Annotated in this window: 50 protein-coding genes and 1 pseudogene (2 of these 51 cut by a window edge); 27 read left to right on the top strand and 24 right to left on the bottom strand. The window is 70.8% G+C overall.

What is annotated here, in order from left to right; genetic code table 11:
• Together IW248_RS25375 and IW248_RS25380 are read left to right on the top strand one after the other, a co-directional pair.
• A protein-coding gene (locus IW248_RS25375) for a transglycosylase domain-containing protein (protein WP_231396433.1) crosses the window boundary here: on the top strand, positions 1 to 448 show its end. It extends 1,847 nt beyond the left edge of the window; the window shows 448 of its 2,295 coding nt (coding positions 1,848-2,295); its start codon lies off the left edge, out of view; the stop codon is at positions 446 to 448.
• A 125-nt stretch (positions 449 to 573) separates the two neighbouring features.
• On the top strand, positions 574 to 2,079 hold the full coding sequence (locus IW248_RS25380) for a glycosyltransferase family 87 protein (RefSeq protein WP_196928962.1): 1,506 nt from the start codon (positions 574 to 576) through the stop codon (positions 2,077 to 2,079).
• Positions 2,080 to 2,205: 126 nt separating this feature from the next.
• Here the strand turns inward: IW248_RS25380 and IW248_RS25385 are convergent, their stop codons facing one another.
• Positions 2,206 to 4,557 carry a hypothetical protein gene (locus tag IW248_RS25385; RefSeq protein WP_231396434.1) on the bottom strand — a complete coding sequence of 784 codons (2,352 nt, stop codon included), beginning with the start codon at positions 4,555 to 4,557 and terminating at the stop codon, positions 2,206 to 2,208.
• Entirely contained in the window at positions 4,554 to 5,345 is a 792-nt protein-coding gene (locus IW248_RS25390; RefSeq protein WP_196928963.1) for a deoxyribonuclease IV, read from the bottom strand. The genes IW248_RS25385 and IW248_RS25390 overlap by 4 nt, the downstream gene beginning before the upstream one ends.
• Before the next feature lie 627 nt (positions 5,346 to 5,972).
• On the opposite strand from IW248_RS25390, the gene rpsF reads away from it, so the two are divergent.
• From rpsF to rplI, 4 genes are all read left to right on the top strand, one after another.
• Positions 5,973 to 6,263, top strand: coding sequence for a 30S ribosomal protein S6 (rpsF, locus tag IW248_RS25395; RefSeq protein WP_036391391.1), 291 nt, complete (start codon positions 5,973 to 5,975; stop codon positions 6,261 to 6,263).
• Positions 6,264 to 6,343: 80 nt separating this feature from the next.
• The gene (locus tag IW248_RS25400) at positions 6,344 to 6,886 is read left to right on the top strand and encodes a single-stranded DNA-binding protein (protein WP_196928964.1); all 543 of its coding nucleotides are present in this window, start codon (positions 6,344 to 6,346) and stop codon (positions 6,884 to 6,886) included.
• Positions 6,886 to 7,167: a 30S ribosomal protein S18 gene (rpsR, locus tag IW248_RS25405; protein WP_051723758.1), complete on the top strand. Its 282-nt coding sequence runs from the start codon at positions 6,886 to 6,888 to the stop codon at positions 7,165 to 7,167. Before IW248_RS25400 ends, rpsR begins: the two co-directional genes overlap by 1 nt.
• Before the next feature lie 14 nt (positions 7,168 to 7,181).
• A complete protein-coding gene (gene rplI, locus IW248_RS25410) occupies positions 7,182 to 7,628 on the top strand; it encodes a 50S ribosomal protein L9 (RefSeq protein ID WP_030487689.1) in 447 nt (148 codons plus the stop codon).
• Positions 7,629 to 7,781: 153 nt separating this feature from the next.
• On the opposite strand, the gene IW248_RS25415 is transcribed toward rplI, so the two are convergent.
• The gene (locus IW248_RS25415; protein WP_196928965.1) at positions 7,782 to 9,344 is read right to left on the bottom strand and encodes a hypothetical protein; all 1,563 of its coding nucleotides are present in this window, start codon (positions 9,342 to 9,344) and stop codon (positions 7,782 to 7,784) included.
• A gap of 413 nt (positions 9,345 to 9,757) precedes the next feature.
• Here IW248_RS25415 and IW248_RS25420 point away from each other — a divergent pair, with 413 nt between their 5' ends.
• From IW248_RS25420 to IW248_RS25435, 4 genes are all read left to right on the top strand, one after another.
• Complete coding sequence (locus IW248_RS25420; RefSeq protein ID WP_231397770.1) at positions 9,758 to 13,840, top strand: replicative DNA helicase; 4,083 nt, start codon at positions 9,758 to 9,760, stop codon at positions 13,838 to 13,840.
• 209 nt (positions 13,841 to 14,049) lie between these two features.
• On the top strand, positions 14,050 to 16,122 hold the full coding sequence (locus IW248_RS25425) for a serine hydrolase domain-containing protein (RefSeq protein WP_196928967.1): 2,073 nt from the start codon (positions 14,050 to 14,052) through the stop codon (positions 16,120 to 16,122).
• A 57-nt stretch (positions 16,123 to 16,179) separates the two neighbouring features.
• A complete protein-coding gene (locus IW248_RS33775) occupies positions 16,180 to 17,520 on the top strand; it encodes a sensor histidine kinase (protein ID WP_196928968.1) in 1,341 nt (446 codons plus the stop codon).
• Between the two features lie 47 nt (positions 17,521 to 17,567).
• Entirely contained in the window at positions 17,568 to 18,212 is a 645-nt protein-coding gene (locus IW248_RS25435; protein ID WP_196928969.1) for a response regulator, read from the top strand.
• A 3-nt stretch (positions 18,213 to 18,215) separates the two neighbouring features.
• Here the strand turns inward: IW248_RS25435 and IW248_RS25440 are convergent, their stop codons facing one another.
• The 5 genes from IW248_RS25440 to IW248_RS25460 form a co-directional block, all read right to left on the bottom strand.
• Positions 18,216 to 18,893 carry a maleylpyruvate isomerase N-terminal domain-containing protein gene (locus tag IW248_RS25440; protein WP_196928970.1) on the bottom strand — a complete coding sequence of 226 codons (678 nt, stop codon included), beginning with the start codon at positions 18,891 to 18,893 and terminating at the stop codon, positions 18,216 to 18,218.
• Between the two features lie 103 nt (positions 18,894 to 18,996).
• Positions 18,997 to 19,380, bottom strand: coding sequence for a TFIIB-type zinc ribbon-containing protein (locus IW248_RS25445; RefSeq protein ID WP_196928971.1), 384 nt, complete (start codon positions 19,378 to 19,380; stop codon positions 18,997 to 18,999).
• A 22-nt stretch (positions 19,381 to 19,402) separates the two neighbouring features.
• Positions 19,403 to 20,035: a phosphoribosyltransferase gene (locus IW248_RS25450; RefSeq protein ID WP_196928972.1), complete on the bottom strand. Its 633-nt coding sequence runs from the start codon at positions 20,033 to 20,035 to the stop codon at positions 19,403 to 19,405.
• Between the two features lie 41 nt (positions 20,036 to 20,076).
• A complete protein-coding gene (locus tag IW248_RS25455; RefSeq protein WP_196928973.1) occupies positions 20,077 to 21,426 on the bottom strand; it encodes a glycosyltransferase 87 family protein in 1,350 nt (449 codons plus the stop codon).
• A 50-nt stretch (positions 21,427 to 21,476) separates the two neighbouring features.
• Positions 21,477 to 24,002, bottom strand: coding sequence for a putative bifunctional diguanylate cyclase/phosphodiesterase (locus tag IW248_RS25460; RefSeq protein WP_196928974.1), 2,526 nt, complete (start codon positions 24,000 to 24,002; stop codon positions 21,477 to 21,479).
• 950 nt (positions 24,003 to 24,952) lie between these two features.
• Between IW248_RS25460 and IW248_RS25465 the strand changes: the two genes are divergently transcribed.
• The 5 genes from IW248_RS25465 (at position 24,953) to IW248_RS25485 (ending at position 30,804) form a co-directional block, all read left to right on the top strand.
• A complete protein-coding gene (locus IW248_RS25465) occupies positions 24,953 to 27,799 on the top strand; it encodes an AfsR/SARP family transcriptional regulator (protein WP_307788226.1) in 2,847 nt (948 codons plus the stop codon).
• Positions 27,800 to 28,063: 264 nt separating this feature from the next.
• Positions 28,064 to 28,555, top strand: coding sequence for a cyclic pyranopterin monophosphate synthase MoaC (gene moaC / locus IW248_RS25470; protein ID WP_099856846.1), 492 nt, complete (start codon positions 28,064 to 28,066; stop codon positions 28,553 to 28,555).
• Positions 28,552 to 29,022 (top strand): MogA/MoaB family molybdenum cofactor biosynthesis protein, encoded by a 471-nt coding sequence (locus IW248_RS25475; protein ID WP_124816639.1) that lies wholly within the window; start codon positions 28,552 to 28,554, stop codon positions 29,020 to 29,022. The genes moaC and IW248_RS25475 overlap by 4 nt, the downstream gene beginning before the upstream one ends.
• Before the next feature lie 100 nt (positions 29,023 to 29,122).
• Positions 29,123 to 30,379 carry a molybdopterin molybdotransferase MoeA gene (locus IW248_RS25480; protein ID WP_196928976.1) on the top strand — a complete coding sequence of 419 codons (1,257 nt, stop codon included), beginning with the start codon at positions 29,123 to 29,125 and terminating at the stop codon, positions 30,377 to 30,379.
• Complete coding sequence (locus IW248_RS25485) at positions 30,376 to 30,804, top strand: molybdenum cofactor biosynthesis protein MoaE (protein WP_196928977.1); 429 nt, start codon at positions 30,376 to 30,378, stop codon at positions 30,802 to 30,804. The genes IW248_RS25480 and IW248_RS25485 overlap by 4 nt, the downstream gene beginning before the upstream one ends.
• A 4-nt stretch (positions 30,805 to 30,808) precedes the next feature.
• Here IW248_RS25485 and IW248_RS25490 read toward each other — a convergent pair whose 3' ends face one another.
• Together IW248_RS25490 and IW248_RS25495 are read right to left on the bottom strand one after the other, a co-directional pair.
• Positions 30,809 to 32,275, bottom strand: a complete 1,467-nt coding sequence (locus IW248_RS25490; protein WP_124816645.1) for a glycosyltransferase 87 family protein — start codon at positions 32,273 to 32,275, stop codon at positions 30,809 to 30,811.
• Positions 32,276 to 32,490: 215 nt separating this feature from the next.
• Positions 32,491 to 33,036, bottom strand: coding sequence for a DoxX family protein (locus IW248_RS25495; RefSeq protein WP_124816647.1), 546 nt, complete (start codon positions 33,034 to 33,036; stop codon positions 32,491 to 32,493).
• 133 nt (positions 33,037 to 33,169) lie between these two features.
• Between IW248_RS25495 and IW248_RS25500 the strand changes: the two genes are divergently transcribed.
• A complete protein-coding gene (locus IW248_RS25500; RefSeq protein WP_307788227.1) occupies positions 33,170 to 33,718 on the top strand; it encodes a GNAT family N-acetyltransferase in 549 nt (182 codons plus the stop codon).
• A gap of 24 nt (positions 33,719 to 33,742) precedes the next feature.
• Here the strand turns inward: IW248_RS25500 and IW248_RS25505 are convergent, their stop codons facing one another.
• The 3 genes and pseudogenes from IW248_RS25505 to IW248_RS33250 all read right to left on the bottom strand — a co-directional run.
• A complete protein-coding gene (locus IW248_RS25505) occupies positions 33,743 to 34,984 on the bottom strand; it encodes an ATP-binding protein (protein ID WP_196928979.1) in 1,242 nt (413 codons plus the stop codon).
• Between the two features lie 149 nt (positions 34,985 to 35,133).
• Positions 35,134 to 35,583 (bottom strand): LppU/SCO3897 family protein, encoded by a 450-nt coding sequence (locus IW248_RS33780; protein ID WP_196930359.1) that lies wholly within the window; start codon positions 35,581 to 35,583, stop codon positions 35,134 to 35,136.
• Positions 35,584 to 36,038: 455 nt separating this feature from the next.
• Positions 36,039 to 36,524, bottom strand: a pseudogene (locus IW248_RS33250) (LppU/SCO3897 family protein); the annotation flags it as partial.
• Between the two features lie 375 nt (positions 36,525 to 36,899).
• Here IW248_RS33250 and IW248_RS25520 point away from each other — a divergent pair.
• Both IW248_RS25520 and IW248_RS25525 read left to right on the top strand, forming a co-directional pair.
• Positions 36,900 to 37,904 (top strand): EamA family transporter, encoded by a 1,005-nt coding sequence (locus tag IW248_RS25520; RefSeq protein ID WP_196928981.1) that lies wholly within the window; start codon positions 36,900 to 36,902, stop codon positions 37,902 to 37,904.
• Positions 37,891 to 38,568: an A24 family peptidase gene (locus tag IW248_RS25525; RefSeq protein ID WP_307788228.1), complete on the top strand. Its 678-nt coding sequence runs from the start codon at positions 37,891 to 37,893 to the stop codon at positions 38,566 to 38,568. The genes IW248_RS25520 and IW248_RS25525 overlap by 14 nt, the downstream gene beginning before the upstream one ends.
• A 123-nt stretch (positions 38,569 to 38,691) precedes the next feature.
• On the opposite strand, the gene IW248_RS25530 is transcribed toward IW248_RS25525, so the two are convergent.
• The 5 genes from IW248_RS25530 to IW248_RS25550 form a co-directional block, all read right to left on the bottom strand.
• Positions 38,692 to 41,871, bottom strand: a complete 3,180-nt coding sequence (locus tag IW248_RS25530; RefSeq protein ID WP_196928982.1) for a UvrD-helicase domain-containing protein — start codon at positions 41,869 to 41,871, stop codon at positions 38,692 to 38,694.
• A 61-nt stretch (positions 41,872 to 41,932) separates the two neighbouring features.
• Positions 41,933 to 43,177 (bottom strand): metallophosphoesterase, encoded by a 1,245-nt coding sequence (locus IW248_RS25535; RefSeq protein WP_124819772.1) that lies wholly within the window; start codon positions 43,175 to 43,177, stop codon positions 41,933 to 41,935.
• Between the two features lie 13 nt (positions 43,178 to 43,190).
• Positions 43,191 to 43,445, bottom strand: a complete 255-nt coding sequence (locus IW248_RS25540; protein ID WP_196928983.1) for a MoaD/ThiS family protein — start codon at positions 43,443 to 43,445, stop codon at positions 43,191 to 43,193.
• A 2-nt stretch (positions 43,446 to 43,447) separates the two neighbouring features.
• A complete protein-coding gene (gene moaA, locus IW248_RS25545; RefSeq protein WP_196928984.1) occupies positions 43,448 to 44,461 on the bottom strand; it encodes a GTP 3',8-cyclase MoaA in 1,014 nt (337 codons plus the stop codon).
• A complete protein-coding gene (locus IW248_RS25550) occupies positions 44,458 to 45,372 on the bottom strand; it encodes a fructosamine kinase family protein (protein WP_196928985.1) in 915 nt (304 codons plus the stop codon). The genes moaA and IW248_RS25550 overlap by 4 nt, the downstream gene beginning before the upstream one ends.
• Before the next feature lie 173 nt (positions 45,373 to 45,545).
• On the opposite strand from IW248_RS25550, the gene IW248_RS25555 reads away from it, so the two are divergent.
• The 3 genes from IW248_RS25555 to IW248_RS25565 all read left to right on the top strand — a co-directional run bounded on the left by IW248_RS25555 (position 45,546) and on the right by IW248_RS25565 (position 47,297).
• Entirely contained in the window at positions 45,546 to 46,589 is a 1,044-nt protein-coding gene (locus IW248_RS25555) for a DUF4192 domain-containing protein (RefSeq protein ID WP_196928986.1), read from the top strand.
• Positions 46,590 to 46,650: 61 nt separating this feature from the next.
• Positions 46,651 to 46,902 carry a hypothetical protein gene (locus tag IW248_RS25560; protein ID WP_196928987.1) on the top strand — a complete coding sequence of 84 codons (252 nt, stop codon included), beginning with the start codon at positions 46,651 to 46,653 and terminating at the stop codon, positions 46,900 to 46,902.
• Entirely contained in the window at positions 46,899 to 47,297 is a 399-nt protein-coding gene (locus tag IW248_RS25565) for a hypothetical protein (RefSeq protein ID WP_196928988.1), read from the top strand. The genes IW248_RS25560 and IW248_RS25565 overlap by 4 nt, the downstream gene beginning before the upstream one ends.
• 7 nt (positions 47,298 to 47,304) lie before the next feature.
• Here IW248_RS25565 and IW248_RS25570 read toward each other — a convergent pair whose 3' ends face one another.
• A complete protein-coding gene (locus IW248_RS25570; RefSeq protein WP_307788229.1) occupies positions 47,305 to 47,928 on the bottom strand; it encodes a TetR/AcrR family transcriptional regulator in 624 nt (207 codons plus the stop codon).
• Between the two features lie 49 nt (positions 47,929 to 47,977).
• On the opposite strand from IW248_RS25570, the gene IW248_RS25575 reads away from it, so the two are divergent.
• Both IW248_RS25575 and IW248_RS25580 read left to right on the top strand, forming a co-directional pair.
• Positions 47,978 to 48,928: an NADP-dependent oxidoreductase gene (locus IW248_RS25575; RefSeq protein ID WP_196928990.1), complete on the top strand. Its 951-nt coding sequence runs from the start codon at positions 47,978 to 47,980 to the stop codon at positions 48,926 to 48,928.
• A gap of 158 nt (positions 48,929 to 49,086) precedes the next feature.
• Entirely contained in the window at positions 49,087 to 49,803 is a 717-nt protein-coding gene (locus tag IW248_RS25580) for a GAP family protein (protein WP_196928991.1), read from the top strand.
• A 12-nt stretch (positions 49,804 to 49,815) separates the two neighbouring features.
• Here IW248_RS25580 and fdhD read toward each other — a convergent pair whose 3' ends face one another.
• Complete coding sequence (gene fdhD / locus IW248_RS25585; protein ID WP_196928992.1) at positions 49,816 to 50,682, bottom strand: formate dehydrogenase accessory sulfurtransferase FdhD; 867 nt, start codon at positions 50,680 to 50,682, stop codon at positions 49,816 to 49,818.
• A gap of 217 nt (positions 50,683 to 50,899) precedes the next feature.
• On the opposite strand from fdhD, the gene IW248_RS33255 reads away from it, so the two are divergent.
• From IW248_RS33255 to IW248_RS25605, 3 genes are all read left to right on the top strand, one after another.
• A complete protein-coding gene (locus IW248_RS33255; protein WP_231396438.1) occupies positions 50,900 to 51,835 on the top strand; it encodes an NTP transferase domain-containing protein in 936 nt (311 codons plus the stop codon).
• Positions 51,832 to 52,098, top strand: coding sequence for a DUF6457 domain-containing protein (locus tag IW248_RS25600; protein WP_196928993.1), 267 nt, complete (start codon positions 51,832 to 51,834; stop codon positions 52,096 to 52,098). The genes IW248_RS33255 and IW248_RS25600 overlap by 4 nt, the downstream gene beginning before the upstream one ends.
• Positions 52,099 to 52,179: 81 nt before the next feature.
• Positions 52,180 to 53,286, top strand: a complete 1,107-nt coding sequence (locus tag IW248_RS25605; RefSeq protein WP_124823503.1) for a T3SS (YopN, CesT) and YbjN peptide-binding chaperone 1 — start codon at positions 52,180 to 52,182, stop codon at positions 53,284 to 53,286.
• Positions 53,287 to 53,293: 7 nt separating this feature from the next.
• Here IW248_RS25605 and IW248_RS25610 read toward each other — a convergent pair whose 3' ends face one another.
• Both IW248_RS25610 and IW248_RS25615 read right to left on the bottom strand, forming a co-directional pair.
• The gene (locus tag IW248_RS25610) at positions 53,294 to 54,250 is read right to left on the bottom strand and encodes a zinc-binding dehydrogenase (protein ID WP_196928994.1); all 957 of its coding nucleotides are present in this window, start codon (positions 54,248 to 54,250) and stop codon (positions 53,294 to 53,296) included.
• A gap of 71 nt (positions 54,251 to 54,321) precedes the next feature.
• A complete protein-coding gene (locus IW248_RS25615) occupies positions 54,322 to 54,786 on the bottom strand; it encodes an Lrp/AsnC family transcriptional regulator (protein WP_030331732.1) in 465 nt (154 codons plus the stop codon).
• 59 nt (positions 54,787 to 54,845) lie between these two features.
• Between IW248_RS25615 and ddaH the strand changes: the two genes are divergently transcribed.
• Complete coding sequence (gene ddaH, locus IW248_RS25620; RefSeq protein ID WP_196928995.1) at positions 54,846 to 55,679, top strand: dimethylargininase; 834 nt, start codon at positions 54,846 to 54,848, stop codon at positions 55,677 to 55,679.
• 67 nt (positions 55,680 to 55,746) lie between these two features.
• On the opposite strand, the gene IW248_RS25625 is transcribed toward ddaH, so the two are convergent.
• Positions 55,747 to 56,934 carry an ABC transporter substrate-binding protein gene (locus IW248_RS25625; protein ID WP_196928996.1) on the bottom strand — a complete coding sequence of 396 codons (1,188 nt, stop codon included), beginning with the start codon at positions 56,932 to 56,934 and terminating at the stop codon, positions 55,747 to 55,749.
• Between the two features lie 80 nt (positions 56,935 to 57,014).
• Positions 57,015 to 57,361, bottom strand: partial view of an alpha/beta hydrolase family protein gene (locus tag IW248_RS25630; protein ID WP_196928997.1) — the 3' portion only. Its footprint extends 451 nt past the window's final position; only the last 347 of its 798 coding nucleotides appear in the window; its start codon lies off the right edge, out of view; it ends in the stop codon at positions 57,015 to 57,017.

Raw genomic sequence — 57,361 nt, forward strand, 5'->3', positions numbered from 1 at the left:
GATCGGTTACACGCCGCAGTTGGCCACCGCGGTGTGGGTGGGCAACGTGAAGGAGCGGAAGCCGCTCATTCTCAAGGACGGCCGCAAGGTCAGTGGTGGAAACCTCCCGGGCGACATCTGGGAGCGGTTCATGGACGAGGCGCTGAAGGGCAAGCCGAAGGTCGACTTCCCGCCGGCGGCGAACATCGGCGACAAGGACTCCGGAAACGGTGAAGCGCCGCCGCCCCCGCCCCCGCCGCCACCACCGACCAACCCGGGGGGTCAGAACCCTCCCTGTAACCCGCTGATCGACCTGTTCTGCCAAAACGGGGGCGGCAACCCTGGGGGCAACCCCGGCGGTAACCCCGGTGGCAACCCTGGTGGCAATCCCGGCGGCAATCCCGGTGGCGGCGGAAACGGCGGTGGCGGCGGCGGACTGCTGCCCAGCCTGCCACCCAACCGGGAGTGACCCGCGCCAACGCATGACGCCGCCGCCGGCCGGACGACCTGTCCGGCCGGCGGCGGCGTTTTCGTACCCGGAACTCGGTGCCGGGACGGGACGGGCACCCCTGTCGTACGGCAGGATGCCTCTTCATGAGCACCCAGTCGACGCCCGGCATCGACGACGCCGGCACCACTGATCACCCGTCCCGCTCCGACGGGTTCGTCCGCGGCATCTCCGGCGTCATCGGCGGCCCGCTGGGCGACCACGCGACCGCGCTGAACCGGCCGGCCGGTGGGGAGCGTCGCTTCTGGACCGCCGTGCGGATCGTGCTGGCGCTGGTGTGCCTCACACTCGCGCTGCACTGGGTGCAGAAATCGCCCTGCCAGAACGGCGCCTGGCAGAACAACGTCCAGTACACCCGGTTCTGCTACACCGACGTCCTTGCCCTCTACTACGCCGAAGGGCTCAACGAGGGCAAGGTGCCCTACCGCGACCACCCGGTCGAGTACCCGGTGCTGACCGGCTACTTCATGGGCGCGCTGGGCCTGCCGGTGCACGCCATCGGTGAGGGCGACCCGAGCATCAACCAGGGCCAGTGGTTCTACAACCTCAACGCGCTGGTGCTGGGGGCGCTCGCGGTGGCCACGGTGGGGGTGATCCTGGCGTTGCGCCGCCGACGACCCTGGGACGCGGCGCTGTTCGCCCTCGCCCCGGCGTTGGTACTCACCGCCACAGTCAACTGGGACCTGCTCGCCATCGGGCTGGCCGCCTTCGGCCTCCTGGCCTGGGCCCGAAAACGACCGGCGGCGGCCGGCGTGCTGCTCGGGCTCGCCGGCGCGGCGAAGCTCTGGCCATTGTTCCTGCTCGGGCCGATCCTCATCCTCGCGCTGCGAGCCGACCGGATACGTGCCGCGCTCATCGCCATCGGGACGGCGATCGCGGCCGTGGTGCTGGTGAACCTGCCGGCCGCGCGGGCGTACCCGGAGAACTGGGACCGGTTCTTCGAGCTGAACACCACCCGACCGATCGACTGGGGCACGCTCTGGTACATCGGTCGCTACCTGGACGGCAAGGTCGGCAACGACCCCGCCAATCTCGGCCCGTTCGAATGGCTCAACGCCAACATCCCCACCCTCAACACCATCTCGTACGCGCTGTTCGGGCTGGCCTGCCTCGGCGTCGCCGTGCTGGCGCTGCGGGCGCCACGCCGACCGCGGCTGGCTCAGCTCGCCTTCCTGGTGGTCGCCGCGTTCCTCATCTTCAGCAAGGTCTGGTCGCAGCAGTTCGTGCTCTGGCTGCTCCCGCTGGTGGTGTTGGCCCGACCGAAGTGGGGCGCGTTCCTGGCCTGGCAGATCGCCGAGGTCTGCTACTTCGTCGCCTTCTACGGGGAGCTGCTCGGCGCGGCAACCAGCCGTCCGGTCTTCCCGGAGGGCGTGTTCGTGCTGGCCTCGACGCTGCGGCTGGTCACTGTGGTGGTGCTCTGCGTGTTCGTCGTGAAGGAGATCCTGCACCCAGAGCAGGACGCGGTGCGGGCCACCTACCCGGACGACCCGGACGGCGGCGTCCTGGACGGCGCACCAGACGCCCCCTGGATAGAACGCTGGCGCCGCAAAGAGACCAGCGAACCCCACCGCGAACCCGTGGCAGCCACCTGACCCAAAGGCCGAAGGCCGACCGCGGCCGGCACCACGTCAGGGTTTTCGGGGGAGCCCGCCCGGCGCAGGGATCAAGCCTGACCGCCCGGAGCCGGGTGGGCTCCCCCGAAAACCCGCCCTAAAGCTTCACAGGCGGTACACCACGGCGTCAGCGACCTCCTGCCGGCTGATGCCGAGCGATTCGACAGGCGCGTCGATGTTGATCTCCCACGGCGTGCCGGCGACCTGGCCGCGCAGCAGCACCACCGTGCGGACGCCGAGCGTGCGCAGGTAGTCGACGCTCGTCTGGTCCGGGAACGACTGGCTCACCCGACGGACATCGTCGAGCTGGCGCGGCGTGAAGCCGCTACCGCCGTTGACCACGTCGGGGAACCCGCTGGTCGACCAGAGCATCACGTGCTGGTCAAGGCTCTGACTGCTGGGCAGCACCAACAGCGGCCCCTCCGCCGAACGCATCGCAGCCGGTTGGGTAGGCACCACCGGATGCGGGGTGGTGTTCAGGCCCTCGACGGTGACCAGCAGCAGCGGCAGCAGGGTCGCCATCCGCAGCCACGGCCCCGGCCACGACGGAATCCGTTGCGCGGTCAATTCGCGGACCCGGTCGGTGAGCGCGGTGACCGCGCCCGCCGCGAGCAGGGCGAGCAACAACGTGGTCCAGAGCATCAACCGCCCGGGGGTACGCAGCCCGCTCCAGCCCGGCAGATGCTCGAAGAGCGGCACGTAGGTGAAGGTGCCGTCGAAGAAACGGGTCCCCATCGCGAAGGCCATCGTCACCAGCACCCCCGCGAGCAGCAGCAGTCGGTGCCGCAGCCGCCAGACCGAGAAGAGCAGCCCGCCTGCGGCGAGCGCGTAGAGCACGAAGCCCGGCAGCAGGGTCATCTCCGGGTGCCACGGCAACGCCGCCCGGGCCCCCTCGTGCAGCCCACCCCAGATCCGCGACTCCGCGGGCGCCGTCACGAAGCCCGACACCGGCGGCGAGAAGAGGCTGACGTCGCCGATGGTGCGCTCGGCGTACGGGTGCAGCTCGGTCACCTTGAAGAACGGGAACGCCATCAGCAGACCGACACCGGCGAACAACACCCCGCCGAGCACGTCGGCGGCGAACAACCGGCGACCGAACGGAACGGCCTGCCTGGTGCGCAGCCGCCGCGCGAAGAAGAGGACGGCGGCGACCAGCACCGCGCCGGCCAGGAAGTACGCGAAGGGCAGCCCGATGCCGAAACCGAGGCTGAGCTGCCAGGCCGCCACCAACCAACCGGCGTAGACCCAGCCGTCGTGCCGGCGTTCCGGCCGGTAGCCGTGTCGGAGGGACCATCCGTGCCCGCGCGCCAACATCGCCAGCGCCAGCGGGATCCCCCCGTTGGAAAGCACGTGCAGGTGCCCGGCCTGAGCCAGCAGCCACGGCGCGTAGGTGTAGCCCACGCCGGCGACAGCGGCACCGATGCGGCCGGCCCCGAGCTGTCGGGCCAGCGCGTACGCCCCGAGCGTGGCGAGCGCATGCGCCAGCACGAACATGATGTTGTAGCGCAGCACGGCGTCCTCGGGACCGCTGCCGAGCATCCCGGCCGGGGCGTACCCGAGCAGCGTGTCGGAGAACGCGAAGCTCCACAGCTCGGGGAAGAACGTGTTGGACTGCCACAGGCGCGCCGGGTCGGTCAGCAGGATGTGCCCGGACCAGGCCATCTGCCAGGACTGCAGGCTCGGGTCCCAGTAGTCCTGCGGGAGGGTGTAGCGCGGATAGCGCAGCGTCGGCCAGGTCATCAGCACGGCCAGTGCCAACGCGCCGAGGGTGGCCAGGGTCCACTCGTGAATCAGGAACCGGCCGACGGCCCGGCCCGCCCGAGTGAAGATGGAGGGCCGTGGCTCCGGCGCGGAGGCGAACGCCTCCCAACGCTCCGGGCCGACCGGCTTCGCCTCGCCGTCGGCCTTGTTCTCGCCGTCGGCCTTGTTCTCGTCCTCGGCCTTGTCCTTGCCGTCGGCCTTGTCCTTGCCGTCGGCGTCACCCGCCTTCGCGTCCTTGGCCGGTTCGCCGTCCTTGGTCGCGTCACCCACTGGGGTGCCGTCCTTGGCCGCGCTATCCACCGTGCCGCTGTCCTTGGATGCGTCGCTGTCCTTGGCCGGGGTGCTGTCCTTGGGTGCGCTGTCGCTGTTTGCGGTGCCGCCCTCGGCGGCGGCCTGCTTCGCGGCGGTGCCCTGCTTCGCCGCGGTGCCCTTCTTGCCGAGGCGCCGGGCCGCGTTGTTCCTGGCGGGGCCTCCCGGCGCGAGGTCGGCCTCGCGATCGCCGTTCGGGGCGGCTCCGGTCGCCCCACCGTCGCCCGCTGGCGATTGGGGCGCGGTGGTCTCGGCGGGGGACTTGTCGGAGGTACGAGCCGGCTGGGTTGGTGCGCCCGCCGCGGCCGTGGTGGCGGGTCGGCTCTCGGCGTCCGCGCCGGTGGGGGTGGGCCGGGCGTTGCCGGTCCCGGGCTGTCCGCTCGTCATGCCGCGGGGCTCTCCGCGCCGAGCTGCTCACGCAGAAAGTCGATGTCGGCGGCCTGGCCGGTGACCCCGCCCGGTGTCTCGACGACCACCGGCGCGCCGGCTGCCCGGATCACCGCCACCACCAACTCCGGGTCGATCGTCCCGCCGCCCAGGTTGTCGTGTCGGTCCTGGCCGGAGTTGAACGCGCCCTTGGAGTTGTTGGCGTGCACCAGGTCGATGCGCCCGGTGATCGCCTTGACCCGGTCGACCAGGCCGAGCAGCTTCTCGCCGCCCGCGTACGCGTGGCAGGTGTCCAGGCAGAAGCCGACCTCGTGGTCACCGATGGCGTCCCAGAGTCGGGCGAGCGCGTCCAGCCGCCGGGCGCAGGCGTTGTCGCCGCCGGCGGTGTTCTCGATCAGAACCGGTACGCCGAAACCGCCGGAGTCCGCCGCGTACGCGAAGGTCTTGCGCCAGTTGTCGAAGCCGACGGCCAGGTCGTCGCCCGCGTTGACATGCCCGCCGTGGACGATCAGGCCCTTGGCGCCGATGGCGGCGGCCGCGTTGGCGTGCCCGAGTAGCAGCTTCCGGCTCGGGATCCGGATGCGGTTGTTGAGAGTGGCCACGTTGATGACGTACGGCGCGTGCACGTAGAGGTCGACCTCGGCAGCGCGCAGCCGCTCGGCATCTTCGCGAGGCTTGGGCGCCTTCCAACCCTGGGGGTCGGCGAGGAAGAACTGCACGGTGTCGGCGGACCGGGCGGCCGCCTCCGCCAGCGGGTCGGTCGAGTCGACATGGGCTCCGATACGCATGCGAGCGAGCCTACGTCGCGACCCCGACGGCCGGGGCGACGGCCGGGGCGGTGTCGCGTCACCGGAGGGACCGACGATCGTTGATGGGTTAGAACCGGCGACCAGCACCCGGTGACGCCAGCGGCGCGAGCGTCGCACACGGCGACCGGCGGTCGGCGGCCGACAGCGAGGTCACCCCCGCCGCGCGGCCCGGCGCAGCGGGGGCGACCCCCTCGCACAGCGGCTACCGAGCGAAGACGAATCTCGGAAAATTGTGCTTTTCCCCCCGACAAGGTACGAGTGCTGTTGTATCGTCAGATAACAACACGATAAAGCTCCGCGGGGCGTCTTCGGTCCAACCTCATCGGTGTGGTCGTTCCTCCCCAGGTCCCACCCAAGGAATGCGGACCGGACGCCCCGCGGCCTCATAGACGGGGGTCCACCACGGCCGATTGACGGTCGGACGGTGGGCCCCCGTCGGCACGTCCGGGCGCGGACCCGACCACCCCGGGCATGATCGTTGGGACCGGGTATCCTGGTCAGGTTGTCCGCGTCCGGCCGGGTCCCCTCGGCGCGTGCGGGCAGCGACACAAGACCTCCTGCCACGGAAGGACCGTGGCCGCTTAGCCCACAGGAGGTGAGCACGTCTTGCGTCACTACGAACTAATGGTCATCCTCGACTCCAGCCTCGAGGAGCGCACCGTCGCACCGTCGCTCGACACGTACCTGAACGTGATTCGGACCGCGGGTGGCTCGGTTGAGAAGACCGACGTGTGGGGCCGTCGGCGCCTCGCGTACGAGATCAACAAAAAGGCTGAGGGTATCTACGCCGTCATCGACCTGCAGGCCACGCCTGCTGCGGTGGCCGAGCTGGACCGTCAGCTGCGCCTCAACGAGTCCGTGCTGCGCACCAAGGTCATCCGACCGGAAATGCGCTAGAGCATCCAACCCCGGTTCGTCCGGATCAGCCTCCGCGACTCTGTCGTACGGCTCTGGGAGCCTGTACGGCGAGACGCTGAGTGCGCGAGGAGATGGTCATGGCAGGAGACACCACCATCACGGTCATCGGCAATCTGACCGATGACCCCGAGTTGCGGTTCACCCCCTCCGGGGCTGCGGTCGCCAAGTTCCGAGTCGCTTCGACGCCCCGTTTCATGGACAAGGCGTCGAACGAATGGAAGGACGGCGAGCCGCTGTTCCTCGCATGCACCGTGTGGCGGCAGGCCGCCGAGCACGTCGCCGAGTCGCTGCAGCGTGGCGCCCGGGTGATCGTGTCGGGCCGGCTTCGTCAGCGGTCGTACGAGACCCGCGAGGGTGAGAAGCGCACTGTCATCGAGCTTGAGGTCGACGAGATCGGCCCGTCGCTGCGCTACGCCACGGCGAAGGTGCAGAAGATGTCCCGCTCCGGCGGCGGTGGCGGCGGCTTCGGTGGCGGCGGTGGCGGTGGCAACCAGGGTGGCGGCGGAGGCAACTTCGACGACCCCTGGGCTTCGGCTGCTCCCTCTCCCTCTCCCGCGCGTGCCGGTTCGGGCGCCAATTTTGACGAGGAGCCACCGTTCTAATGGCGCCTAGCGCTCGCGATCGCAAACCAGGAGCACGTGCAACGGCCAAGGCTGCGGCACTGCGCAAGCCCAAGAAGAAGGTGAACCCGCTCGACAAGGACGGGATCGCCTACATCGATTACAAGGACACCGCGCTGCTGCGCAAGTTCATCTCCGATCGCGGCAAGATCCGCGCTCGTCGGGTGACCGGCGTTACCTCGCAGCAGCAGCGGCAGATCGCCCGTGCGGTCAAGAACGCCCGTGAGATGGCGCTCCTGCCGTACACGGCCACCACCCGCTGAGAGGAGGCACCGATATGAAGATCATCCTGACTCAGGAAGTGTCCGGCCTCGGTGCCCCAGGCGACATCGTCGAGGTCAAGAACGGCTACGGCCGTAACTACCTGCTGCCGCAGGGCTTCGCGATCGTCTGGACCAAGGGCGCGGAAAAGCAGGTCACGGTCATCAAGCGGGCCCGTGGGGCCCGCGAGATCCGCGACCTCGACCACGCCAACGAGGTCAAGGCTCAGCTCGAGGGTCTCAAGGTCAACCTGAAGGTCCGCGCCGGCGACGGCGGTCGGCTCTTCGGCTCGGTCACCCCGGCCGAGATCGTCGACGCCGTCAAGGCGGCCAGCGGCCCGGTCCTCGACCGGCGTCGGCTGGAGGTGCCCGGTCACATCAAGTCGATCGGCGCCTACCCGGTGAAGATCAAGCTGCACCCTGAGGTGACCGCGTCGTTCAACCTGAACGTCGTTCAGGGCTGACGTCCGCAACACCACCACGAGGGCCCGCACCGAGCGATCGGTGCGGGCCCTCGTGCGTACGTCGTCGGACCCGGCACCGCCGGCGCGGCCCGAGCCACCCTCGCCCGGCGCGGCCCTGACCCCGCCCGGTCTGGCCCTGACCCGTCGACCGGGTCAGCCGATGGGCTGGCCCGTCACCGCGCTGATCAGCACCGTGGAGAGGCCGCCGCCCACCACCGCGGCGGCAACCGCGATGGTCGCCGAGCGCCACGTCGTACCGACCCGCCGCAGCAGCGCCGCCACCACCAGACTGCTCACCAGCGCCAATCCGAAGCGCGGCGAACCGGCCAGGAGTGACTCCAACGCGCGGGACCGCGCCGAGTCGCACCCGCCCCCGCTGATGTCGGTCACACAACCAGCCGGCGCCTGGCTGTCCAACGTCAACAGCCAGACGAAGATCAGCATCGCCGGCACCAGGTAACAGGCCGCCGTGTACAGCAACGGCCGGACCGACCCACCCGGATCCGGGTCCAGCAGGTCGTCCTCCAGACGCCGCGCCCAGGCACCCGTGGCCGCCGACTCGACCCGCCGACGTACCGACGCCGTTCCTACCGCCGGCCGGTCTGCCCGACGCCGCGAGGGCGCGCCCGCACCCGGACGCTGCGCACCCGCACGTGGCGCAGGCGCGCTGCGCGGTCGTGGAGCGGTGTAGCCCACCACCGGAGACCGTGGCGCCGACGTCGAAGGATCCGCCCAACGCGGATCGTCATCGGCCAGCCGAGTGCCGGACCAGAATCCGTCTTCCCGACTCGGCCACCCCTCGGCCGGCACCGCGCGATCGGAGCGCGGCGGAACCGTACGGTCCCACTGGTCATCCTCGACAGCGGACCGCTCCCACTGGCCGGTGCGGTCCGACCGCTCCCAGCCACCAACGCTCTCCACCGCCGACCACTGCCCGCTCAGGTCCCCGCCGTCCGCACCGGTCACAGGCGGCCAAGCCTGCACGCCCGAGGCGTCCCACGGGTCCACCGCGGGCGGGTACGACGGTTCGGGCTCCGCCGCCCGGTCGGAGCCGCGGGCCCACGGGTCGGCCGCCGGCCGGGACCAGGACTCCTCTGCCGCACGTCGGCTACGCCGGCTGGGACGGCTCGGCTCCTGGTCCGGAACCTGCTCGGTCGGGGCGGACTCCAACTCTCCACCCGACCAGATCACCTGCGGACGGCCAACGGGCGCGCGGCGGGGACGTCGGTCCGAGACAGCGCCAGAGACCGGCTCGTCCTCCCCGGCGTCGGCCCGTCGGCGGCCGGCGTACCCCTGATCCTGTGGCCGGTCGAGCGTCCACTCTCGGGTGTGGTCCGAGTCGGGTGCCGGGCCGATCGCTGCCTGCTCTCGGCGACGCGTCTCGCTGCCCCGACGCCGACCACTCGACGACTCGGCGGACCGCCGGCCCGCGCCGGACGTCGGCCGCGCGGGCTCGTCCTCGTCCTCGTCCGGTGCGGCGTGGCGACCGCCGCCGTCCGCGTGCCGGACCCCTGACTCCAACGCCCACCGGGGCAGGTAGGCGTCGACAGGCTCGTCCTGGCCGCGGTCCAACGCACGCCGTCGGCTGGAGGTGCGGTAGCGCCCGTCCTCGTCGTAGGGATCAACCGGAACAGGCGCCGCGCGCTCACCCCACGAGGCGGTTGGCTGGCGCTCGCGCGGGCTGCCATCGCCGCGTCCCCAGTCCCGGTAATTCACGGCCGGAGTGTGACCCTTCTGAACCGAAAGCGGAATCCGCTGTCCAGGTGTAGCCGTTCGCTGGAGATAGTACGGGACGATCGTGTCACAGGCCCGACCGAAATATTCTCCTCCACAGGCTGGGGAGTATGTCTTCGCAGGTCAACGGCTTACGGCCGAGAATTCCCCAATGGTTATCCACAGGCTGTGCACACGCTGCGCACATGCTGCCCCCCGGGATCCACAGGTTGTCCCGAGGCTCGTCCACCGGCGTTGTTGAGTCTCTGACCTCGGGGTCCGTATGGTTGGCCCTCGACCGCCGGCGATGGCCCCCGATCGACCGGCCCGGTCGGACGGAAGTGTCAGACCCCAGCGGTAGAGCTGGGACTGGATCCGGCGCAGTGGAGGGGGGACCCGTGTCGGTCACCGACGACATGCGGGCAGAGCCACGCTCCGGCGGAGGCCAACCACCTTCGCAGCGGGATGGCCAGTTCGACAAGACACCGCCCCAGGACGTCGCCGCCGAGCAGTGCGTCCTCGGCGGCATGCTGCTGTCCAAGGACGCCATCGCCGACGTCGTCGAGATCCTCAAGACCAACGACTTCTACCGGCCGGTGCACGCCACCATCTTCGACATCATCCTCGACATCTACGGCCGCGGTGAGCCGGCCGACTCGATCACCGTCGCGGCGGCGCTCGCCGACTCCGGGGATCTGGTACGCATCGGTGGCGCACCGTACCTGCACACTCTGATCGCCAGTGTGCCCACCGCCGCGAACGCGGCGTACTACGCCCGCATCGTCAGCGAGCGGGCGGTGCTACGCCGGCTGGTCGAGGCCGGCACCAAGATCGTGCAGCTGGGCTACGGCACCGCCAGCGGCGGCAGCCGCGACGTGGACGACGTCGTCGACCTCGCCCAGCAGGCCGTCTACGACGTCACCGAACGCCGGGTCAGCGAGGACTTCGCCGTCCTGGCCGACATGTTGCAGCCGACGCTTGACGAGATCGAAGCGGTGGGCGCGACCGGCGGCATGATGACCGGCGTGCCGACCGGCTTCAGCGACCTGGACCGACTGCTCAACGGCCTGCACGCCGGACAATTGATCATCGTGGCCGGAAGGCCGGGTCTGGGTAAGGCGCTCGCGCTCGACACCCCACTGCCGACCCCGAACGGCTGGACCACGATGGGCGAGGTCAAGGCGGGCGATCAGCTACTGGCTGCGGACGGCTCACCGACCACTGTCACACATGCCTTCGACGTGATGCGCGATCGTCCCTGTTACGAGGTCGAGTTCTCCGACGGCACCGTCATCGTGGCAGACGCGGAGCACCTGTGGAAGACGACCACGCGGGCGATCCGGCGGCAGGAACCGGCGCGGCAGAGGCGGCACTGGCCCGAATCTTCGCTGGCAAACGTACGTGCGGCACATGAGCGGCTGAGCTCCGTGCGGAACCAGCCGATCACACTCTTCGACACAATCGAGCAGGTAGGGCCGGAGTTCCGGCATGTCCTGCACACCGTCGCCCGTGAGGTCGGGTCGGTTGGCCGGATCAGCCGTCCCATCGTCCGCAACGGCAAGCCGCAGAACTGGACTGCGCCCGGCTATCCGGCTGGTCCGCTTCTGGGCGCGCTCCTTGAGCGAGCCGAGCGGGAGGTCAATGCCGGCAGCCGGGCCGACCATGACGGCGTCGTCACCACCGCCCAGATCGCAGCCACGCTGCGTACTGACACCGCCCAGCGGCGGCTCAACCATGCCGTACGAAACAGCGCTCCCCTTCAACTGCCGGACCGTGAGCTGCTGATTCCTCCCTACACCTTGGGGACGTGGCTCGGTGACGGGCACAGCGACGCCAGCCGCTTCACCACGGCAGATCCGGAGATGGTCACGCACGTCGAGGCGGACGGCTTCGTCGTGCGGCCCAGCGGGCCCATGGTCTACACCATTTTGCTGCCGCCCACGTCCGCTGCCCCGGGGAACGGTGTCTGCGTGGACTGTGGCGTTTCCACCAGGGCGCTGCGTGAGAATCCAGCCACCAGGAAGTGTGTCGACTGCCGTCACCGGAACGGTTCCTTCCTCGGGCTGTTGCGTCAGGTCGGAGTAGCGGGAAACAAGCACATCCCGGGCGCCTACCTGCGCGCCTCGGAGGCTCAGCGCAGGGCGTTGCTCGCCGGGCTGATGGACACCGACGGCACCGTCGCCCCCGCCGGCAACCTGCAGTACACGTCGACCTCGAAGCGGCTGGCCGATGACGTCCGCGAACTCATCGTTAGCCTCGGCTACCGCTGCACCGTCAACGCGAAGCCGGTGCGCGGCCGCACCCGTGACTCGTCGATCGCGTACACGCTGAACTTCTCCACCCCGGATGTCATCTTCCGGCTCGGGCGCAAGCAGGATGCCCACGCCGAACGCCGCCGCACCACCTCCGACGTTCGGACGACCTCGCGGTTCATCGTCGACGTTCGGCCGGTCCCCAGCGTTCCGGTGCGGTGCGTGACCGTCGATAACGACGAACACCTGTACCTGGCCAGCCGGGCGATGATTCCTACCCACAACAGCACCGCTAGCATGGATTTTGCCCGAAATGCTGCCATTCGCGCCAATCAGGCTGCCGCGATCTTCTCGCTGGAAATGAGCAAGGTCGAGATCGTCATGCGGCTGCTCTCCGCCGAGGCGCGGGTGCCGTTGCACGTGCTGCGCAGCGGTCAGCTCTCCGACGACGACTGGACCAAGCTGGCCCGGTGCATGGGTGAGATCAGCGAGGCGCCGCTCTTCGTCGACGACACGCCGAGCATGAACCTGATGGAGATCAGGGCCAAGGCCCGGCGGCTCAAGCAGCGGCACGACCTCAAGATGATCGTGGTCGACTATCTCCAGCTGATGACCTCACCGAAGCGCACCGAGAGTCGCCAGCAGGAGGTTGCCGACCTGTCCCGTGGCCTCAAGCTGTTGGCCAAGGAGGTCGAGTGCCCGGTGATCGCGGTCAGTCAGCTGAACCGTGGCCCCGAGCAGCGCACCGACAAGCGACCCCAGCTGTCCGACCTGCGGGAATCGGGCTGCCTGACGGCGGAGACCCGAGTGGTCCGAGCAGATGACAACACTGAGATCACGCTCGGTGAGTTGTTGTCAAACGACGCCAAAGATATCCCGGTCTGGGCGTTGGACGAGAGCCTTCGGTACACGCCTCGCACCATGACCCACGTTTTCCCGAGCGGCAGCCGCGAGGTGTTCCGGCTAACCCTCGCATCGGGCAAGCAGATCGATGCCACAGCGAATCACCCCTTCCTCGCGTTCACCGGCTGGTTGCCACTCGGTGAGCTGTCGCCCGGAGACCGCATCGCTACGCCGCGACACCTACCGCCTCCAATGGTCACCCGCCCGTGGGTCGACGCCGAGGTGGTCATGTTGGCGCACCTGTTGGGCGACGGGTCCTTCGTGCGGCACCAACCCATCCGGTACGCGAGTTGTGATGAGCTGAACCTGCAGGCCGTGACGGAGGCAGCGAAGCACTTCGGGATTTCCGCCGTCCGCGACGACTACGCGGCTGCGAGGGTGACAACTCTCCGCCTGCCAGCGCCCTATCGTCTGGCTCGCGGTCGCCGTAACCCGATCGCGTCTTGGTTGGACGAGTTGGGCCTCTTCGGTCTGAGGTCACACGAGAAGTTCCTCCCTTCTGCCCTTTTCAGCCTGCCCAAGGAACAGATCACCAGCTTCTTGCGGCACCTATGGGCCACGGACGGTTCGGTGACCGTCAACGGCACAGGCCGCGGAGGGCGTGTCTATTTCGCGTCCACGAGCCGACGAATGCTCGAGGACATCTCTCGACTGCTTTTGAGGTACGGCATTACAGCCCGACTGCGGGCCGTACCAGTCGTGGGACATCGCCCTCAGTACACGCTCGACATCTCCGGTCGGGACGACCAGTTGAGGTTCCTGCGCGAGATTGGCGTCTACGGGCAGCGCTCGGAGGGCTGCGCTGCTCTGCTTGCTGCTCTGGAGTCGACGGAGAGCAACACCAACGTTGACACCGTGCCGCGCGAGGTGTGGACCAGGGTGAAGGAAATCTTGGTCGAGCAGGGGATGACCCACCGTGAGTTCTCGGCTGCCATCGGCACCCAGTTCTGTGGCAGCGCCCTCTGGAAGCGCGCGCCCAGCCGTTCCCGGCTGGCGGCGATCGCTACCGTCCTCGATGCGGCCGACCTCGACCTGCACGCGACCAACGACATCTTCTGGGACTCGATAGTGTCCATCGAGTCGCTCGGTGAACAAGAAGTGTTCGACGCGACTGTGCTCGGGAAGCACAACTTCATCGCCAATGGCATCGCTACCCACAACTCGATCGAGCAGGATGCTGACGTTGTCATCCTCTTGCACCGTGACGACTACTACGACAAGGAGTCGCCGCGGGCCGGGGAGGCGGATTTCATTGTTGCCAAGCATCGAAATGGACCCACCGACACCGTGACCGTCGCGGCCCAGCTGCACCTGTCGAGATTTGTGGACATGGCCATCGGGTGAGGTTTCGTCTGCCAGGGGCGCCTGTAGCGGACAGAGTCGCACGTCAGCGCCCGTGGCCGAGATCCGAACCGTCCATCTTGGCCGGTTGGCCATCGACTTCTTACACCTCGACACGTCAGCTGGTCGGCTGAGCCTCCTACTTAAGTCGTAAGTCGAATGTGGTCCTGCGCCAGATGGCGTGGCTGCGCCGCTGCAGCAGGCTCTCGGGCATGAACCAGAACGATGCACCAGAGCAGACTCCTTCCCGGTCATACCCGTCCCGGCCGGCATTCCGCCTGCGGCGTCTCGGTGCCGCTCTGGCAACCGCGGTCGTCGTCGGGGCGGGCGTCGTCGGCTGCGGTGCCGGTGCCGCGCAGGAGCCGGCCCCGACGAGCGACGCCCCGGCAGCAGCCGTCGAACCGCATGTGCTGAACGCCGGCGACGTGAACGCCTGGCTCGACGAGATGCTCCCAGCCGCGTTGGAAGCCAATGACATCGCCGGGGCAACGGTCGCCGTCGTCAACGACGGTGGGACCGTCACCACCCGGGGGTACGGCCACGTCGACACCGGCAGCGAGGGCACCGAGCCGGTGCCGGTCGACCCCGAGCGGCACCTGTTCCGGATCGGATCGGTGTCGAAGCTCGCCACCGCCACCGGCGCGATGCAACTCGTCCAGGACGGCAGGGTCGACCTCGACGCCGACATCGCCGCCTACCTCGACTTCACCATCCCCCGCAACTTCGACGAGCCGATCACCCTGCGCCACCTGCTGACCCACACCGCCGGGTTCGAGGAGCGGATCGCCGGCCTCATCGGCAAGGAAGGCACCCGGGCCGACCTACGCGACGCTCTGGTCACCGACCCGCCGGAGCAGATCTACCGGCCGGGCACAGTGCCGGCCTACTCCAACTACGGCAACTCACTCGCCGGGTACATCGTCGAACGGGTCAGCGGCATCCCCTTCGAGGAGTACGTCGACCGTAACGTCTTCGACCGCCTCGGCATGACGTCGTCCTCCTTCGAGCAGCCGCTGCCCGCGGACCTGGCGGGCCGCGTGTCGAACGGGTACGACAACGCGTCGTCCCCACCCGGGTACTTCGAGATCATCGGCACCCCGCCCGCCGGCTCGATGAGCGCCTCGGCCCCGGACATGGCCCGGTTCATGCTCGCCCACCTGGGCGAACCGGTCGGCGGCACCCCGATTCTGGACGAGCCGACGCTTGACCTGATGCACCAGCCGGCGCTTGACGCCACCACGCTCGGCACCCTCGCGGGTGCACCCCGGATGACCCTCGGATTCTTCGACGAGAGCCGCAACGGCCGTCAGATCCTCGGCCACGGCGGCGACACCCCCTTTTTCCACAGCCACCTGCAGATCTACCCGGACGAGGGCGCCGGCCTGTTCATCTCGCTCAACAGCACCGGCACGTCGGGCCTGGCCAACCACCAGCTTCGACAGAAGCTGACGAAAGCCTTCGCCGACCGTTACTTCCCGGCGGTGCCCGGCGCGGCGGCGAACAACGTGCCGGCGACCGAGCTGGCCGCCCCGACCACCGACGCCTCGGGCACGGCCGAGCGGGCCGCGATGGCCGCCGGCACCTACGAAAGCTCCCGCATGATCAAGAGCAATTTCCTGACCCTGATCGGCCTGTCCGGGCGTACCACGGTGAGCGTCCGCGATGACGGCCGGCTGCTGCTCGAACCGCGTCCGATGGCCGATTCCGCCGCCGTCTACGAGGAGATCGAGCCCTGGGTCTGGCGTGAGGTGGGCGGGCAGGAAACGATCGCGATGCGAGCGGTAGACGGCCGGGTCGAAGTGATTAATTTCGACTCCGCGTTCGCCCTGGTGCCGGTAGCGGCCGCACGCAGCACCTACCTGGCCATCCCGGTGATCGTCGGCTCTGTGGTCATCCTCCTGCTCACCGTCCTGGCCTGGCCGATCGGTGCGATCGGTCGCCGGCTGCGGCGGCGGGCACCGCGTGATCGGGCTGGACGCACCGCGCGCATCCTCAGCCGCGTCGGCGTCGGCTGCGCCCTGCTCGCGGTCGGCGGCTGGGTGGGCAGCTTCGTGCTCATCATCGGCCTGGAGGATCTCTCCACCGCCTCGTTGCGCACCGTGCAGATGGCCCAGCTGATCGGCCTGCTCGGGGTGGTCCCCGCAGCGGTCCGGCTGGTGGACGACGTCCGCCGGCGGGTCGGCTGGTCGCGGACCGCCGGCAGCGCCCTGGTCCTGCTGGCCCTCGTCGGTACGGGATGGTTCGCCGTCGAGTTCATGCTGCTCTCGCCGAATATCTCCTACTGACCGTCCCGTCCTCCCCTCCCGATCCGTCTCGATCTATGAGCAGAGGATGCTGACACGGTGAACGATCACATCGGGGGCGGCCCGCTCACCGCCGAGCCGACCGATCCGGCGGGCCCGCCCCGGCTCACGAAGCGGTTGGACGTACTGCTCGCCAACCTCGGGGCGACCGGGCCGTTCGCCCGGGACTGTCTGCTCGCGGCCTGCGTCGCCGGGGTGACGTTCACGTTGATGGCGGCTCTGTTCTTTGTCGTGACGCCACCGGGCGAAGTCGTGGTCGACCCGGTGCGGGCCTGGCTGCTCGTCGCACTCGGGGTCGGGCAGGCACTGCTGCTCTGCCTGCGCCGGGTCCGCCCGCTGCTCTGCCTCGCCGGCGTCGTCGGCCTTCAGGTCGCCATGATTGCCTTGTCCCCACCAGACGCGACGATCCGGGTACTCGCGCCCTTCGTCGTCGCGTACACCATCGGGGTTCTGCTGCCGGCCCGGACGGCGTTCGTGCTGGTCGGCGCGGCGGTGGTGGTCGAGGCGGCAGCGGCGTTCGGCACCGCCGCCGTGATGAATCCGGACCTTCTGCTGTCGGCTGTCGGCCCTGCCGGGTCGAGCGCACTGTCCAATCTCGGCGCGGTCGTCGTCGGTAACTACGTGGCGACCCGTCGACGCTACACGCAGCTGTTACGCCTGCAGGCCGCCGATGCGGTCCGGGCCCAGCAGACGAAGGTGCGGGCCGCGATCGACGCGGAACGCAGCCAGATGGCTCGGGAACTGCACGACGTCGCCGCCCACCACCTGTCCGGAATGGTGGTGCAGGCGGCGGCGGTCCACCGGCTGGTTGACCGGGACCCGGAGGCGGCGAAGGCCGGCGTGGCCTGGATCCGGTCCCAGGGCAAGGAGACCCTGAACAACCTGCGGCTGGTGGTCGGGGTGCTGCGCGGCACCCCGGCCGACGGCAGCGGAAGCGGCGACACACCCGGCCACGATGGTGAGGGGAGCGTTCCGGTGCCGGGGCTGGCCGTGCTCGATGACCTGGTCCGGACCGCTCGGGACCTGGGCACGCCGGTCGAGTTCGTGGGCGTTGGGTCGCCACGTCCGGTCCCGCCGATCGCCGACGTCGCTCTCTACCGGATGGTGCAGGAGTCGCTGTCCAACGCGCGGCAGCACGCGCCGGGCGCGCGGGTGCTGATCACGCTGAGCTACCTACCGCGCGAGGTGTCGCTGGCGGTGGTGAATGATCCGCCAGCGCGGCGTCCCGAGCCGGCGGTGCGCACCAGCAGCGGGGTCGGGCTGATCGGCATGCGGGAACGAGCGCAGTTGATCGGCGCACGATTCGCGGCTGGGCCGACGACCGAAGCCGGCTGGTCTGTCACAGTGACGCTGACATCAAAGGGAAGTGATTCGTCGTGACCGGTTCTGGGACTGCGGCTGAGGCTGATGCTGGGACGATTCGAGTGATGCTGGTCGACGACCAGGCGGTGGTGCGGGCCGGCTTCCGGGTGCTCCTGGAGCAGGCGGACGACATCGAGGTGGTGGCGGAGGCGTCCAGCGGATCGTCTGCGGTGGCGGTGGCCGCCCGGCTGCGTCCCGACGTCATCTGCATGGATGTCCGGATGCCCGGCGGTGACGGACTCACCGCGACCCGCGAGATCCTCGCCGACGCGCCTGAGTCGCCGCCGGCCATCCTGGTGGTGACCACGTTCGACCTCGACGAGTACGTCTTCGGCGCACTCGAATCCGGAGCCAGTGGCTTCATCTTGAAAGACTGCGAGCCCGAGGACCTGATCGATGCGATCCGTCGGTTGGCCAACGGCTACGGTCTCGTCGACCAGGTCGTGACCCGCCGGGTGATCTCGGAGTTCGCCAGGCGGCGACCGGCGGCACCGACTGAGTCCGCAGCGGCGCGCCAGCTCACCCCGCGCGAAGCCGAGATCGTACGGTTGCTCGCCAAGGGTTTGTCCAACAACGAGATCGCCGACGAACTCTTCATCGAGACCAGCACGGTCAAGTCACACCTCGGGCGGGCTATGACCAAGATCGGCGTACGGGACCGGGTGCAGACCGTGGTGTGGGCGTACCAGAACGGGTTGGCCCCGAGCTGACTGTCAGCCGAGCAGTGGGAACCAGCCCGCCGACTCACCAAGTTCCAGTCGGTCCCGGTCGGTCAGCGGGACGCGCCCGGTGGCCTTCAGCAGGAAGTCGTGGTCGTCCCACGCGGTGGGCCGAACGGTGTCGTCGCTGAGCAGGCCGTCCACGGTCGCTACCGCGACGCGTACCGCAAGTGGGCCGGGCGGCGGCGCGTCGGGCAGTTCCAGCGTCAGGTCCAGGTGGTGGACGGCGGCCTCGGTGGTCAGGGTGGCGAGGAAATCCGGTACGCGCAGCACGTGTCCCTGCGTGGTCACGTACCCCTCGGGGTCGGCTGACGCGGCGGCGCGGACCGCTGCCGGGGCGGTGTCCCGCCAGAGCTCGACGATCCCGGTCGGGCGGTCGAAGGCGGCAGCTGATCGGCGGACCCACCAGGCGTGCCGGGCGGCCGCGTCGTCGTTGCCGGGAAAGTCACGCCAGTAGCTCACGTCGTCGACGTCGGCGGGGCCGTCGACGGGGCTGGCCAGGGTGACGAGTGCCCGCTGGGCGTCGCCGAGCACGTGCAGGAGCAGGTCGGCGATGAGCCAGCCCTGGCACCGGGTGGCTCGTTGTAGGCCGGCGTCGTCCAGACGGGCGACCACCGCAGTGATCCCGTCGTACGCCTGGGCCAGCGCCTCGTCCGATCGGATCGCTGTCATGCGATTCAGCCTCGCATGAAGCCTCGCGCCCGCCAACGATCAATGGCCCGGGTGTGTGCCCGGGCCGACGCGTGATCGACCCGGGCGGGAGGTCGGCCTGGGCTCAGCCGAACATGTCGTCGAGGAAGCCCTTGCGCTTCTTCTGCCGGTAGTGGCCGTGGTAGCCCTGGTGTTGCTGCTGCTGGTGGCCGTAGGCCGGCTGCGGCGGGTAGCCGTGGGCGGGCGGGGGCGGCGGCGGGACGGCGCCGTAACCGGGCTGGTGCGCCGGGGGCGGCGGAGGCGGGTAGCCGGCCGGCTGCTGCGCGGGCTGCCCCGGCGCGCCGCCGCTCTGTTGGCGGCTCCAGTTGGCCTCCGCCTCGAACAGCTTCTCCAACTCGCCGCGGTCCAGGAAGATGCCTCGGCACTCCCCGCACTGGTCGATGACGACGCCGCTGCGCTCGTACTGGCGCATTTCTCCGTGACACTTGGGACAGGTGAGGCTACTCATCGCCCGACGGTACCCGGTGTTTCTATGCAGTTGCTGTGAGCGCCGCGGTGACTTCTTCGTCGGACACTTCGTGGAAGTCGTCGTAGTAGACGCTGACGGCGCCGAAGTCCGCCGGGCGTTGGGCACAGATGACCTGGTCGGCTTCGGCGCTCAGCAGCTCGTACGCCTCCTGTGCGCCGACCGGGACCGCGACCACGACCCGGTGTGCCCCGAGTTGGCGGACGACCTCGACGGCGACGCGGGCGGTTGCGCCGGTGGCGAGGCCGTCGTCGACGATCACCGCGGTCCGCCCGGTGAGGTCCACCTGTGCGCGACCGCCCCGGTAGAGCCGTTCCCGGCGTTCCAGCTCGACCTGCTCCCGTTGGCGGACCTCGGCGATGTCGTCGCTGCTGAGCCGGCTGGCCACCACGTCGTTGAGCACCTGGACACCGCCCGGCCCGAGTGCGCCGAAGGCGACCTCCCGGGCCCACGGCATTCCGAGCTTGCGGACGACCAGCACGTCCAGTGGCGCGCCGAGCCGTTCGGCGACGATCCGGGCGACCGGCACGCCGCCACGGACGAGGCCGAGGACGACGACGTCCGGTTCGCCGATGAGCGCGGTGAGCCGTCCGGAGAGCACCCGGCCCGCGTCGGCCCGGTCGCGGTACGTGGTCATGCCTTCAGGTCTACGCCCTGACGCGCCGTTCCGCCCGGCAGTTACGCCGAAGTGGTCCGACCGGACCGTTCGTCGGGAACCGGGGCGGCCGGCGTGTCGACCGGGTGGTGCAGCGCGGGTGCCCAGGTCAGCAGGGCCAGCGGGTACAGCAGGTAGCCGAAGCGGGTCGTGGGCATCAGGGCGATGGCGGCGACTAGCCCGTACCCGCAGATGAGCGCGGTGGCGACGGCGGTGCGGGGCGGGCGGCGGGCGAGCCGGACGGCGATGGCCACTCCGGCGGCGACCAGCAGCGCGGCGGCGATCAGCCGGCCGGCGGGTAGCGCGCTGGCGATCAGGTAGCCGGGGAACGGGGACTGCGCGGGGCTGGTGACCAGCCCGTGGCCGAGGGGGAAGCGCAGCACGTTCTCGGTGAGGGCGTCGCGGTCGACAAGCAGCGCCGGCAGTAGTGCGGCGATGGGCAGACCGATGGCGCCGGCGGCGACTCGGGCGCCGGCGCGCCGGGTCAGGCCCCAGGCGATGAGGACCAGGGCGACCGGCCAGGCGAACAGCTTCAGCGCGCCGGCGAGCCCGACCGCGAGGCCGGCCCGGCCGGGTCGGTCGGCGGCGGCGAACGTGAGGGCCAGCAGGCAGAGCGCGAGTACGGGTAGGTCGTCGCCGCCGGTGGCCAGGGTGAGGGCACAGATGGGCAGTACGGTGGCGGCCTGCACGCCGCGCAGCAGGGCGGCGTCCCGCCGCTGGGTGGCGGCGGGGGTGGCCTGGCCGGCGGTGATCGGTGTTCCGCGGAGGGCGGCCACGGCCAGGGCGAGCGCCAGCGCGGTGCCCACCGCGAACCAGACCCGGGAGTCGGTCCACCAGGTGTCGAGCAGTGCTCTGGGCAGGCCGAACATCGCCATGCCGGGCTGGTACGGGGTGTAGCCCATCAGTTGCTCGCCGGGTGGTAGGGCGGCGATGGCGTCGGGTCCGAGGTAGGGCGTGCCGTGTTCCAGGAGGCGGCTGCCGGCGTGCTCGACGACCAGCACCTCTTCCTGGGCCCGGTCGGTGCGTCCGCTGGCCCGGTCGATGCTCTGCCAGGCCAGAGGCAGCAGCGTGGTAGTCGCCCAGGTGAGACCGGTGACCGCCCAGCGGGCTGGCAGACCGGTCAGCCGGGAGGTCGGAGAGCGTCGACGCAGCAGGAGTTGGGCGATCACCGTCAGCGTTGCGAGCAGGTAGCCGACGGCGGCGACCGCGCCCCAGGCGCGGTGCGGCAGGAGGGTCGACGTGACCGCGGTGATCGCGGCGAACGTGGCCGAGACGGCGTAGAGGCCCAGGTCGAGGGCGAGTCCGCCGGCGGCGTTGTCGAGCGTCCACCAGTGCCAGCGACGGCGTTGGGCGGTCGGGTGGTCGACGATCACGCGCGACAGTCTGGCAGACCGGGCTGTCTGTGCGGCGGGCTGATGCCTGCTCAGGCGGGCAGGTGTGGGAGGCGGTCGGGCCGGGAGCGGCCGGCCTGGCGGCGGTTCTGGTTCAACCGGATTACCGCGCCGGCGTCGTGCAGCGGCGCGGCGAGGGCGCCGGGTCGGCCGCCCGAGCCGCGCTGCATGGCCGCGAGCAGGGTGCCGGACGGCATCGGTCGGGCGAACAGATGTCCCTGGCCGGCGACGCAGCCCAACTCCCAGAGGGCCCGCCGCTGCGGCTCGCTCTCCACGCCCTCGGCCACCACGTCCAGGTCGAGGCTGCGACCCAGGTCGAGGGTGGAGCGGATGACGGCGGCGGCCTCGGCCGAACTTCCCATCGTCGTCACGAAGCTCCGGTCGATCTTCAGCTCGTGTACCGGGATCCGGGAGAGCAGCGAGAGGGAGGAGTAGCCGGTGCCGAAGTCGTCCAACGCCAACCGGACGCCCTCGTCTCGTAGTCGGCTGAGCACCCGGTCGACCACGTCGAGTTGGCTGAGGGTCAACGTCTCGGTCAACTCCAGGACCAGCCGGTCCGGCGGTAGGTCGTGGGCGCGGAGGCGGGCGAGCACCGAGCCCGGGAACCGCGCGTCGAGCAGGCTGCGCGGGGACACGTTGACCGCGACCGGTATGTCGAAGCCGGCGTCGCGCCAACTCACCGCCGCGATCAGCGCCTGGTCGAGGATCGCTTCGGCGAAGGCCGGTAGCAGGCCCGACCGTTCCACCGCCTCCAGGAACCGCAGGGGGTCGATCAGGCCGTGGGTGGGGTGGTGCCAGCGGGCCAGCGCCTCGGCGCTGGTCACCTCACCGGTGCCCAGGTCGACGATCGGTTGGAAGTTGACGACGAACTCGTGGTCGGCGACCGCGCGCGGCAGGTCACCGCCGAGCGTGAGGCGACCAAGGTCCGCGGTGTCGCGGGTCGGTGCGTACGTGGAGATCCGTTGCCCGGCCCGTTTCGCCTGGTACATGGCCACGTCGGCGCGGCGCAGCAGCTCGGCCATGCCGCCGTTGGACGGGGCGCCGGAGATCCCGCCGCTGGCCTCGACGCTGATGCGCATGCCGTCCAACTCGAACGGCTCGTGCAGGGTGGCGAGCAGCGTCTCGGCCCGGTGCGCGGCGACCGCCGGGGCCGGCAGACCCCGCAGGAGTACGGCGAACTCGTCGCCGCCGAGGCGGGCCACCAGGTCAGTGGCCTGGGCCGCACCCCGCAACCGGTCGGCCACCTGCACCAGGACCTGGTCGCCGGCGGCATGCCCGAGGGTGTCGTTGACCTCCTTGAAGTGGTTGAGGTCGATCAGCACCAGCGCGGTCACGCCGTCGGCGTGGCGGGTGCTCAACTGCTCGGTGCCCTCGTCGAGGAGGTGCCGGCGGTTGGCCAGGCCGGTCAGCGCGTCGTGCGAGGCCGCGTACGCGTGCTCGTCGGCGACCCGGGCCAGTTCGGCGTACGCCTGGGCGTTGCGGACGGCCGTGCAGAGCGCGGAGGCGAAAGTGCGCAGGGTGTACTGCTCCCGCTCGGAAAGCTGCACCGGGCCGCGGAAGCGCAGTCGAAGCATGCCGACGTCGACGGTCCGGTCATGTCCCTCCAGCGGTGCGGGGACGACAGTGCCGTCCACGTCGGTGGGCGTGCCGGTCAGGCCGTCGAAGGTGATGCCGCCGGTGCCGCCGCGTACGGTGCGGCCGCCGTCACGCAGCTCGATCTCGACCTCGTCGGCGGAGAACAACTCGGCGGCCTGGGTGACGGCGGTGGTGAGGACGTTGTCCAGGTCGACCACGTTGAGCGCGTCGGTGGTGCGGGCGAGCCGCTGCCACGCCTGCTGCTCGGTGCGGGAACGGATTCTCGTGGAGTAGGTCAGGTGCAGGCTGAACACGAGTGGCGGGACGGTCAACAGGAGCTTGAGGTTCGCGTCGAGGATCAGCAGCGTGCAGACCACCACGACGAACCGCACGGCGAACCCGGCGAGTCGAAGGTCGAGGTTGGTCCGGAACTGCTTCGAAATCTTGGTCCTGGAAGCCAGCGCGATGACTGGGATGGCTAGTAGATCGTCCAGCAGTGCCGCAACCAGGTAGGAGAGACCCACCGACACGATCAGGGTGGCTGTGCTCCCGGGTGGCCAGGTCCAGGCTGTCGTCGCCAACGTGAGGCCGGCACCCCAGGCCACGATGACGTTCTTTCCCACGCTGAATGCCAGCTTGATCGGCGGCAGGCGGAGCGAGGCGAACGTGATGCCTACCGCAGTGCAGAGCACTACCGAGTGGACCGGAACGATGGCGAGGCCGACGATGATCGCTGCCTCGGTCCAGCTGATCGAATGGGTGGTGGACCGGATCCGCACTCTCGCCTTGACCAGGGTGCCCAGGGCGATCGCGACGGTGAGCACGACAAGGATCGCGGCATCGCTCAGAGTGGCGGTCGTCGCGGTGCGCGCCGCGACCGGTAGTGAGGCGGCCGTGATGACGGCCGCTACAACGACGACGAGACCGACGAGCAGCCGTAGCTGTCGCTCGGTCTCAATCTCTCGTCGCTGAGGAAGGGTCATACCACTCCCGAAGGGCCGCCTCCGCCGTCCTCGTAGCCTATCGCTCGGGGTCGTGCACGTCCCCCGTCAACTTTCAGTTCCACTCGCTGCCGCGCATCGTCGTACCCCCTTCTCTGCTGTGCCATTTCGAAGACCAACCCCAAGGGGAGCTCTTCATCCGAAAGGCAGCTTAAGAGAAGGATCGACTGCTTAGAAGAAATAAATGTCGGTATGCGCAACATTAGCCAAGTTGAAGCCTGTTTATTACGTTCTGTCCATCGCTGCTGAACGCAGTGCGGTCAGCTTGCCGACTTCGGATTCGGTGGCACCTTGCAACTGTGGAAGATGCGTGGCGCGGCTACGGGTTCCGTTGTTCCTCAGTCTGGTGCCCCTTCAGGAGTTGCCTCATCCGGAGTTTGGACAAGCGTAAGGCCAGCATGGGCAGAGTTGACGTGGTCGGGGTGTCCGGCGCGCTAGGGAATGGTGCCGGCCCTCGCCTCGGGCCGCAGGCGGTGGCGGTGGATATTCGCGTCACTGCAGACAGTGATGCAACTTGCTGGTGACACGGTGCGGTCGTCGATTGTCAATCGCGCAGCTCCTGGCATTCCTGAGGGTGCCCGGGGTTGTCCGCTTCGTTCTGTGAGCCCAAAGTCACCGATTCGAGGGTCGTAGACTCCATTGCGTGATCGACTGAATACCTGGCATGGCTGGAGTGGGGGCGGGTGGAGATTCAGGTTCTGGGCGGCCTTTCGGTGCAACTGTCTACCCGCACGCTGCGCCTTGGCACGCCCAAACAGCAGACAATCTTCGCGATGCTCACCGTTCAGCCCGGGCGACTGGTCACCGTGGACGACCTTGTCGATGAGTTATGGGCCGATTGCCCACCGCGATCGGCCGTAGCTAATGTGCGCACCTATGCCGCCAATTTGCGCCGGACTTTCGAGGCTTTCCCGGCCGGCCGCGGCGCCGTGGTGCGTCAACGCAACGGCTATCGGCTTGTGGTCGACCCGGAACAGGTCGACGTCTTTCGCTTCGAGCTGGAACGCAGCGCGGGGCGGGAAGCACTGACGGCTGGTCACCTGGACCGCGCCCGCGAGCTGCTGGGGCGCGCCCTGGCTCGGTGGCGGGGACCGATGCTCGCCGGCGTACCGCTCGGGCCCGTCCTCACCTCCCGAACTATCGCGGCCGAGGAGGAACGGCTGTTGACCGCGGAACTTCTCGCCGACGTCCAACTGAGATCGGGCCGGGACGACCTGGCAATTGCGCTGTTGCGGGAGGTGGTGGCCCGCCATCCTCTGCGCGAGCCGGCCTACGTCCTGCTCATGCGTGCCCTGCACGAGCGCGGGGACAACGCGGAGGCGCTGGCGGTGTACGACGAGATTCGAACAACGCTGACCACGGAGTTGGGTGTCGGCCCCGGGTGCAATCTCGAGGAGTTGCGCCGCTCCATCGTCACGGCGATGTCGCGCCCCGGTTCGGCGCGTGCAGCCGTACGGGTTGGCGGACCTGACCGGGCGCGCCTGCTAGCGGGCGTGGCGGTCAGCGCGGCACCGGAGCCTGCCGCTCAGATCAGCCCAGTGGATCACCTTCCCCGAGCTGTCACCGACTTCGTCGGCCGAGCGGACGTGGTGTTGCGGCTGCTGGCGGAGACCCGACGGGTCGAGGAGCGGGTGCCGGCAGTGCACATCATCGACGGCATGGCGGGCAGCGGGAAGACGGCCCTCGCCGTGCACCTCGCCCGTCGGCTGTCCGACCGATACCCGGACGCCGCGTTGTTCATCGATCTGTGCGGGCACGGTGACAAGAACCGGATCGAGCCGGCTGGTGCTCTGTTCACCCTGCTTCGACAGCTTGGGATACCGGCCGACCGGGTTCCGGTGGAGTTCGACGACAGGGTGGAGTTGTGGCGACAGGAGTTGGCCCGCCGCAGGTCAGTGGTGATCCTCGACAACGCCGCGAGCAGCGAGCAGATCATGCCCCTGCTGCCGGCCGAGCCGACCACCGTTGTGTTGGTGACCTCGCGACGACGGCTGTCCCACCCGGATGCCGGACCGTCGCGGACCCTGCCGGTGATGAGCCCGCAGGAGAGCGTGGATCTGCTCCGACTGAGCGTCGGTCGGAACCGGGTCGAGGCCGAGCCGGATGCCGCCGCCGAGGTGGTGCGCCGGTGCGGGTATCTCCCACTGGCGATTCGGTTGGCCGGTGCCAGGCTGGCGCATCGGCGCGGCTGGCGGTTGGCGGACCTCGTCGAGCAGATGGCCGGCGATGCTCCGGTGCTGCACCATCTCGCTCAAGAGGAGAGCACTGTCACCGGGGCCTTCGCTGCCTCCTATGAACCGCTTCCACCTTCGACCAAGCGTGTCTTCCGATTCCTGGGCCTCTACCCCGGCAGCCGCTTCGGCGCGCCGGCAGTCGCCGCACTGACCGGTCTGACGATCGCGGAAGCACGCGCGGCGCTCGACGACCTCGTCGACCGGAACCTGGTCGAGGACTTGGACTCGACGCGATATCGACTGCACGACCTCATGCGGCAGTACTCCATCGAACTGTGTTCGCGTACCGACTCCTCGAACGACCGCCGAGGTGGACTGGCTCGGCTGTTCGACTTCACGCTGGAGGTCGTCCTGAAGGTCGCCGACCTGCTGGAGCCGGGCGTCATCAGATCCCAGGTGACGCACATTCCGACCGGACAGCTCGAACTCGTCGAGGCCGTCGGGGAGCCGACCGCCGACTGGTTGGAGGCCGAACGGACGGACCTGGTGACGATGGTGTTGTCGGCACGCGAGTCGGGGTTCCACCAGCACTGCTGGCAACTGGCCCGCGCTCTCTGGCGGTTCTGCTACATCCGCGGTTACTTCGAGGACATCATCCTGACCCATCGTCATGGGCTGGAGGCGGCGGAGGTCGCCGGGGACATCGACGCGCTCGCGCTGATGAACAACTACCTGGCATCCGCCTACGTCCGCACCGGGAACAAGCAGGGGGCGCTCGATCACCTGACCCGCTCGGTCGAGCTCTCCCGCAACTCGCGGGACGCGCTGAACCCTGCCCGGTACCGCGCGAACCTCGCCGCTGTCTACTGGTGGAGCGGTCACCTGTCGGAGTCGGTGAAGCTCGGCTTCGCGTGTCTGCGCGATTACAAGGTGTACGGGAATGTCGGCGGGTCCATCCTGCTGCCGAATCTCGGTCTGGCGCTCTCAGCCCTGGGCCGTTACGAGGAGGCATTGCGGATGCACCGCCTGCACCTGGCGTGGGCCCGAACGAACTCCGATGAGTTCCACACCCTCAACGCGCTCAGCCACATCGGCGCCGTACGGCTCCGAATGGGCGACCTTCCGCAGGCGATCCGCATTCTCCTGGCCTCCTTGGCGCTGCGCGATCGCACCGGCCACCGGTACGCCGAGGCCGAGGTGCGCAACGACCTCGGGATCGCCTATCGCGGTCTGGGTCGTCTGGTGGAGGCCCAGCAGGAGCATGAGTTGGCTCGGAAGCTGTCGATCGGTTCGGGGGAGCGACACGTCGAGGCGGCCGCGCTTAACGAACTCGGGCGCACCCTGCTGGCGCAGGGGCGAGGTGGCGAGGCGTTCGAGGTGCACCGGGAGGCGTTGCGGTTGGCCACTCGGATCGCGCATCCACACGAGCAGGGTCGAGCGCTGGCCGGGCTTGCCGAACACTTCGTCCGCGCCGACCCGGTCGAGGCCCGACGGCACTGGGAGCGGGCGTTGGCGATCTTCCGGCGGATGGGCGTGCCGGAGCGCTTCGAGGCCGAACGCCGCCTCGCCGAGTTGAGTGACGCAACCCTGGTCGCGGAACGCTGACCAGCCAGAACGTCGCTTATCGATTTCTTATCGGCAGGCCCGGTAACTTACCGGCCGTATCGGCGAACGGGGGAGGTTCTGCCAGTGAGCAGAACCGGGTCGTCGACACGCGCCCGCTGCCAGGTCACCCCCCAGCGATCTCGGCGGCGGGTCGGTGAGGGAGGAGCGGCGGCGGGGGCGTTGCGCCGTCAGCACCCGGCGCGGTCGTCAGCGTGACGCCGCTCCTTCCGATCGCCGTCGTACCGCACCGATAGGCTCACGACCGTGACCGAACCCGCGCAGCTCAGCCACGTCGACCGCGCCGGCGCGGCCCGCATGGTCGACGTCTCCGCCAAGGCGGTGACGGGTCGGTTGGCCGTCGCGGCCGGCCGTCTGCGGACCACACCCGAGGTCATCGACCTGCTGCATCGCGACGGGCTGCCCAAGGGCGACGCGTTGGCCGTCGGGCGGTTGGCCGGGATCATGGGGGCCAAGCGCACTCCGGATCTGATCCCGCTCTGCCACCCGATCGCCCTGCACGGCGTCACGGTCGACCTGCGGCTGACCGCCGACACCGTGGAGATCACGGCCACCGCCCGCACGGCGGACCGGACAGGGGTGGAGATGGAGGCCCTGACGGCTGTCGCTGTCGCCGGTCTCGCCCTGATCGACATGGTCAAGGCGGTCGACCCGGCGGCCTCGGTGGAGGCGGTCCGGGTGCTGCGCAAAGAGGGCGGCAAGACCGGCGAGTGGGTCCGTCCGGAGGACCGGCCGTGATCCGGGCTCGGGTGATCGTCGCTTCCAATCGGGCCGCGGCCGGTGTCTACGCCGACACCAGTGGGCCGCTGCTCGTCGCCGGTCTGCGCGAGTTGGGCTGCCAGGTCGACGACCCGGTGGTGGTGCCCGACGGCGAGCCGGTCTCCGATGCCCTGCGGGCCGCCCGCGCCGACGGTGTCGACGTGGTGCTGACCAGCGGGGGCACCGGAGTGACCCCGTCGGATCGGACACCGGACGTGACCCGGGGCCTGCTGGATTACGAGATTCCCGGCATCGCCGAGGCGATCCGCGCGCACAGTCGTGACCGGGTGCCGACGTCGGTGCTGTCCCGGGGTCTGGCCGGGGTCGCCGGCCGGATGCTGGTGGTCAACCTGCCGGGCTCGACCGGTGGCGCGCGGGACGGCCTGGCCGTCCTCGGGCCGATCCTCGGGCACACCGTCGACCAGCTTCGCGGCGGGGACCACTGACCGCTTCGCGGCGGGACCATTGACCGCTTCGCGGTGGGACCACTGAGCGGGTGCACGCCAGGCCGCGGCGGGTGTCGGTCCGTGCCGATAGGCTCGGTCGGTGAGCACGGAAACCGCACCCACCGCGGATCGGGTCGCCGCACCGCCGCCAGCCGGGTGGGAAGAAGCGCGTTCGCGGGTCTACGCGGTCGGTTTGGCCGCCGCGCTACCCGCCGTCGCACGCCCGCTTGTCGGCACCGACGGGTCGACCCTGGCCGAGCCGTTGACCACCCGCACCGACCTGCCGGCGTTCCCGACCTCCAGCGTGGATGGCTGGGCGGTGCGCGGTCGTGGGCCGTGGCGCGTCGTCGGCCGGGTCCTGGCCGGCAGCACCCCCGCGCCGCTCACCGAGGACGACACGACCGTCGAGATCGCAACCGGTGCGATGGTGCCCGAGGGCGCCACCGCCGTGCTGCGCGTGGAAGAGTCGACGAGTGCTGACGGCCTGGTCAGCGGCGTTCCCCGGGAGACGCCCGAGTGGCGGAAACCCGGCGAGGAGGCGTACGCCGATGAGCAGTTGTTGCCGGCCGGCACGCCTGTCGACCCGGCGGTGATCGGCCTGGCGGCCGCCTGCGGGCACGACACTCTGCGGGTCCGGCGGGCGCCGCGTGCCGCGCTGCTGGTCTTCGGCGACGAGCTGCTGACGGCGGGCCCACCAGCGGCCGGTCGCGTCCGCGACGCGTTGGGCCCCGCGGTGCCGGCGTGGCTGCGGCGGTACGGCTGCCAGGTCCGCCCATCCGACGTGGTCGGCCCGGTGGCCGACACGCTGCCCGCGCACGTGGCGGCCCTGCGCGCGGCGCTGGCCAACGCCGATCTGGTCTGCACCACCGGCGGCACGATGAACGGCCCGGTCGACCACCTGCATCCGACCCTGGAGGCGCTCGGCGCCGACTACGTGGTCAACACGGTGGCGGTCCGCCCTGGCTTCCCGATGCTGCTGGCCCGGCTGACCGGCCCCGACGGGCGAGCCCGGTTCGTGGCCGGGCTGCCGGGCAACCCGCAGTCCGCCATCGTCGCGCTGGTGTCGTTGGTCGCCCCGCTGCTCGCCGGCCTCCAGGGCCGGTCGATGCCGGTGCTGCCGCAGGTCACGTTGGCCGAGGCGGTGCCCGGTCGCGGTGACCACACCCACCTGGCGTTGGTCCGACTGGACCGGGCCGCCGGTGTCGCGTCGCCGGTCCGCCACGTCGGCTCGGCGATGCTGCGCGGCCTGGCCGGCGCGGACGGGTTCGCGGTCATCCGACCTGGCACCAGCGGCGAGCCGGGCGACCGGGTGCCGATCGTGCCACTGCCGTTGTTTCCCGGGGAGCGTGCGTCGTGACCGCACCAACGATCACCTTCGGCGAGGTCACCGACCAGCCGCTCGACCTCGCGACGCACGAGGCAGCGGTCGCCGACCGCCGGGCCGGCGCCGTGGTGTCGTTCCAGGGCGTGGTCCGCGACCACGACCACGGCCGCCAGGTCACGAGCCTGGAGTACGAGGGGCACCCGAGCGCCGCACAGGTGCTGCGCGAGGTGGCCGCCGAGATCGCCGCGGAGCCCGATGTCTACGCGGTGGCGGTCTCGCACCGGGTCGGCCCCCTGGCGATCGGTGACGTGGCGCTGGTCGCCGCGGTGAGCACCGCGCACCGGGCGGCGGCCTTCGCGGCCTGCGCCCGGCTGGTGGACGAGGTCAAGGCGCGACTGCCGATCTGGAAGCGGCAGGTCTTCGCCGACGGCACCGAGGAATGGGTCAACTGCCCCTGAGCGCTCAGCGGTGGCCGTTGACCACCACGGCCCTGGCGAGCCGGTCGCCGTAGAACGCCGGCTCCGCACCCGGACGCCAGGGCAGCGCGGCGACCAGCACGATCAGCGCGAGCGCGAGCGAGTTCTCCATAAGTGCTCCGAACAGCCCGTCCTGGTAGTGCGACATCTCCGGCAGTTGGTGTTCGTACGGCCAGATGGGCGAGATCAGGAAAAGCAGGTAGAGCCCGATCGCGGCGACGCCGTGGCGGAGCCCGGTCAGCGTCGGGTACCAGATCGGTGGGCGGAGCCCGTTGACCCCGGGTAAACCGCCGAAGACGGGCCCCTGGCCGGTGCGCTGCGGCATCCCCCGGCTCGCCTCGCGGCGACGCACCGCGGCGTCGGCCAGCACGATGATCGCCGGGATCACCCAGACCAGGTGGTGCGTCCAGGAGATCGGGCTGATCACGTTCGCGGTGAGGCCGACAAGCGTGAAGGCGGTCAGCTCGTCACCGTCGGCGCGGGAACTGGCCGCCCGGGACAGGCCCAGCGCCAGGACCAGCACCGAGAAGGCGAGCCACAGCAGCCCCGGGGTCTCGATCGAGTCGTACAGCCGGGCGAGCAGACCGGCGAGGGACTGGTTGGGCGTCATGTCCGCCGCGCCGACGCGTTCGGTCTGCCACAGCACGCTGCCGAAGTAGGTCCGCGACTCGTCACCGACGATCGCGAAGGTTCCCACCGTCACGCCGATCGTGGTGCCGATGGCGGTGGCCGCCACCCGCCACTGACGGGTGATCAGCAGGTAGGCGATGAACAGCGCCGGGGTGAGCTTGACCGCGGTGGCGAGGCCGATACCGGCCCCGGCCCACGCCCCGCCATAGATGAAGCGCAGCAGCGGGCCGTCGGTGGCGGCGTAGTGGGTGCCTCGGCGGGACCGCCAGCGAAGGCCGATCAGGTCAGCCATGATCAGGGCGAACAGCAGGATGTTGACCTGGCCGTAGCCGAGCGTCTCCCGACCTGGCTCGATGGCGACCGCGAGCGGCACCGCCACGGCCACCGTGAACCACAGTGGCCACCCCAGCCGGTCCACGATGGGTCGGAGCAACCCGGCCAGGACCAGCGCCAACGCGGCGATGCTGGCGGCGGCGTTGACCAAGCCGGCCGCGCCGATCGGTAGTTGCGCCATCGGCAGCATGACCAGCCCGGCGAAGGGTGGGTAGGTGAACCCGAGTGTGGTTCCGGGCGCGATGAACTCGTAGAGCTCGTGACCGCTCGCCCACCACACCACGGCACCGTGGTAGATCTTCATGTCGAAGAAGTTGTACGGCCGCCCGAAGGTGCCGATGGCGAGCCATGCGGCATAGGCGACGGCGGCCACGATGGCGCCCCGTACGACGTTCCTGCGATCGATCCCGCGTGTCACGCGGTCGATCCCGCGTGACACACGTTGGATTGGGGCGAGGCGGTCCGCCCGTCTACCGACAGCCGTCGGCATGGCGTGGCCACCCCCGTACCAAGGTCGTCCTACCCGTCCAGGTCCTGCACGGAGCCTAGAACGGCGCCTCACGTCTGTGCCTCCCGCGTTATGCGACCGTGTCCGATCCCACACATGTTTTTGACATTTCCACCGCGTTAACGCCTACCGGGTGGTTCAGGTGATTCGTGGCCTTAGCGGGGGGTGGGGGTGAGGCAGAGACGGATCGACGCAGGTCAGCCGGGGAGACGACGTGCGGTGGACGCGGAGCGGACGGCGATTCGGGCCTCACGTCGGGCGGTTCGGACGGCGCGCTGCATGGAACGTCGAGAGTGGCCGATGCGATGACCCGTCCGCCACCGCAAACCAGGCTTGCCGCCGGTGTCCGCCGCGGCGAGCAGCAGACCGCCGAGGAGCCCGAGGTTCTTCAGGGCGTGGATCTGGTTGTTGTTCTTGGCGGTCGGGTCGTCGTTGTTCCAGAAGGGATGCCCAGCGATGGTCACCGGCACCAGCGTGCCGGCGAGGACCAGCGCCGCCGGTCGGCTGAACCGACCGGAGGCCAGCATCAGACCGGCGCTGACCTGCACGGCAGCGTTGAGCCGGATCAACGTCTCGGTCTCGGTAGGGAAGCTCGGGTGTGCCTTCTTCAGCATCGGTGCGACCTTGTCGGTCACCGGTTGGGCGGCCACCGCGAGCCGGCCGGGGTCGCGGAAGTTGCGATACCCGCTGACCACGAAGATGCCGCTCAGCATGGCGCGGGCGAGGGAACGTACGGGCGTCATGGATCAGTCATACCCCGTCGCGACGTTTGCTACCCCGGCAACCGCAGGATCGGATTGGTGTTCGTACACGTACGCCACGCCGAATCAAGCGACCGTCACGGATGGACGGGCGCTGGCGGGTAACGTCGCGCGGGTGACCACGCTGCGGCTACGCCCCGAGGACCCGGCCGACGCCGGCTCGGTTCGCCGCGTGCTGGCCGCCGCCTTCGCCCGCCCGGACGTGGCGACGCCGCCGGAGGTCAGCCTGGTCGACGAGCTGCGCGACACCACGGCCTGGTTGCCGGAGTTGGCCATGGTCGCCGAGTACGGCGGCGAGGTGGTCGGTTACGCGCTGCTCACCCGGGTGCGTCTGCGGCCGGAGCGAGGCTCGGACGTGCCCGTCCTGGCGCTCGGCCCGGTGGCGGTCGCGCCGCACCGGCAGCGTGTCGGGCACGGCACGGCGGTCGTGCAGGCCGCCCTGGACGCCTCCACCGAGCTGGGCGAGCGGCTCGTCGTCGTCCTCGGTGCACCGGCCTTCTACCGCCGGTTCGGGTTCGGCCCGGCGAACGAGCTGGGCCTGACCGGCCCCTGGGCCGGCCTCGGTGAGCCGTGGCAGGCGCTGGTGCTGCCTCCGTCCACCAGCGAGGAGGGCCCTCCGCCTCGCGGTGAGGTGCTCTTTCCGGCGCCCTGGTCGAAGGTCTGACCGGGTCGACGCGCCGGGTGGCGGTCAGGCCGGCTGTGTCCGCAGGTACCGGCCGAAGTGCGGGACCGTGAAGGCGACAGTGCCCCGCTCCCCGGAGTAGATCAAGCCCTTCTTGATCAGCGCGTCCCGGGCCGGGGACAGGCTGGCCGGCTTGCGGCCGAGTGCACGGGCGATCTCCGCGGTGGGCACCGCGGCGTCCATGTCGTCGCGGACCAACGCGCCGGGCTCGCCCTCTACCGCGGACATCGTGGCCATCGCTCGCATGTACTCGCGTTCGGCGGGAGTGGCCCGTTCGAACCGGGAACCGAAGAACCCGACCGCCAGCTCGGCCTCCGCCTCGGGCGCGGCGACCCGCACGTCGGCGGCCGTGATCGGCGAGCGCGGCGCGTGGTCCCAGGTCGCCTTGCCGTACGCCTGGACGAAGTAGGGATAGCCACCGGACTTCTCATAGAGCAGGTCGAGGGCCTTCTGCTCGTACTCGACCTCCTCGCGCTCGGCGGGCGCGCAGAGCGCCCGGTCGGCGGCGATCCGGTCGAGCCGGTCGATGCGTTGGTAGCGGAACAACCGTTCGGAGTACGACTTGGCGGCGCTGAGCACGGCTGGCAGGTGCGGGAGGCCGGCGCCGACGACGATCAGCGGCGCGCCGAGCTGGGACAGCTCGTGGCAGGCGGCGCAGAGCGCAGACACGTCCTCCGGGCCGAGGTCCTGCATCTCGTCGATGAAGATGGCGATGCCGGTGCCGACGTCGCTGGCCACGGCGGCGGCGTCACTGAACAGCTCGACCAGGTCGATCTCGATGTCGCCGGAGTCGGCCCGACCGCTGGCGGCCGGCACGTCGATGCCGGGCTGCCACCGGTCGCGCAGCTTCGTGGCGGCGCCGGCCCGGCCGGTCGGCGTGGAGCGCTGGGCGAACGCCTTGAGGACGCCGAGGAACGCGTCGATCCGGTCCGGTGCGCGGTGGCGGGGGGCGAGCTCCCGGACCGCCATGTGCAGCGCGGCGGCGACCGGTCTACGCAACGACTGGTCCGGTCGAGCCTCGATCTTGCCGCTGCCCCAGAGCCGGTTGATCGCCTGCGACCGGAGGGTGTTGAGCAGAACCGTCTTGCCGACGCCCCGCAGCCCGGTGAGCATCAGGCTGCGCTCGGGTCGACCCCGCGCGATGCGCTCGAGCACGATGTCGAAGACGTCCAGCTCCCGCCCCCGCCCGGCAAGTTCGGGCGGACGCTGGCCGGCGCCCGGCGCGTACGGGTTGCGGACCGGATCCACGCATCGCAGATTATCGGGCCATCTAGCTGCGAGGCTAGACATGGATAGATGGGGCTACCGGCGTGTCGAAATCGTCGACCACAAACTAGGGCTGTCTAGCGTGGACGCTAGACAGCCCTAGTTTTGGCAATCGGTGCTTCCGCTCGGGGCTACCGCTTCTTCAGGCAGAGCACGTAGTCGAACAGGTCCACCGAGTTGTCGTGCACGTAGTTCGCGGTCGCCTGCGGCGCGAGCGTCTCGCACCGGTCGCCGTCGGTGGTCGCCGGAATCCGCAGCAGCACCTGATAGGTGTTCGGGCCGCACGGCACCTTGCGGAGTTCCGCGTTGTCCTCACTGCCGTCGTTCACCACGCAGTCACCCCTCGCGAACTCCTCGTCCGGGGTCGGCACGGCCGACGGCGGGGCATCGCTGGGCAGAGCGGGTGGGACGACCGGGGCACTCGTCGCCGGGGGACGCGCGGCATCCTTACCAGCGTCGGCGACCTTCCAGACCGCCCAACCGGCCAGGCCGAGGCACGGACAGAGGACGAGCAGCACCACCACCGTGATGATGAGAGCGACGTTGCGGCCGGTCTTCTTCACCGGCGCAACGGGTGGCATCCCGTAGCCGCCGGGAGCCTGCTGACCCCACGGCGCGGGCGGCTGGCCCGGCATCGGCCCGGCAGGCTGGCCCGGCATCGGCCCGGCAGGCTGGCCCGGCATCGGCCCGGCAGGCTGGCCCGGCATCGGCCCGGCCGGCGGAAACGGGCCGGGCGGTGGGTAGCCCGGGCCCGAGGTGGGCGACGGCGGCGCCCACATCGGCGTGGTCGGCGGCTCCGGGTTGGTGGGCGGCGGCCCCCACAGGGGTGCCGTCGGTGGCTCCCCGTCGGGCTGCGGCGGACCCCACTGCTGCCGGGTCGGGTCCTCGGCGGGTGGCGGGGCGCTCCACTGGGGCACTGTCGGGTCTTCAGGTGGTGAGCTGTCCGGCCCGCTGGGCGGGCGCTGGTACGGGTCGTCCGGCTGATCGGAACCCGCAGGTCCGTAGGTCGTCATGTCATCCCCGGGGGTGGGTGGTCTCAGCGCTGCTTGAGGCAGAGGACGAAGTCGAGAGTGTCCAGCTCACTGTCGAAGAAATACCAGTTGGTGTAACCCTCGACCTTGCCGCACTTGGCCTCGGCGTCCCGCTCGCCGCTGGTCGGGCCGTCGATGCGGCTCAACACCTCGTACGACTTGGCGGTACAGCCGCTGATCAGCAGCTTCGGCTTGCCGCCGGCCGTGCCGTCGTTGCGGACGCACTGGCCGACCTTCGCGAACCGCGGATCGGCCGACGACTCCGGCGCGGCGGCGCTCGGCGCGGGCTCGACAGCGTCCGCGCTGGGCTCACCGGCAACGGCCGAGCTGCTCGGCGCGGCTGCCGGCGTCGGGTCGCTCTGCCCACGGCGGAACCAGAACGCGCCGGCGACGGCCACCACCAGCAGTACGACCGCCAGTACCGCGATCAGCGGCCCCCGACCCCGCCGACCCGGCGCCGGATCCTCGCCGTACGGCTCGTCGGGCCGGTACGGCTGCCCGCCGTAAGCCGGGCCCGCCGGGCTCGGCTGGTACGAGCCGCCGTAGGGCGTTCCCGCGCCGCCACCGTAGGGCGCGCCGGGCGCCGCACCGTAGGGCGGGGTGGGTGGGCCGCCGTACGGCCCTGGGTGCCCCTGCGGTGCGGGCGGGTACGACGGGACCGCCGGCGGGTAGGTCTCCGGCGCGGGCGGGTAGGGCTGCTGCACCGGGCGACCCGGCGTCTCATCGGGTCTCTGGCCACGCCACGACCCCGGGTGGCCGCCCCCCGGTTGTCCGTAGTTCGTCATGCCGCCCTCCTGCACGAGTGGTGAGAGGCCGGCCACCAAAGCGCGACGCGGACTCCGAGGTCACCGTAGCGTGGTCCACTGATGAGCTCACCTTCACCGAGCGCCACGGCCCTCGCCGGTGGTCGCGCCAGCGCCACGCCGACTCTGATCTGGACCGCGTTGATCGTGGTCTACCTGCTCTGGGGGTCGACCTACCTGGCCATCCGGATCGCCGTGGAGACGCTGCCTCCGCTGCTGTCGGCCACCCTCCGGTTCGCCGTGGCCGGCCTGATCCTGGCGGTGGTGCTGCGACTACGCCGAGGCCCCGGCGCGCTGCGGGTGGACCGGCGGCAACTCGGCTCAGCCGCGTTGGTCGGGGTGCTCCTGCTCGCCGGTGGCAACGGCCTGGTGGTGCTCGCCGAGTCGGGGCCGCCGGGCGTGGCGGTGCCGTCCGGGATCGCCGCGCTGCTGGTGGCCACCGTGCCGCTGCTGGTGGTGCTGTTGCGCTCGGCCACCGGGGATCGGCCGCCGATCTGGACGTTCGCCGGCGTCACACTGGGCTTCGTCGGCCTCGTCCTGCTGGTGCTGCCGGGCGGTGGTTCGGCCGCGGTGCCGCTGCTCGGGGCGTTGACCGTGGTGGCGGCGGCCGCCTCCTGGTCGGTCGGGTCGTTCCTGTCCGGACGGATCCGGATGCCCGCCGACCCCTTCGTGGCCACGGTGTACGAGATGCTGGCCGGCGCGCTGGTGCTGGCCGTCGTCGCCGCCGCTCGGGGCGAACTGGCCGACTTCCACCCCGCGTCGGTCAGCACCCGGTCCTGGTTGGCGCTGGGCTACCTCATGGTGGCCGGCTCACTGGTGGCCTTCACCGCGTACGTCTGGCTGCTGCAGAAGGCGCCGATCTCGCTGGTGTCGACGTACGCCTACGTGAACCCGGCGGTCGCGGTGGCGCTCGGCGCGCTGCTGGTGGCCGAGCCGATCACCCCGCAGGTGCTGCTCGGCGGTGCCGTCATCGTCGCCGGGGTCGCCCTGGTGGTGACCACCGAACGGCCGCGTCGGGCGGGCACGGGATCACGATCGGGGGACACACCGGTGCGTGACCGCCAGTAAGGTCCGGCCCATGTCGGCCGCCGCGCTGGTGTCGATCGCTCTGCTCGGTGCGCTGGTCGGCCTCGGCGTACCCCCGGTGTCGCGGCGCTTCGCCACGGCGTACGCCCGGTCATGGGCGTTTCCGGGGTCGCAGCGGGTCCGGTGGTCCTGGGTCGACCCGATGGTGGCGGCCAGCGTCTTTGTCGGCCTTGCCGTCGCCGTGGGTCACAACCCGGCGCTGCCGGTCTTCCTCGCGGTCACGGCGGTCGGTCTGGTGCTGGCGCGGGTCGACCTGGCCTGCCTGCGGCTGCCCGACCCGCTGGTCCTCGTCGCCGGGCTGCTGGCCCTCGGGGGTCTGACCGCTGCGGCGCTGCTGTCCGGCACTCCCGGCCGGCTGCTCGGCACGCTGGGAGGTGCGGCGGTCGCGGGCGCGGCGCACGTGCTGCTGGCCCTGCTGCCTGGCTCCCGGCTGGGTTTCGGGGACGTGAAACTCGCCGCCGTCCTCGGCCTGCCGCTCGGCTGGTTGGGGAGGGACGCCCTGCTGGCGGGGCTGCTCCTGCCGCACGTGCTGCACGGCGGCCTGGTGCTCGGCCTGCTCGCCGCCCGAAAGGTGCACCGGAACACCCTGCTACCCCTCGGCCCGGCCCTGCTGACCGGCGCCTGGCTAGCTGTCCTCCTCACCTAACGCACCCACCCCGCCCCGGCACCGTCGATCTTGCAGTTTCTGCGCCGGCATAAGGTTCATCCCACGCAAAACGACGACCGAAAGTGCAAGATCGGCGGGGCGGGGCCGGCGCGGGCGCGGGGGTTAGATCAGGCGGAGTTGGCGGTCCTTGGGGCGGCGGGGTTCGGCTTCGCCGAAGCGTTCGAAGAGGCCGGGGTCGATGGCGCCGAGGAACGGCGAGGGGGCGCAGTCGCGCTCGGTGCCGTGGCGGAGGCGGCGGGCGGCGTGACTCACGTACAGCCGGTCCTGGGCCCGGGTCAGGCCGACGAAGAAGAGCCGGCGCTCCTCGGCGATGGCATCCTCGTCGGGCGTTGAGCCCGGCCAGCGCAGCGGCAGCAGCCCGTCCTCGACGCCGACCAGGAAGACCACCGGGAACTCCAGGCCCTTCGCGGCGTGCAGGGTGAGCAGGGTGACCGCCTCGGCACGCGGGTCGAGCGCGTCCACCTCCGCGCCGGTGGCCAACTGCGACAGGAAGGTCTCCAGGTCGTCGCCGCAGCGTCGGGCCAACGGGGTCAGCAGGTCCACAGCCGAGCGGACGTCCTCGGGACGGACCGCGCTGCCCGCGCCGTCCAGGGTGGGCACGGCGAACCGCTCCGCGACCACCTGACCGGCCAGCCGCACCCGGGCGGCCAGCGAGCCGGCCAGGCCGTCGGCGTGTCGTAGCTCGCGGGCGATGGCCGCCACCCCGGGCCGATCCCGCAGCCGGTCGTGGGAACGCTTCTGTACGGGGATGTTGGCCCGGGTCAGGGCGTCCACGATCGGGGCGGCCTGCGCGTCGGTGCGGTACAGCACGGCGATGTCGGAGAACGACAGCGAGGTGGACCGGCCGTCGATGCGCCCGGAGTCCAGTGAGCGGTGCGAGAGCCCGCCGACCAGGTCGTCGACGGTACGCACCACGAAGTCGGCCTCCTCGGCGACGGACCCCGCCGGATGGCGTCCGACCAGCGGGGCCTCCGGGTCGAGCCGCGCCGGATCCAGTCGTCGGCCCCGGACCAGCGAGGACGGTGCGATGGCCTGCACGGCGGCGGCCAGGATCGGGGCCGACGAGCGGTAGTTGCGGTTGAGCCGGACCAGTCGGGCGTCGGTGAAGTCCTCGGAGAAGCGCAGGAAGTAACCGACGTCGGCACCCCTGAACGAGTAGATCGCCTGGTCCGGGTCGCCGATCGCGCAGAGGTTGCCGTCGGCGGGGCTGAGTAGCCGCAGCAGTTCGTACTGCACCTCGTCGACGTCCTGGTACTCGTCGACGAAGATCCACCGCCAGCGGTCCCGGTACCGCTCGACCAACTTCCGGTCGGCCCGCAGCAGCTCCACCGGCAGGGTCACCAGCTCGTCCAGGTCGACCAGGTCCTGTTTGCGCAGCAGCGACGTGTAGGCGGCGCTGTCGTCGCCGGCCTCGGTGCGGGCTGCCGCCCGCTCGGCGTCGTCGGCGATCCGGAAGTCGGCCGGAAGGCCCGCCGTGTCGGCGTTCTCCCGCAGGATGGTCATGCCCAGCGCGTGGAACGTACCCACTGTGACGTCCTCGGCTACCGGGCCGAGCAGGCCGTCGAGGCGGTGTCGCAGCTCCTCGGCGGCCCGGCGGGTGAACGTGATAGCGAGGCAGTGCTCGGGGAAGACGTTCAGCTCCGCGCAGAGGTACGCGATCCGGTGGGTGAGCGTCCTGGTCTTGCCGGTGCCCGGACCGGCAACGATAAGCAGCGGGCCGCCGGGTGCGGAGGCCGCCACCCGCTGCATGGCGTCCAGTCGGTCCAGCAGGCCGGTGCCGACTTCTTCCATGCCGGAGAGCATCGGCTCGAACGGCTCGTGCGGAGACGGCGGCGACGCGATCGGCGGTGCGGGCGTCGGAACCGGCTTCCGCTTCGGCTCCGACTTTGCCGCCGCCGGGCGCTTGGCCGCGACCCGGGGAGCCGGCTCGGTGGGCCGTCGCTGCGCCGGCACGGGTACGTCGAAGAGCGTCTCCTGCGCGCCCAGCTCGGCCCTGTCGAAGAGCGTGATCACGCCGTACTCGCCGTCGTAGCCGGGCACTCGGCGGACGTCGCCGCGCCGCAACCGCCCGATGCCCTCGGCGAGCAGCTCACCACCGGCCTGGGCGATCTCGGTCAACGGTGTGGTGGTCAGGATCTCCAGCTCGGGGCCGAGTGCGGCCAGCAACTCGTTGAACCGTCCCTCGACCTTCTTCGACCGGGCGCCCACCTTGTTGATCTCGCCGAGGATCTCGGCCAGCGGCACCAGGTGGGTGACGTCCCGGGCGTGCGCCGGCCGGTGCCCGTCGGGGCGGTCGGCCAGCTCCTCGACCCGGCTGAGGACACCCACGGTGAGGGGTTTGCCGCACTCGGGGCAGCGACCGTCGGCGGCCCGGGTGCGCTCCGGAGACCAGTTGACCCCACACAACCGGTGCCCGTCCGCGTGGTACTTGCCCTCCTCCGGGAAGAACTCGATGGTGCCGGCCAGGCCGGCACCGGTACGCAGCGCCTCCCGAACGGAGAAGTAGTCCCGTTCGACGGTGAGCACTGTCGCCTCCCGGCCGAGGGCCGGGGGTGAGTGCGCGTCCGAGTTGGACACCAACTGGTAGCCGTCCAGGCTGCCGACCCGCCAGTTCATCGCGGGGTCGGAGGAGAGGCCGGTCTCCACGGCGAAGATGTGCTCGGCCAGGTCGGCGTAGCAGTCCGCGATCGCGTCGAAGCCGGACTTCGAGCCCAGCGCGGAGAACCAGGGCGTCCAGATGTGCGCCGGCACCAGGTAGCCGTCCGGGCTGGCCTCCAGGGTGATCTCCAGCAGGTCGCGGGAGTCCAGTCCGAGGATCGGCCGGCCGTCGGAGCCGAGGTTGCCGATCCGGCCGAGCGTGGTGTTGAACCGGGCCACCGCGTCCAGGTCCGGCAGGTAGATCAGGTGGTGCACCTTGCGGGTCCGGTCGTCCCGCTTGTAGATGGTGGAGATTTCCACGCTCAGCATGAACCGGACCGGGTCCGCCTCCGCCGTGCCGGCGAGTCGAGGTGGCAGCCTACGGGCGATGTCCCGCTCCGCCTCCGGGTCGAGCCGGTACAGCCCCGGCTCGGCCGGACGCAGCGTCTCCCGCAGGTGGTCGTACCAGGCGGGGTGGGTGAAGTCGCCGGTGCCGAGCAGGCCGATGCCCTTACGCCGGGCCCACCACGCGAGGTTCGGCAGGGTGAGGTCACGGCTGCACGCGCGCGAGTACTTCGAGTGGATGTGCAGGTCCGCGACGAATGGCGGTAGGCCACCGGGGGGTACGGCGCTGAACGGGGGCACGCCGCATCCTGTCACGCCCGCCGCGCCGGCCAGCCGCCGCCACGCGCGGACGTGACGTCCGCTATGCCGAGCGCAGCTCGACCAGACTGATCTGCGGCTCCGCGCCGACCCGGACCGGCGGCCCCCAGAAACCGGCGCCGTTTGTCACGTAGACCTTGGTGCCGTCGACCTCGCCGAGCCCGCTGACCACCGGCTGCTCCAGCTTGACGGCCAGATTGAACGGCACCATCTGCCCGCCGTGGGTGTGCCCCGACAGTTGCAGGTCGACGCCGTACCGGGCCGCCTCCTTGGCCGCCAACGGCTGGTGCGCGAGCAGGACCACGGGACGGCTCGGGTCGCGGTCACCGAGGGCAGCGGCGAAGTCCGGGCCGGCGGCGAGGCCGGTGCCCGCCCCGGTGAGGTCGTTCACACCAGCCAGGTCGAGCACACCGCCCCGGGCCTGGATCTCCTGCCGCCGGTTCTGCAGCACCCGCAGACCGAGTCGGTCGACCTCCTGGACCCACTCCTCCACGCCGGAGTAGTACTCGTGGTTGCCGGTGACGAAGAAGCTGCCGTAGCGGGAGCGCAGGTCGCGCAGCGGCGCGGCGGCCGAGCCGAGTTCGGCGACGGAGCCGTCGACCAGGTCACCGACGACCGCGACGATGTCCGCGTCGAGCCGGTTGATCGCGGCCACGATTCGCTCGGTGTGTGCCCGGCCGCGTAGCGGGCCGAGGTGGATGTCGGAGACGGTGGCGATGCGCAGACCGTCCATGCTGCGGGGGAGTTTGGCCAGCGGGATCCGTACCCGGTCGAGGTGGGGCGGGCCGAGCGCCGTGCGGATGCCGTACCCCGTGACGCCGGTGGCGGTGAGGCCGGCGAAGATGGCCGCCCCACGGGCCAGCAGCAACCGGCGGGACGGGTCGTGGTCCGGTGCCGCGACGGCGCCGGCGGCCGGCGGCTCGGTCGGCCCGGCGGCGCCGACCAGCACCGGCTCGGGCGCCGCGGTGGTCGGTTCCGCGGCAACCACCCGGCGGCGCAGCACCAGCCGGGTGACAAGCATCGGGACTTCCAGCACGACCAGTACGACAAGCAGGTAGAACATCAGCGCGAGCCACAGGTAGCCCGGCCAGGCGAGCCAGTAGAGCCCGGCCTGCGTCCCGGCGAGGGTGACCGGCACGAGTAGGGCCAGCACCAGGGCGGCGATCCCGCCGACCCGTCGCCAGCGGCCCGGCGTGGTGGTGTCCCGAACGAGTCGCTTCCACAGGTAGAGGTGGATGAGACCGGTGACCAGCGCCAGGACAGCCACGAACCCCACAACCGCCATCATGTGTGCGCCTCCCTCAGCCGCCCGCGAACGGGGGCAGGACATCGATCGTGGCCCCGGCCGGTAGGGGTGCCTGACGATCATGACAGGTGACGCCGTCCACGAGGAAACTCGCGACCCGCAGCACCCCGGCGAGCCGGTCGCCGTGGCGCTGGGTCAGCTCGGCCGTGAGGTCGTCGAGGGACCGCCCTCCGGGGAGGGCCTCCTCGGCGCGGCCGGCGGCGGCACGGGCGCCCGCGAAGTAGCGGACGGTCAGCGGTGTCCCCTCCATGCTCAACCTCCGATCGCGGACATCGGGCGGGTCGGCTGGAGGAAGGTGGGGTCGTCGATGCCGTGCCCGGCGCGCTTGCCCCACATCGCGGTACGCCAGCGCCGGGCCAACTCGTCGTCGTCCACGCCACTGCGGAGCGCGGCGCGTAGATCGGATTCCTCGGTGGCGAAGAGGCAGGCGCGGACCTGGCCGTCGGCGGTCAGCCGGGTGCGGTCGCAGTCCCCGCAGAAGGGGCGGGTGACGCTGGCGATCACACCGACCCGGGCCGGGCCTCCGTCGACCAGCCAGGTCTCCGCCGGTGCCGCGCCGCGCTCGGCCGGGTCGGGGCTGAGATCGAACACGGTACGCAGGGACGCCAGGATCTCCTTGGCGGTGACCATGGTGTCGCGGGCCCAACCGTGCTGGGCGTCCAGCGGCATCTGCTCGATGATCCGCAGCTGGTAGTCGTGATCGAGGGCGAAGCGGAGCAGCGCCGGCGCCTCGTCCTCGTTGACACCACGCATCAACACTGAGTTGATCTTCACGGGGCTGAGCCCGGCGGCCGCCGCCCCGGCGAGCCCGGCCAGCACCGCGTCGAGGCGGGGGCGGCGGGTGAGCTCGGTGAACCGGGCCGGGTCCAAGGTGTCCAGTGAGACGTTCACCCGATCCAGGCCGGCCGTCCGCAACGCCGGGGCCAGCCGGTCCAGGCCGATGCCATTGGTGGTCAGCGAGACCCGGGGGCGGGGTTGGAGGGCGGCGACCGCCGTCACGATGTCGACCAGCCCGCTGCGGATCAGCGGCTCACCGCCGGTGAACCGCACCTCGGTCACGCCGAGCAGCTCGACAGCCACCCGGACCAACCGGACGATCTCCTCGTCGGTCAGCAGCTCGGGGCCGGCCAGCCAGGGCAGACCTTCCGCCGGCATGCAGTAGGTGCAGCGCAGGTTGCACTTGTCAGTGAGGGACACGCGCAGGTCCCGAGCGACGCGGCCGTACCGGTCGACGAGGACGCCGTCGGTCCCCGGGGCGACGCTCACCTGTCGACCGTAGCGCGCTCGGCCCGGCTCAGGACGGCGCGGGCGGTCTGGACGACCATATCTCGGAAGCTGGCGCCGAAGAGTGCGGTGTGCACGAGCAGAAGGTGCAGCTGATGCAACGGCACGCGCTCACGCCAGCCGTCAGACAGCGGCCAACTCTCCTGGTAGGCGGCCAGCACCCGATCCAGGTGGGGGACGCCGCCGAAGAGGGCGAGCTGGGCGAGATCTGTTTCACGGTGGCCACCGTGCGCCGCCGGGTCGACGAGCCAGGCCCGGTCGTCGGCCCCCCACAGCACGTTGCCCGGCCACAGGTCGCCGTGGATGCGCGCGGGCGGCTCGTCGCCACCGAGCCCGTCGAGGTGATCGATCACCTGCTCGACCACTGCGAAATCGGCACTTGTCAACGCGCCACCGTCGACCGAACGTCGCAGGTAGGGGACGAGACGCCGTTCGGCGAACCACGTCGACCAGCGCCCGCCGGTGGGGGTGTTGTCCTGTGGAAGCGAGCCGATGAAACCGGGCCAGGTCGCACCGAAGGTGGTCGCGCCAGCCCGGTGCAGCCCGGCCAACTCCCGGCCGAAGCGCTCCGCGGCCTCCGGCGTCGGCTCGCCGGGCTCCACCCAGTCGAGCGCCAGCAGATCCGGCAACACCACGATCACCTCGGGTACGGCGACAGCGCCTGCCTCCCGCAGCCAGCGCAGGCCGGCGGCCTCGGCGGCGAAGAAGCCCTCCGGCGCCGGTCGGTCGGCGGCCTCCGGCCAGGACTTGGCGAAGACGGAGTGGCCGTCGTCGAGGGTGAGCCGGGCGGCGGCGCAGATGTTTCCACCGGCGACCGGTGTCTCCCGGAGCCGCTGATGGGTCCGGAAGGTCGGAAGGTGTGCCGGATGCGCGCGCAGGTACGCCAGGTCCATTCGCGCACGGTAACCGCTCCTTACGACAGCCAGGTGTCGCCCGACGACATCGGCGCTCTTTCCGCACTCGTAGGTGTGGCATGAGCAGGGAAAACACGCACAGTAACTGTGGATAAGCCGCGTGTCGTCCACAGGGGTAGCAGGGCCCGGTAGGCCCGCCGCAGGCTTCCGACATGACCTCGATCGAACGCCCTCAGCTCGCCGTCCGCTCACCCGCCGACCTGATCGCCGCGGTGCCGTACCTGCTCGGGTTCCACCCCACCGACAGCGTGGTCGCCGTGGCGCTGGTCGGCCGACAGATCATCTTCGCCGCCCGCGCGGACCTGCCCGATCCGAGCGATCCGGGCGGGCTGGCCGGGCACCTGGCCGGTGTGATCCGCCGGCAGGGCGCGGAGGCCGCCACGGTGGTGGGCTACGGGCAACCGGAACGGGTCACTCCGGCCGTGGACGCGGTACGCGACGCGCTTGGCGAGTTCGGCCTGCACGTGCTCGACGCGCTGCGGGTGACCGACGGCCGCTGGTGGTCCTATCTCTGCACCGAGCCCGACTGCTGCCCGCCCGAGGGTCGCCGCTACGACCCGACCGCCAACCGGGTGACCGCCTCGGCGGTCTTCGCCGGCCAGGTCGCACTCCCCGACCGGGCCGCCCTGGTGGCGCAGGTGGCACCGGTGGACGGCCCGGCCCGGGAATCGGCCCGCGCGGCCACCGCCCGCGCTGAGCTGAGACTGGCCGAGTTGATCGAGCAGGCGCCCGAGAGCGACAGGCTCGGCGCTCGGGCGCTGCGCTCCGCCGGGGTGGTGGCGGTCCGCGAGGCCCAGCGCCGGCAGCGGCGTGGTGAACGGCTCGACGACGACGAAATGGCCTGGCTGACAGTGCTGATGACCCACCTGCCGGTCCGCGATCACGCCTGGGAACGCACCGACGGTCGGGACCGGGACATCGCCCTCTGGACCGACGTGCTGCGCCGGGCCGAGCCGGAGGCGACCGCCGCTCCCGGTGCGTTGCTGGCGTTCGCCGCCTGGCGCGCCGGTCAGGGCGCGTTGGCGGCGGTCGCGCTCGAACGCACGCTCAGCCTGCACCCCGACTACTCGCTCGCCCTGTTGCTGGACGACCTGCTCCGGCGTGGCGTGCCCCCGGCCGAGCTGGACGGCTGGCCGTCGGTCGGGATGCCCGGGGTCATCCGCCCCCGCAAACGGAGCCGACGTGGCCGCCGCTGACCGGTCCCGCGTTCCGCGTGGTAATACCGAGGGTGCTACCGGAATTGATAGGCTGACGGACGTGACCGTGAAGCGCTCCGTGAGCCTCCCCGACGACGTCGCGGAGTGGCTCGACCAGCAGCCCAACGTCTCGGCCGCCATCACTGCGGCGGTGCGGGCCCAGATGGACGGCACGCACCTCGACGAGGTGCTCCGGCGCGCCGGCATCGAGGTGACCGAGGCGGGCAGGGCGCGGTGGCGCGAGCGGTTGGCGACACCCATTCCGGCGGACGCTCTGGCCGAGGGGCGCCGGATGTTGGGGCGTGCCGGATGAGCGATCAGATCGCTGTCGTGTTCGACGCGTCGGCGTTGACGGCCTACCTCGAGGGCAACGTATCGGTGGGGGAGTTGATGCTGGAGGTCGCCGACGAGGGTCGGCAGGTGGCCATCCCCGCGGCCTGCCTGGCGGTCGCGTTCGCGAGCGTGGCCGACGAGATCGATGCCGCCCTCCTGGCCCTGATGATGACTGCACCGATGATCCGTCTGCTGCCGCTGGCCGCCGGGGACGTGCGAGACACCGGCAAGCTTGCCCGAGCTGTGGACGGGGACATCTCGTTCGGCCATGCCGCGAGCGCGGCACTCACCCATGAGGCGCACTACGCGACAGTGCAACCCAAGGAGGCGGCGAAGGTCCTACCCGCCAGGTGGAGCATCCTCGACCTGGCCTGAGCGTTGATCAGGGTGTCGAGAGCGGTAGGCGGACGGCTGGTGGCAGTGGTGCCAGCGTCGGACTTGTCTGGAATGACTGGATCATGAATGCCGCGAAACGACGGGCCCCTGCCAGGCGGCTGGCGGGTGACTCGGCTCGGATGCCTTCGTTGGCCATCAGCGCCAGGATCAGGTCCTCCAGAACGAAGTCGTCCCGAAGTTCTCCTGTGGCTCGCGCGCGGTCGACGAGTTCGGCCAGCATGCGCAGTGTTCGGGTGCGATCGGCGGTGAAGCCGGCCTCCTGGGGAAGCTGACTGATGAAGGCGCGGGCGAAGCCTCGATCGTGGGCGTGCGTCTCCATGAGCTTCTCCACCACCAGGCGGAAGCCCAGCCAGGCGTCGGGCTGGGCGAGGCCCTCCTCGACTATCGCCGAGCAGATGGTCATCTGTTCCGCGAATGCCTCGGCGAGCAGCGCGTCCTTGGTGGGGAAGTGCCGGTAGATCGTGGCTGCGCCCACCTGTGCCCGCCGTGCGATCTCCCGGATCGGCACGTCGAGGCCGTTGGTCGCGAACGCCAGGCGAGCGACGGCCAGGATGCGTTCCCGGTTGTCGCGCGCATCGGACCGCTGGGCTTGTCTCACTTCGACCGTCACCGGTCTCACTTTAGCTAACCGGACGGGGTGCTCCGTTACGGTTCGGCCCATGAGAGCTGTCGTATTCGCCGCATTCGGGCCGCCCAGCGTCGTGCACGTCGCCGAGGTCGTGGCCCCCCACGCCGGGCCGGGTGAGGTCCGCATCGCCGTCCGAGCCTCCGGGATCTCGACGGGGGAGGTGCTCATTCGCTCCGGCAAGCTGGCCGACATGGTGCCCGTGACGTTCCCGTACCGGACCGGCTTCGAGGCGGCTGGCGTGGTCGACGAGGTTGGTGACGGCGTTACCGACGTCACCCTCGGCGATCAGGTGTTCGGCATGGCCTCGTCGGTAACGCGAGGCGCCAACGCCGACCACGTGGTGCTGAGCGCGTGGGCCGCCAAACCCGCCGCCTGGAGCTGGGAGGAAGCGGGCGGCGCTGCCGGCAGCGTCGAGACGACCACCCGCGTTCTCGATCGGCTCGGGGTCGCAGCGGGGCACACCGTGCTGGTGAACGGCGCGGCTGGCGCGGTCGGCAGCGTCGCCGTTCAGGTCGCAGCCGCCCGTGGCGCCGTCGTCATCGGCACGGCGAGTGAACGCAATCATGACTTCCTGCGTTCGCTCGGCACGGTGCCGACGACGTACGGCCCCGGGCTGCCCGACCGGGTCCGCAGGCTGGCGCCGGGCGGGGTCGACGCGGTGTTCGACTGCGCCGGAGGAGCACTGCCCGACCTGATCACCATCGCCGGAGCTGCGGCACGCGTGGTGACGATCGCCGACTTCGCCGCCGCCGCCCACGGCGTGCACCTGTCGCACGGCGCACCTGCGGATCGGACTGGCAAGGCAGTGGGGTCCGGTGCCGACGTGCTCGCGGTACACGGCCTCGACATCGCGGTGCGCCTTGCCGAATCCGGTCGGCTGCACATTCCCGTCGCGGCCACGTTCCCGCTGACCGAGGCTGCTGCCGCACACGAGTTGAGCGAGGCGCGCCACGCACCCGGCCGGATCGTTCTGGTCAACTGACGTTGTTACCCGCCGCGGTCGACCCGACCGCCCGGGGCGGGTCCCGCGGGCGACACCATCCGTCGAAGGATGTACGCGTTGCTCCTGTTCACGGCCGACGCGGCAGGGCCACCGCCGCCGGAGAATGATCTCGTGGCCGTTCACCGCGTAGGCATGACATGACCCCCGAGTTGCTGCTGTCGCTGGCCGGGCTGGCGTTGATCGACAGCACCAGCATCGGCACCCTCTTCATCCCGGTCTGGCTGCTGCTCGCCCCCGGGCCGGTCAACGTCCGGCGGATCCTGGGCTACCTCGCCACCATCGCGGTGTTCTATCTCGCGGTGGGGCTGTTGCTGGTCTGGGGCGGCAGCACGCTGGGCAACGCGCTGGGTGGCGCCCTGGACAACCGAGGTGTCCTCTGGGCGCAACTCGTCCTGGGCGTGGGAATGCTGGTGCTCAGCTTCCGCTACGACGGCAAGCGGCGTCCCCGTACCGGTGGTGTTTTGCGCTGGCGGGACCGGGCCACCGCCGGAGACTCCTCGGCCCGCTGGTTGGTCGGGCTCGCGCTGCTCGCGGCGCTCGCCGAGGTGGCGACCATGCTCCCGTACCTCGGTGCGGTGGGTCTGTTGGCCACCTCGGGGGTGGGAGCGGCAAGCGTGGTGTTGCTGCTCGCCGGGTACTGCCTGGTCATGGTGCTGCCGGCGGTGGTGTTGCTGGGTGCCAGGGTGGTCCGCCCGCGACTGGTCGAGCCGGTGCTGGCCCGCCTGAACACCTGGATCGTCACGAAGGCGGGCAGCGCGTTGGGCTGGATCCTCGGCATCGCCGGTTTCCTGATCGCCCGCGACGCCGCCGCACGGCTGGCCCTGTTCGACCTGATCGACCGGATCGGTCGCTGACGGGCCGCCCCGTCAGGCCGGTTGCTCCACGGTGATGCGGTGCGGCCCGGTGTAGACGTTCATGGTCCGCCCGCGCAGGAAGCCAACGAGCGTCATCCCCGCCTCGTCGGCCAGTTCGGCGGCGAGGGTGCTCGGGGCGGACACTGCGGCCAGCAGCGGCAACCCCGCCATCCACGCCTTCTGGGTCAGCTCGAAGCTGGCCCGACCGGAGACCAGCAGCAGATGCCCGGTGAGCGGCAGCCGGCGTTCCCGCACGGCCCAGCCGATCACCTTGTCCACGGCGTTGTGCCGGCCCACGTCCTCCCGGAGCACCACCAGCTCACCGTCGGGGGTGAACAGCCCCGCCGCGTGCAGCCCGCCGGTCCGGTCGAAGCCGCGCTGGGCGGCGCGCAACCGGTCGGGCAGTTCGGTGAGCAGCGCGGCCGGCACGGTGAGTGGATCCTCCGCGACCGGGAACAGCGACCGGGTGCGTACCGCGTCGATGCTGGCCTTGCCGCAGACCCCACAGGAGCTGGTCGTGTAGAAGTTCCGGGACGGGTCGGTGGTCGGTTCCGGCACGCCGGGGGCGAGCACCACGTCCACCACGTTGTACGTGTTCGGTGTCTCCGCGCCGGCGCAGAGCTGCGCGGTCAACACGTCGTCGGTCGACCGGATCAGCCCCTCCGTCAGCAGGAACCCGATGGCCAGGTCCAGGTCGTCGCCGGGGGTGCGCATGGTGACGGCAAGCGGCCGACGTTTGCCGGGACCGGCCGCGCCGACCCGGATCTCCAGCGGCTCCTCCACGGCGAGCGTGTCCGGTCGGCGGACCGACCCCCGCCCGGCGGTCGCCGCGTCCAGGTCGATCCGGAGTACGCCCCGTCGATCAGTTGCCCGTCCCATCCCGCCATCCTCCACCCAGCACCCCCAAACCCCCACCCTCGCCCCAACCCCTCACACCCCCTCACCCCGTTGATCATGAAGTTAGCCGTGCGTGTCGTCGGCGTGTCGTGCGATAACTCCATGATCACCGGGGTGAGGGGGTGTGAGGGGGTGTGAGGGGTTGGGTCTGGCCGGGCGCGCCGGTACGGCCGGGTGTTGGCGCGGCTACGGTGGGCGGATGGGGGCGTACGCCGTTGTGGTGCTCGCGGGTGGAGCCGCCCGACGGATGGGCGGGGTCGACAAGCCCGCGCGTCCGGTCGGTGGTCGGCCGATGCGTGACCGGGTGCTGGCCGCCGTCACCGACGCGACTCCGCGGGTGCTGGTCGGTGCGGCCGACGCCGTGCCGGCGGGTGTGCTGGTCGTCCGGGAGGATCCGCCCGGTGGGGGCCCGGTCGCCGCTGCGGCCGCCGGCCTGGCGTTGCTGGGTCCCGACACCGCCGTGGTCGCGCTGCTCGCCGCCGACCTGCCGCTGCTCACCCGGGCCGCGATCGGCGATCTGCTGAACCACCTCGACCGGGAGACCCCCGACGCCGAACCGGCCCACGGCGGCCCAGCTCCGGTGCCGCCGGCCCACGGCGGCCTTGCCCCGGTGCCGCCGGCCCACGGCGGCCTTGCCCCGGTGCCGCCGGCCCACGGCGGCCCAGCTCCGGTGCCGCCGGCCCACGGCGGCCTTGCCCCGGTGCCGCCGGCCCACGGCGGCCTTGCCCCGGTGCCGCCGGCCCACGGCGGCCCAGCTCCGGTGCCGCCGGCCCACGGCGGCCCAGCTCCGGTGCCGCCGGCCCACGGCGGCCCAGCTCCGGTGCCGCCGGCCCAGGACGGCCTCGTCCCGGCCCACGGTGGCCTCGGTGGCGAGCGGAGGCCCGACGGGGCGTGCTTCGTGGACGGGAACGGGCGGCGGCAGTCGCTCTGCGGTGTCTGGCGGGTCGCCGCGCTGCGGACGGCCCTGGACCGGCTGACGGTCGAGCGGGGCGGCAGTCTGTCCGGCGCCCCGGTCCGGGCGCTACTGGCCGGTCTCGTCGTGCGGGAGGTGGCCTGGTCCGGCGAGGGCCCGCCGCCGTGGTTCGACTGCGACACTGACGAGGACGTACGCCGGGCGGAGGAGTGGGCGCGATGACGGTGATGGACGACTGGGTCACGGCGGTGTGCGCCGAGTTGGATCTGGACCCGGCCGGGGTGCCGGTGCCTGCGGTGCTGGATCTGGCCCGAGACGTCGCTCACCAGGTGCTGCGTCCGGGTGCGCCGGTCACCGCGTACCTCCTGGGGTTGGCAGTTGGCCGGGGCGCGGAGCCGGCGGACGTCGCGGCCCGGCTCGGCGCGCTGGCGGGCAGTTGGCCGCTCGCGCTGAATGCCGACCCCGCGGACCCGGCGGCCCCCTGACCGCCGCTGTCCGATCCCGGTCCGGGCTGATTCGACGCTCGGGCGGCCTGGGTAGGGTGATCGTGACGGACGGAGGCGATCATGACGGCTGACCACCCCTCGGCGCCGCACGGTGAGCTGCCCGGCGCTTCGACTGAGCCGGCGGAATCGATCCTGCTCGACGAGCCCAGCACCACCGACCTGCGGGCGAAGGTGACCGAGGCGTGGCGGGAGTTCGCCCGCGCGCTTGCCGTACGGCTGCGGGAGCTTCCCGTCGGCGCGCATCTCGACGTGACCCTGGACCCCACCGCCTCCGGCACCGGGGACGCCGTCTATTCGATAAGCGTCGACGTGGACCCGGACCACGTGTTGTCCGCCCGCGCGGTCGGCAACGCCATGCTTCCGGCGGGCTACCGACTGGATCGGGGGGCGGTGGCGGACATGGTCGCGCTCGGCTGGTCCCCGCCCGGGGTGGTCGCCGGCTCCGGCGGTTCCTTCGGACTGAACGCCACGACGGCCGAGTCGGCCCAGGTCGCCACGCTGCTCTCCCGCACGCTGCGCGACGTCTACGGCGCTCCGCACCCGGCCTTCCTCGTCTATCTGGTGCACGACGCCGAGGGCGAACCGCTGCCCCTGGGCCCGGTGGGCACCGCGCGCAGCGAGTTCGGTCCGGACGCCGACGTCGAGGCGGACCTGGAGGAAGCGTTGGCTGAGGCGGCCGCCTCGCAGGTCGAGCGGGAAGACGTGCTCGACCTGGCCGACCGGGTCCGTACCGTGGTCTCCACGATGTTGAAGTCGGACACCGACCGGTTGCAGATCGACTCGGACGGCGACATCACCATCCGCGCCGGCTCGGCGATGGTCTTCGTGCGGGTGCGGGACAACCCACCCCTGGTGGACGTCTTCTCCCCGGTGCTCACCGAGGTGGAGCCGACCGAGCGGCTCTACGTCAAGCTCTCCGAACTGACCAACCGGATGCCGATCGGCCGCCTCTACTGCGCCGACGACACGGTCTGGGCGTCCATCCCGGTGTTCGGCCGCAACTTCCAGGCGACTCATCTGATGCTGGCGGTGCAGGTGATGACCGGTCTCGCCGACGAGTTGGACGACCGTCTGCACGGCGAGTTCGGTGGCAAGCGGTTCTTCGGTGAGGGTGACAAGCCGGTTCGACGCGACGAGTCGGAGCACCGCACCGGCATGTACCTCTGAGACTCGGTCAGGCCACGTCCAGCAGGGTCTTGCCGACCGTCGCGCGCGCCTCGATGGCGGCGTGCGCGTCGGCGGCGCGTTCCAGCGGGAAACGTTGGCCGATGAGCGGTCGGAGGCGGCCGGCCGCCGCGTCCGCCAGGGCCTGTTCGGTGTACGCCCGCAGCCGGGCGGGTGGCACGTCCGGGCGGATCACTGTGACCTGCCGTGCCGTGGCGGCCTCCGCCGACACCGGGGACCACTCGCCGCTCGCCAACCCGAAGCTGACCATCCGGCCGCCCGGGGGGAGCAGGTCGAAGGCGGCCCGGGCCACCGGACCGCCGACCCCGTCGAGCACCACGTCGACACCGCCCACCGTGGCGCGGACCTGCTCGGCCCACCCGTGCACCAGGTAGTCGACGGCCACCTCGGCGCCCAGGCCGGGTAGCAGGTCCACCTTGCGTCGCCCACCGGCCGCGCCGACCACCCGGGCACCGGCCCGGGCCGCGAGCTGCACCAACAGGCTGCCCACACCGCCGGCCGCGGCTTCCACCAGCACCCGGTCGCCTGGGCGGACGCCGACGGCCTCGATCAGCATGGTGGCGGTCCGTCCGTCGGCCAGCAGCGCGACCGCCGCGTCCAGCGCCAACCCGGCCGGCACCGCGATCGGCGCGGACGCGTCCACGGCCGCGCGTTCGGCGTAACCGCCGGAACCTCCGGTGGCGCTGACCACCCGTCGCCCGGTCAACGCCGGGTCGACGTCGGACCCGACTGCCGTGATCACCCCGCCGACTCCGTTGCCGGGGATCAGCGGTGGGGTGAGGCGGAACGGGCCGGGGCGGCCGGCGCGCAGTTGCGTCTCGATGAAGGTGATGTTCGCGTGTGCGACGTCGATCAGCACCTGGCCGGGGCCGGGCACCGGGTCGGGTGCGTGGCCGGGTACCAGCACCTCGGGTCCGCCGAACTCCCGCAACCAGATCGCCCGCATGACAGTCCCCTCCGCCTCGGTGGGCCGTCCGCCCATTCGGGGTCAGTCCATCTCCTCAACCCGAGTTGAGGTCAAGAGGTGCCAGCGGACGGGCCGACGCCTGGCGATTCGACCAGCCGGGAGAGCACGATCGTGCTGCGGGTGGAGGTCACGAACGACTCGGCACGCAACCGCTCCAGCGCCGCCTCCAGATGGGCGATGTCGGCGGCGCGCAGGTGCACGAGTGCGTCCGCCTCCCCGGAGACGGTGTACGCGCCGACCACCTCGGGGTGTCGGCGGGCGGCCACGCCGATCTGCGCCGGGGTGGTCCGGCCGGCGCAGAACAGCTCGACGAAGGCCTCCGTCGTCCAGCCGACCGCGGCCGGATCAACGACGGCCGTGAATCCCCTGATCACGCCGGTGGCGCGCAGCCGGTCGACGCGACGCTTGACCGCTGGGGCGGAGAGTGACACCCGAGCGCCGATGTCGGCGTAGGACGCGCGGGCGTCCGCGACGAGTAACGCAATGATCCGCTGGTCTACCGCGTCTATCTGCAACGTTCCGCCTCTGGGAAGCAACGCTTGTGGCTGTTTTCAAAGTTCTACGGTACCTACTCTTGGTGACCGTGGACCAGCAGCGTTTCCCGCGAAAGCGGACATATCTCATGTGCTCGCCGGAGTACTTCACGGTCGAGTACGCGATCAACCCGTGGATGGACGTGACCACCCCGGTCGACCGCGACCTGGCCGTCAAGCAGTGGGACCGGCTGCGCGAAACCCTGGTCGGCCTTGGCCACGAGGTGCACCTGCTCACCCCCGAGCAGGGGCTGCCCGACATGGTCTACGCCGCCAACGGTGGCTTCGTGGTGGACGGCAGCGTCTACGGCGCCCGGTTCAAGCACGAGCAGCGGACCGCCGAGGCCGCCGCCCACCACGCCTTCTACGAGGCGCAGGGTTGGCGGTTCATCGCACCCGGCGAGACCAACGAGGGTGAGGGCGACTTCGCGTACGTGCCGGAGGCGCACGGTGGGCTCATCCTGGCCGGGCACGGCTTCCGCACCGAGATCCCGGCGCACGCGGAGGCGCAGGAGGCGTTGGGCCGACCGGTGGTGTCGCTGCGCCTGATCGACCCCCGCTTCTACCACCTGGACGTGGCGCTCGCGGCCATCGACGACGCGAACATCGTCTACTTCCCGGGGGCATTCTCGGCGGCCAGTCAGCGGGTGCTCACCCAACTCTTCCCGGACGCGGTGATCGCCGACGACGAGGACGCGTTGGCCTTCGGGATCAACCTGGTCAGCGACGGCGCGAACGTGGTGCTCAACAGCGAGGCCACCCGTTTGGCCGGCAAGCTCAAGGCGGTCGGGTACACCCCGGTCCCCGTCGAGCTGGCCGAGCTGAAGAAGGGTGGCGGCAGCGTGAAGTGCTGCATCGCCGAGCTGCGGCACTGACAGGCGAACGTCTCGGGGCCGGCCTCCCACTGGGAGACCGGCCCCGAACCGTGCTTCGGGTGGGCGGTCAGCCCAGCGTGGCCAGCTCGTTGATCAGCACGTTCGACATGACCTGACCGTCGCGCTGCACTTCGCGCAGGTACCACTTCTGCTGCGGGGTACGCGGCTGGTTGAACTGCCAGATGCCGCGCGGGCTGTCGATCTGGCCGAGCTTGCCCAGGGCCAGGTTGACCTGCTGCGGCGAGGGCTTCCCGCCGGTCAGCTGGATGGCCTGGTCGAGCACCTGCGCCGCGTCGTACGACGCCATCGCGTACGTGGTGGGGGTGACCTGGTACTTCTTGCGGTACGCCGAGGCGAAGACCCGGTTCGACGTGTTGTTCAGGTCGGCCGAGTAGTTCAGCGCGGTCTGGATGCCCAGCGCGTTGTCCTTCAGGTTCTCCAGCACGGTGCCCTCGGTGAGGAAGCCCGGCGCGTAGATCGGCCCGGCGAACTTCTCGCGCAGCTGCTTGATGAACTCCACGGCGGCCGCCCCGGCGAAGAAGCAGAAGACCGCCGTGGGCTTCTTGGCCAGCGCCCGGGTGATGTCCGAGGAGTACGTCGTCTTGCCGGGGCTGGAGGTGGCGTTGGTGTAGGTCACCTCGTCGCGAATCCGGGGGTCGTTCGCGCCGAACTCCTGCCGGAAGCCGCGGACCACGTCCGGGCTGCCGACGTTCTCCGGCATGATGATCGCGATGCGGCCGTTCGCCGGCAGCTGGTCGCGCAGGTAGCGGCCCAGCGCCCGGCCGGCCTCGTCGAGCACGTACGAGGTCCGCCAGATGTAGAAGACGCTCTGCAGGCTGCTCGGTGAGGCGTTGGAGCCGATCAGTGGGACCCGGGCCTGCTCCACGGTGTCCCGGATGCCGACCATCACCGCCGAGTTGACCACGCCGGTGAGCGCCAACACGCCCTGCTTGAGCAGGCCGTCGACGGCAGCCTTGCCCGTCTTCGCGGTGTCGCCCTCGTCGGCGGTCAGCAGCTCCACCGGGTGGCCGCCCAACCGCTGGTCGTGCAGGTCGAGGAAGAGCTGGAAGCCGTTGGTGATGTCGTCGCCGATGCTCTTGAAACCACCGGCCTGCGGCGTGATTAAACCGATCTTGACCGGGTTGCGGTCGGCGGTCGGTTCGGCGTCACTGTCTGAGCCACACCCGGCGACGAACCCGGTGGTACCGAGCGCGGCCAACAGTTGGAGCGCCCGCCTGCGATTCATCTGCGACACCGAGTTCCTTCCAAGGAGTGTTACAGGGCCGAACACCGCCCCTCCGGCGTTCTACCTGGTCCGCGACGCTGCGTCAATGGCTAGTGATCATCGTGCAGGGACCGCAACACGGCAAGGACCTGAGGCCACGCGACGGACTCCGGGTCGATCAGCCCGAAATGCTCGCATCCAGGCAGTTCGACAAGGGAAATATCGGAACCTGCGACACGCGCCTCTGTGACGAAATCCCTGCTCATCTCCGCCGGAACCTGATGATCGTCCGAGCCGTGCACAATTACTGTCCGTGTCCGTATCGGTACCAACATCCGTGGATCCGCAGCCGCGTACCGGTCCGGGACCTCCCCCGGGCCGCCGCCGAGCAGCGCCGCGACCGCGCCCGAGTCCAGATCTCGCCGGTACGCCTCGCCCAGGTCGGCCACCGGGGCCA

It is taken from the genome of Micromonospora ureilytica, assembly GCF_015751765.1.
Taxonomy (GTDB): domain Bacteria; phylum Actinomycetota; class Actinomycetes; order Mycobacteriales; family Micromonosporaceae; genus Micromonospora; species Micromonospora ureilytica.

Excerpts from the sequence above, each read along its gene's own strand:
- IW248_RS25380 (WP_196928962.1), top strand. The coding sequence starts at position 574 with ATGAGCACCCAGTCGACGCCCGGCATCGACGACGCCGGCACCACTGAT.
- IW248_RS25385 (WP_231396434.1), bottom strand. The coding sequence starts at position 4,557 with ATGACGAGCGGACAGCCCGGGACCGGCAACGCCCGGCCCACCCCCACC.
- IW248_RS25390 (WP_196928963.1), bottom strand. The coding sequence starts at position 5,345 with ATGCGTATCGGAGCCCATGTCGACTCGACCGACCCGCTGGCGGAGGCG.
- rpsR (WP_051723758.1), top strand. The coding sequence starts at position 6,886 with ATGGCGCCTAGCGCTCGCGATCGCAAACCAGGAGCACGTGCAACGGCC.
- rplI (WP_030487689.1), top strand. The coding sequence starts at position 7,182 with ATGAAGATCATCCTGACTCAGGAAGTGTCCGGCCTCGGTGCCCCAGGC.
- IW248_RS25420 (WP_231397770.1), top strand. The coding sequence starts at position 9,758 with ATGCGGGCAGAGCCACGCTCCGGCGGAGGCCAACCACCTTCGCAGCGG.
- IW248_RS25425 (WP_196928967.1), top strand. The coding sequence starts at position 14,050 with ATGAACCAGAACGATGCACCAGAGCAGACTCCTTCCCGGTCATACCCG.
- IW248_RS25435 (WP_196928969.1), top strand. The coding sequence starts at position 17,568 with ATGCTGGTCGACGACCAGGCGGTGGTGCGGGCCGGCTTCCGGGTGCTC.
- IW248_RS25440 (WP_196928970.1), bottom strand. The coding sequence starts at position 18,893 with ATGACAGCGATCCGATCGGACGAGGCGCTGGCCCAGGCGTACGACGGG.
- IW248_RS25445 (WP_196928971.1), bottom strand. The coding sequence starts at position 19,380 with ATGAGTAGCCTCACCTGTCCCAAGTGTCACGGAGAAATGCGCCAGTAC.
- IW248_RS25450 (WP_196928972.1), bottom strand. The coding sequence starts at position 20,035 with ATGACCACGTACCGCGACCGGGCCGACGCGGGCCGGGTGCTCTCCGGA.
- IW248_RS25460 (WP_196928974.1), bottom strand. The coding sequence starts at position 24,002 with ATGACCCTTCCTCAGCGACGAGAGATTGAGACCGAGCGACAGCTACGG.
- IW248_RS25490 (WP_124816645.1), bottom strand. The coding sequence starts at position 32,275 with ATGCCGACGGCTGTCGGTAGACGGGCGGACCGCCTCGCCCCAATCCAA.
- IW248_RS25495 (WP_124816647.1), bottom strand. The coding sequence starts at position 33,036 with ATGACGCCCGTACGTTCCCTCGCCCGCGCCATGCTGAGCGGCATCTTC.
- IW248_RS33780 (WP_196930359.1), bottom strand. The coding sequence starts at position 35,583 with ATGCCACCCGTTGCGCCGGTGAAGAAGACCGGCCGCAACGTCGCTCTC.
- IW248_RS25520 (WP_196928981.1), top strand. The coding sequence starts at position 36,900 with ATGAGCTCACCTTCACCGAGCGCCACGGCCCTCGCCGGTGGTCGCGCC.
- IW248_RS25535 (WP_124819772.1), bottom strand. The coding sequence starts at position 43,177 with ATGATGGCGGTTGTGGGGTTCGTGGCTGTCCTGGCGCTGGTCACCGGT.
- IW248_RS25540 (WP_196928983.1), bottom strand. The coding sequence starts at position 43,445 with ATGGAGGGGACACCGCTGACCGTCCGCTACTTCGCGGGCGCCCGTGCC.
- IW248_RS25550 (WP_196928985.1), bottom strand. The coding sequence starts at position 45,372 with ATGGACCTGGCGTACCTGCGCGCGCATCCGGCACACCTTCCGACCTTC.
- IW248_RS25555 (WP_196928986.1), top strand. The coding sequence starts at position 45,546 with ATGACCTCGATCGAACGCCCTCAGCTCGCCGTCCGCTCACCCGCCGAC.
- IW248_RS25565 (WP_196928988.1), top strand. The coding sequence starts at position 46,899 with ATGAGCGATCAGATCGCTGTCGTGTTCGACGCGTCGGCGTTGACGGCC.
- IW248_RS25575 (WP_196928990.1), top strand. The coding sequence starts at position 47,978 with ATGAGAGCTGTCGTATTCGCCGCATTCGGGCCGCCCAGCGTCGTGCAC.
- IW248_RS25580 (WP_196928991.1), top strand. The coding sequence starts at position 49,087 with ATGACCCCCGAGTTGCTGCTGTCGCTGGCCGGGCTGGCGTTGATCGAC.
- fdhD (WP_196928992.1), bottom strand. The coding sequence starts at position 50,682 with ATGGGACGGGCAACTGATCGACGGGGCGTACTCCGGATCGACCTGGAC.
- IW248_RS33255 (WP_231396438.1), top strand. The coding sequence starts at position 50,900 with ATGGGGGCGTACGCCGTTGTGGTGCTCGCGGGTGGAGCCGCCCGACGG.
- IW248_RS25600 (WP_196928993.1), top strand. The coding sequence starts at position 51,832 with ATGACGGTGATGGACGACTGGGTCACGGCGGTGTGCGCCGAGTTGGAT.
- IW248_RS25605 (WP_124823503.1), top strand. The coding sequence starts at position 52,180 with ATGACGGCTGACCACCCCTCGGCGCCGCACGGTGAGCTGCCCGGCGCT.
- IW248_RS25610 (WP_196928994.1), bottom strand. The coding sequence starts at position 54,250 with ATGCGGGCGATCTGGTTGCGGGAGTTCGGCGGACCCGAGGTGCTGGTA.